Source organism: Candidatus Zixiibacteriota bacterium, from assembly GCA_016933955.1.
Classification (GTDB): Bacteria; Zixibacteria; MSB-5A5; order GN15; family PGXB01; genus JAFGTT01.
The window spans coordinates 1-57671 of sequence record JAFGTT010000028.1; the positions used below are offsets into that span (position 1 = coordinate 1).

The 57671-nt window shown below is 47.2% G+C and carries 38 protein-coding genes and 1 pseudogene (1 of these 39 running past the window's edge); 23 read left to right on the forward strand and 16 right to left on the reverse strand.

Annotated elements, in window-relative coordinates; genetic code table 11:
* Positions 1-89: 89 nt before the first annotated feature.
* The 3 genes from cas2 to cas9 are packed head-to-tail and all read right to left on the reverse strand — an operon-like array spanning position 90 to position 4489.
* On the reverse strand, positions 90-431 hold the full coding sequence (gene cas2, locus JXQ28_09985; protein MBN2278063.1) for a CRISPR-associated endonuclease Cas2: 342 nt from the start codon (positions 429-431) through the stop codon (positions 90-92).
* Complete coding sequence (cas1, locus tag JXQ28_09990; protein MBN2278064.1) at positions 424-1347, reverse strand: type II CRISPR-associated endonuclease Cas1; 924 nt, start codon at positions 1345-1347, stop codon at positions 424-426. Before cas1 ends, cas2 begins: the two co-directional genes overlap by 8 nt.
* Positions 1348-1378: 31 nt before the next feature.
* A complete protein-coding gene (gene cas9 / locus JXQ28_09995; GenBank protein ID MBN2278065.1) occupies positions 1379-4489 on the reverse strand; it encodes a type II CRISPR RNA-guided endonuclease Cas9 in 3111 nt (1036 codons plus the stop codon).
* Between the two features lie 306 nt (positions 4490-4795).
* Here cas9 and JXQ28_10000 point away from each other — a divergent pair, with 306 nt between their 5' ends.
* From JXQ28_10000 to JXQ28_10025, 6 genes are all read left to right on the forward strand, one after another.
* Positions 4796-7084, forward strand: coding sequence for a HAMP domain-containing histidine kinase (locus JXQ28_10000; protein ID MBN2278066.1), 2289 nt, complete (start codon positions 4796-4798; stop codon positions 7082-7084).
* Positions 7074-8009, forward strand: a complete 936-nt coding sequence (locus tag JXQ28_10005) for a sigma-54-dependent Fis family transcriptional regulator (protein MBN2278067.1) — start codon at positions 7074-7076, stop codon at positions 8007-8009. The genes JXQ28_10000 and JXQ28_10005 overlap by 11 nt, the downstream gene beginning before the upstream one ends.
* Positions 8010-8070: 61 nt before the next feature.
* Positions 8071-8436, forward strand: a complete 366-nt coding sequence (locus JXQ28_10010; GenBank protein ID MBN2278068.1) for a hypothetical protein — start codon at positions 8071-8073, stop codon at positions 8434-8436.
* Between the two features lie 261 nt (positions 8437-8697).
* Positions 8698-11586 (forward strand): T9SS type A sorting domain-containing protein, encoded by a 2889-nt coding sequence (locus JXQ28_10015; GenBank protein MBN2278069.1) that lies wholly within the window; start codon positions 8698-8700, stop codon positions 11584-11586.
* 304 nt (positions 11587-11890) lie between these two features.
* On the forward strand, positions 11891-12307 hold the full coding sequence (locus JXQ28_10020; protein ID MBN2278070.1) for a hypothetical protein: 417 nt from the start codon (positions 11891-11893) through the stop codon (positions 12305-12307).
* Between the two features lie 829 nt (positions 12308-13136).
* Positions 13137-16172 carry a VCBS repeat-containing protein gene (locus tag JXQ28_10025; protein ID MBN2278071.1) on the forward strand — a complete coding sequence of 1012 codons (3036 nt, stop codon included), beginning with the start codon at positions 13137-13139 and terminating at the stop codon, positions 16170-16172.
* 39 nt (positions 16173-16211) lie between these two features.
* Here the strand turns inward: JXQ28_10025 and JXQ28_10030 are convergent, their stop codons facing one another.
* The 3 genes from JXQ28_10030 to JXQ28_10040 all read right to left on the reverse strand — a co-directional run bounded on the left by JXQ28_10030 (position 16212) and on the right by JXQ28_10040 (position 19644).
* On the reverse strand, positions 16212-16556 hold the full coding sequence (locus JXQ28_10030; protein MBN2278072.1) for a cupin domain-containing protein: 345 nt from the start codon (positions 16554-16556) through the stop codon (positions 16212-16214).
* Positions 16557-16691: 135 nt separating this feature from the next.
* Positions 16692-18095 carry a sigma-54-dependent Fis family transcriptional regulator gene (locus tag JXQ28_10035; protein ID MBN2278073.1) on the reverse strand — a complete coding sequence of 468 codons (1404 nt, stop codon included), beginning with the start codon at positions 18093-18095 and terminating at the stop codon, positions 16692-16694.
* On the reverse strand, positions 18082-19644 hold the full coding sequence (locus tag JXQ28_10040; protein ID MBN2278074.1) for a hypothetical protein: 1563 nt from the start codon (positions 19642-19644) through the stop codon (positions 18082-18084). Before JXQ28_10040 ends, JXQ28_10035 begins: the two co-directional genes overlap by 14 nt.
* Positions 19645-20045: 401 nt before the next feature.
* Between JXQ28_10040 and JXQ28_10045 the strand changes: the two genes are divergently transcribed.
* The 14 genes from JXQ28_10045 (at position 20046) to JXQ28_10110 (ending at position 41926) form a co-directional block, all read left to right on the forward strand.
* Positions 20046-21890, forward strand: a complete 1845-nt coding sequence (locus JXQ28_10045; protein MBN2278075.1) for a hypothetical protein — start codon at positions 20046-20048, stop codon at positions 21888-21890.
* Positions 21891-21900: 10 nt separating this feature from the next.
* Positions 21901-23193 carry a hypothetical protein gene (locus JXQ28_10050; protein ID MBN2278076.1) on the forward strand — a complete coding sequence of 431 codons (1293 nt, stop codon included), beginning with the start codon at positions 21901-21903 and terminating at the stop codon, positions 23191-23193.
* 42 nt (positions 23194-23235) lie between these two features.
* A complete protein-coding gene (locus JXQ28_10055) occupies positions 23236-24501 on the forward strand; it encodes a TRAP transporter large permease (protein MBN2278077.1) in 1266 nt (421 codons plus the stop codon).
* 14 nt (positions 24502-24515) lie between these two features.
* Positions 24516-24662 (forward strand): hypothetical protein, encoded by a 147-nt coding sequence (locus JXQ28_10060; protein ID MBN2278078.1) that lies wholly within the window; start codon positions 24516-24518, stop codon positions 24660-24662.
* Positions 24663-24669: 7 nt separating this feature from the next.
* Positions 24670-25800 (forward strand): succinylglutamate desuccinylase/aspartoacylase family protein, encoded by a 1131-nt coding sequence (locus JXQ28_10065; GenBank protein MBN2278079.1) that lies wholly within the window; start codon positions 24670-24672, stop codon positions 25798-25800.
* A 21-nt stretch (positions 25801-25821) separates the two neighbouring features.
* Positions 25822-26379 carry a hypothetical protein gene (locus JXQ28_10070; protein MBN2278080.1) on the forward strand — a complete coding sequence of 186 codons (558 nt, stop codon included), beginning with the start codon at positions 25822-25824 and terminating at the stop codon, positions 26377-26379.
* A gap of 54 nt (positions 26380-26433) precedes the next feature.
* On the forward strand, positions 26434-28350 hold the full coding sequence (locus JXQ28_10075; GenBank protein MBN2278081.1) for a gamma-glutamyltransferase family protein: 1917 nt from the start codon (positions 26434-26436) through the stop codon (positions 28348-28350).
* 28 nt (positions 28351-28378) lie between these two features.
* Positions 28379-29533, forward strand: a complete 1155-nt coding sequence (pgsB, locus tag JXQ28_10080; GenBank protein ID MBN2278082.1) for a poly-gamma-glutamate synthase PgsB — start codon at positions 28379-28381, stop codon at positions 29531-29533.
* Positions 29530-29958 (forward strand): poly-gamma-glutamate biosynthesis protein PgsC, encoded by a 429-nt coding sequence (gene pgsC / locus JXQ28_10085; GenBank protein MBN2278083.1) that lies wholly within the window; start codon positions 29530-29532, stop codon positions 29956-29958. Before pgsB ends, pgsC begins: the two co-directional genes overlap by 4 nt.
* Before the next feature lie 7 nt (positions 29959-29965).
* On the forward strand, positions 29966-31027 hold the full coding sequence (pgsW, locus tag JXQ28_10090) for a poly-gamma-glutamate system protein (protein ID MBN2278084.1): 1062 nt from the start codon (positions 29966-29968) through the stop codon (positions 31025-31027).
* A 93-nt stretch (positions 31028-31120) separates the two neighbouring features.
* Positions 31121-36736 (forward strand): hypothetical protein, encoded by a 5616-nt coding sequence (locus JXQ28_10095; protein ID MBN2278085.1) that lies wholly within the window; start codon positions 31121-31123, stop codon positions 36734-36736.
* 97 nt (positions 36737-36833) lie between these two features.
* Positions 36834-38081, forward strand: coding sequence for a dockerin type I repeat-containing protein (locus JXQ28_10100; GenBank protein ID MBN2278086.1), 1248 nt, complete (start codon positions 36834-36836; stop codon positions 38079-38081).
* A 171-nt stretch (positions 38082-38252) separates the two neighbouring features.
* Positions 38253-40757: a hypothetical protein gene (locus tag JXQ28_10105; GenBank protein MBN2278087.1), complete on the forward strand. Its 2505-nt coding sequence runs from the start codon at positions 38253-38255 to the stop codon at positions 40755-40757.
* A gap of 143 nt (positions 40758-40900) precedes the next feature.
* Positions 40901-41926 carry an aspartate/glutamate racemase family protein gene (locus JXQ28_10110; protein MBN2278088.1) on the forward strand — a complete coding sequence of 342 codons (1026 nt, stop codon included), beginning with the start codon at positions 40901-40903 and terminating at the stop codon, positions 41924-41926.
* An 83-nt stretch (positions 41927-42009) separates the two neighbouring features.
* Here the strand turns inward: JXQ28_10110 and JXQ28_10115 are convergent, their stop codons facing one another.
* The gene (locus JXQ28_10115; GenBank protein MBN2278089.1) at positions 42010-46587 is read right to left on the reverse strand and encodes a VCBS repeat-containing protein; all 4578 of its coding nucleotides are present in this window, start codon (positions 46585-46587) and stop codon (positions 42010-42012) included.
* A 588-nt stretch (positions 46588-47175) separates the two neighbouring features.
* Here JXQ28_10115 and JXQ28_10120 point away from each other — a divergent pair.
* The 3 genes and pseudogenes from JXQ28_10120 to JXQ28_10130 all read left to right on the forward strand — a co-directional run bounded on the left by JXQ28_10120 (position 47176) and on the right by JXQ28_10130 (position 50225).
* Positions 47176-47820 (forward strand): hypothetical protein, encoded by a 645-nt coding sequence (locus JXQ28_10120; protein ID MBN2278090.1) that lies wholly within the window; start codon positions 47176-47178, stop codon positions 47818-47820.
* 304 nt (positions 47821-48124) lie between these two features.
* Positions 48125-49311, forward strand: a pseudogene (locus tag JXQ28_10125) (Nramp family divalent metal transporter).
* Positions 49312-49316: 5 nt separating this feature from the next.
* Positions 49317-50225, forward strand: a complete 909-nt coding sequence (locus JXQ28_10130; GenBank protein MBN2278091.1) for a universal stress protein — start codon at positions 49317-49319, stop codon at positions 50223-50225.
* A gap of 63 nt (positions 50226-50288) precedes the next feature.
* Here the strand turns inward: JXQ28_10130 and JXQ28_10135 are convergent, their stop codons facing one another.
* The 9 genes from JXQ28_10135 to JXQ28_10175 all read right to left on the reverse strand — a co-directional run.
* On the reverse strand, positions 50289-50447 hold the full coding sequence (locus JXQ28_10135; GenBank protein ID MBN2278092.1) for a hypothetical protein: 159 nt from the start codon (positions 50445-50447) through the stop codon (positions 50289-50291).
* Between the two features lie 57 nt (positions 50448-50504).
* On the reverse strand, positions 50505-51602 hold the full coding sequence (locus JXQ28_10140) for an ABC transporter permease (GenBank protein ID MBN2278093.1): 1098 nt from the start codon (positions 51600-51602) through the stop codon (positions 50505-50507).
* Between the two features lie 2 nt (positions 51603-51604).
* The gene (locus JXQ28_10145; GenBank protein MBN2278094.1) at positions 51605-52711 is read right to left on the reverse strand and encodes an ABC transporter permease; all 1107 of its coding nucleotides are present in this window, start codon (positions 52709-52711) and stop codon (positions 51605-51607) included.
* The gene (locus JXQ28_10150; protein MBN2278095.1) at positions 52708-53442 is read right to left on the reverse strand and encodes an ABC transporter ATP-binding protein; all 735 of its coding nucleotides are present in this window, start codon (positions 53440-53442) and stop codon (positions 52708-52710) included. Before JXQ28_10150 ends, JXQ28_10145 begins: the two co-directional genes overlap by 4 nt.
* Position 53443: 1 nt before the next feature.
* Positions 53444-54349: an ABC transporter ATP-binding protein gene (locus tag JXQ28_10155; protein ID MBN2278096.1), complete on the reverse strand. Its 906-nt coding sequence runs from the start codon at positions 54347-54349 to the stop codon at positions 53444-53446.
* A complete protein-coding gene (locus tag JXQ28_10160) occupies positions 54346-55245 on the reverse strand; it encodes an HlyD family efflux transporter periplasmic adaptor subunit (protein MBN2278097.1) in 900 nt (299 codons plus the stop codon). The genes JXQ28_10155 and JXQ28_10160 overlap by 4 nt, the downstream gene beginning before the upstream one ends.
* A complete protein-coding gene (locus tag JXQ28_10165) occupies positions 55232-56593 on the reverse strand; it encodes a TolC family protein (GenBank protein ID MBN2278098.1) in 1362 nt (453 codons plus the stop codon). The genes JXQ28_10160 and JXQ28_10165 overlap by 14 nt, the downstream gene beginning before the upstream one ends.
* On the reverse strand, positions 56520-57161 hold the full coding sequence (locus tag JXQ28_10170) for a TetR/AcrR family transcriptional regulator (protein MBN2278099.1): 642 nt from the start codon (positions 57159-57161) through the stop codon (positions 56520-56522). Before JXQ28_10170 ends, JXQ28_10165 begins: the two co-directional genes overlap by 74 nt.
* 304 nt (positions 57162-57465) lie before the next feature.
* Positions 57466-57671 carry the 3' portion of a hypothetical protein gene (locus JXQ28_10175; GenBank protein MBN2278100.1) on the reverse strand. The gene runs 124 nt beyond the window's last position, so the window shows 206 of its 330 coding nt (coding positions 125-330); its start codon lies off the right edge, out of view; the stop codon is at positions 57466-57468.

The window sequence follows — 57671 nt, forward strand, 5'->3', positions numbered from 1 at the left end:
CAGCTGGGGCTTGACAACAACGGCCGCTTGATTACATTTCTACTCCCTGTAAGCCATAATCTTGCAGGGAGTTTTATTAATTACGAAATCTAAAAAAGCATTAATTGCTGGGGCGGTTTTTCGGTGGAGACACGCTTTTTGCCATGAAAAACCAGCATTTTGCCGAATTGATGCTCGGTTACGGCAAGAAATCTGATCTGGCCGCCCGGGGGTAAGAGCGGTTTTAGTCTGCTGCTTATCGATTTGGATTTTTCTTCGCTACTGCAATATCGGGCATAAACCGAAAATTGAAGCATGGCAAAGCCCTCTTTGAGCAAGGAAGTCCTGAAACGGCTGTATTCCCGGCGTGCTTTGCGTGTTGTTACCGGAAGATCAAAAAAGGTAAATAACCACATAGCCCTGAAGGGAGATAAATTCCTTCTCTCAGTCATAATTTATGGCCGGAATCATTAGTTTCCGGCAATTGCCCAAATAAACGGATGCCAGGGAAGAGGAATACCTCGATATGGCATCGAATATATTCCGGGATTCTTTCCCTATTAACAAATTTGCGTTCATGATATTTTCCAAAAGCACCTTTTTCGCATCATTGTTCAAAGGCGTGTCAGGTCCCCAAATATCTATTGCTCGCCAAACAGCCCGATCTGCAAGCGGCCTGAGGGGCTCCATCAGGTCATCGGCCAGACAAAAGGGATTATAGCGGTTATGATGATGGACGCCAAGAGTGGGGTGCAATCCGGATGCACAAATAGCTCGACAGACAATACCTCGCATGATTGCATAGCCATAATTCAGTAGTCTATTGATCCCGTCATTTGACCCCGGGATTCGCCGAAAGGAGTCCCCGAAAAGCGCGGGCCAATAGCGTCTTGAGGCCTGAGCCTCAAAATTGTTTGGATCTCCAGATCGGACCTTTTTGGTCATTACAACCAGACCATGGTCATCACCTTTCAGGGATTTTAGCAACTCGCCCTGCGCGATGATCTTGGCTTTTATGATTTGCATCCAAATTCTTTTTTTTGTGGGGAGTTGAACTGCGGCCTGAGCGGCAAAGCGTTCGGCCTGAACTGAATTATCTGCCAGGGGCATTAAAAGACCAACCGGCAAACGCTTTTCATTGCAGATAATAATGGTTCCTGATTCGGCGCATATTCCCGCAAGAACGGCCTGAGTGCAATTTATTACAGGATTGGACAGTATTAAAACAGCCAAATCCTCAAGCGGAACGGAATGAGTCCGGTCCGGGTGTTTAATTATTAGCTGATCATATCGGACACTGAGGGCGGCCGGTTCCTCCGAAAGATCGATAATTCGTTTGTCCGTCATACCGGACAATATTATCGACATATCGTCCGTTACACTTTAATCCTGCTGTCTATTAATCATTTGCGTCTCTTATTTGACCAAGCGGTGTGATACATATTTTCCTGCAATTTTTCTTTCGCAATGGTTCTGGCAAAGCCGTGAATCCCTTTTTCCCGATATTCTTCAAGGGTCTGGCATCATTAATGGGAACAAATCGAATATTAGAAGTATCTTTTTCAATCGATCTGACAACATATAGTTTCTTTTTGCCATTGGGGGTATCCAATTCAATAACCTCTCCATTAGATAGAGAGAATTTGAAGGCTCTATTATCACCGAATTCTCTTTGTATTATTGGTTGACCGTTTAGTTTTCGTTGATAGGCTTCCATCAGAGTCACCACGTGACCTTCCCATTTAACCCTGTCGCTTTTCGGGAATTTAATTTCAACGATTTCCATATGATGGTTTGATGCTGTTTGGACATACCTGATACTATTCAAACCTCCGATAGGGGTAGTCTGTCGATTATCACGTATTCTGACTTTGTGAATCGGGATAATCCGTCCATCGCCTCCAGTTATAACAGGATGATTTTCCGGTGATGCAAAGGCCTTTTTGGGGTCATCGATATCGAGTTCCTGAAGTTTGCTCAGGACAGCATAACGGATTGTCGGATCAATGATATTTTCGATATCCTTTATGGAGAGATTATCTACCCGGGTCCGGATATGGACATATGTTTTTCCATTGCTGTCTGTTCGCGGTTTTCCATAGAGAGTTTCTTTATGAAGCGGACCTCTGACTTTTTTTGATACACTGTGCGAAACAATGACATCCTTTATTTTGCCTTCTACTTCGGCAAAAAAACCATCCCATGGTTGAGGAACTGATTTGAACAGGCGATGTGTATAAGAAATCGATCGTTGAGAGGCCTGACTGAGAATCTTAATGGTGGCTTGGTCAGTCAATGCCACCGCAATGGCATCGACAGCGTGGTGGCGATGATCATCACGAGTTTTACCGGGGCCATCACTAAGGATTTTATTAAGTCCCCATTCGTTTCTAAGAAATGCTGTAATCTGACCGCTGGTTGCCATGACTCGACGTTTCCCGGAAGAATCAATACCATCGGAGTTGGTCCCGCCAAAGAGGAGACCAAGATACCTTTTAGCCCATTTGGAGGCCCAGCGCGTATCATTGAGCTGGCGATTGGTAAACTCGCTTAAAAGGCCGTCAACTTCTTTGGGCGGCATTAAGAAACGACGCAATTTTATCCGTGCCATATCACCTTTAAAATTCTCGACTCGGCTAATTATATCATCCCATTTATCAATGTTATGATATGCCTCAAACGGCGTTCTTTTGTGTTTTGTATTCCGATTTTCCTCTGCCCAGCAGAGTGTTTTATTCACATAGGAATTATCAAGACAGCGATCAAAAGGGATGATATGTTCAATATCGAATTGAGGATGGTCACCGACAAGTGATGTAATACTTATTGCTCTTCCTGTATACGGACATTCCCAATTACATTCGCTTGCCAATTGGACCTTCAATATATCGGTTGCGGTTGGATTACTTATTGACGTTTCTTCCATTATTTTTTGAGCCGCGTTTTCTCTATCTCTTTCATTGAGTCGCATTTTCTTCCATTTATTCTGTCTTTGTGTGGCTGATTGGCGAAGATCGCGAGCCAATTCAATCCGAATATAATCCGGTTTGCCATATTCCCTGATAATAGCGTTTATGGTTTTTCGCAATTCAGTCAGCGATCGTTCGACAATGGGATTGCGAAGTTCCGGGAGGAAATCGGACTTGACGGGAGGTAGATTATTCATATCGAGGTCGATTCTCTCAAACCTTTCAGGATAACATTCTTTAATTGCCGATGGGAGAGGGAAATCTTCCATTAGGTATGGAAGGAGTCTTTTTAATGCCCGCTGAGAGAAATTACAGTAGCCACTTTCCAAGCGAATTTCAGCCGCATTTTGAGCCTCTTCTTCGGATAAGGCCCAAAATTCCATGAGCCTGTTTTTCAGGGTGGAATCTTTTTCGATACAACGGAAATCATCAACCAAAGCGACACGCCGATCCTCACTTAAACTCAGCCATTTATCCATTCCGATAATCTTGATAATACTGGCAACGGTGCGATTACCGGGGATTTTTTTCTCTCCGCCAAGTTCCAGGTTGAATTTGTCGAACTTATTTAGCCCAAGAAGCTTTCGGATTTTTGGAAATGTTTGATCCCCAGCGTATTCCAAAGCTTCAATCAGTAGTTTTCGTTCTTCTTTTGAAAGGGACCTATCGGTGAATTTTGATGATTCCTGTATGCGAAGATTGTTGATCGACTGAAGATACCTGAACCTCTGAGAAACAATCAATCCCCATGCCGCTCTTCTGCATCCTGTTTCCAACTCGCATTTGCCCACCAGGCCTTTCTGGCTTTTAAGCGGCCGCTGATAGAAAACGGCGTGATAAATCATCTTCTTTATTTCGTCAGTAAGCAGTTCGGGATAGAACCTTTTCTGGCTCTCCCAGATAGCATGAAATTCTTCCATATACATTTTGCGAGAAGTATATCGAGTTCTGATGCGGCTCTCTTTTGGATTTAATTTTGAGAAATATTCTCCCAAAGTCCGGCAGTCAGTTTTTTTGATTGAATCGGCCAATTCAGATATTTCACCCTTGATTCCCTTTTCTTCGTCTTCCTGTTTAGGCGCTGATTTTCTATTGCTAAGGAACCCTCTCCGCTGGGCAAGATGGTAAAAAACACGTCCAATTTCGAACTTATCCAATTTTTCTTCCAACGCTTTGGCTCTAATTAGATATGGCGAACCAAGTTGTAGATCCAACTCCGTAAATAAGAGCTGGCGTTGACCCGAGTCTTTAATATTGCCATCGGGAAGCAATCCCGATTTTTGGAGAAGGAAGGCCAATTTTCTCAGGCGTCTCGATGTGCGTTCTGTCATCCGTCTCCTGGAACGGGCCTCGCGCCGCTCGAGATTTCGGGATTTACCTCGGCCATCCTGCTCGAGGCTGTCGAGACCGGCCTCAAAGACTCTGACCCCGACTCCAAGAATAGACGGATTGGATTTTGATTGATTAATCATGGCCCAGCCGACAGAATTGGACCCCAGATCAATCCCCAGGATCCTGAGCCCGGATGATTTGTTTTTCATTTAAAACTCCTTGACAAGTCTATCGACTTTGGATATATATATTATGAATGTAATCAAGCGGCGGTTGTCTGTCAACCCTCAGTAAGAGACAACTGTCTCGTAGGTTTTGGCTCTACGGAGCCGCCACGCCCGTCCAGAACGGGCGTTTTTTATAGGTCTCGGCCGTGTTCCAATCCGCCTAAGTAATTGATAAACGGTAGAGTATCGGGTGTGAGTGAAGAAATTATATTATGAATCCAATTATAGAATTGACAATAACTTATGGGGGAGTCTATATTTATTTAAACTGATCTACCATTGAAACATATGAATGAAATAATTACAAATAAAGAAATATTTTGTCCATTAAAAGTTGTCTTCCTTGTCCTGATAATATTGAATATTTTTCATACCGATCTTTATGCAATTGACAAATTTAACATCGAATCTGATGTCGATACATCCTACTTGCCGTATTATATAGAATTGTCCGATCTCAATGACTGGGGAGCAAAATCGAAAATAATATATAATCCAATTCATGTCTATAAACCGGCCATAAGCAGTACACAAAGTGGCTGTTATATCAGGGTGTCAAATCCTTCCCTTAATTATCCGAGACCAGCCACTTTTTCGATGGTAGATGCAAGGGAATCAATCAGACTGATTGACGATGATTCAATTGATTTAATAGTAAATGATTGGTCATTTTATAACGATTCAAATCTTGGATTTGGCATTATTACTGGCGGGGGAACCCGGAATGACTCCGCCTTTGTGTTTAAAATAAATCCGGAAATTGAAGAACCGCCTGAACTATTATTTCTGCAGAGCGAAAGCGACCATAATGGTGATGGCTTTTGGGACGCTTCTTTGATTGTCCTGCTAATAGACGACTATGACTACGATGGGATTCATGAGATCTTTATTTATATTGACCCGAAAGATGAAATGTTTACGCGCACGTTATATTGTATAGAACTTGAAAAATTTAAAATAGAATGGAAAATACCGGTTGCATTAATACTGGATCATGGAAGATTATTTAGCTTAGAAGATTCGCTTAATCCGGGAATTATTATTCATGGTTATAATCCAAAGAATGACATAAACGATGACAATTTTAACGATCAGTATTCATATATTGCAATGATTAATGCCAAAGGCGAAATCATTTACTCGAAGATTGTAGCATTTGAACATTTTAGCTGTAGCTTGATACCTTCAGAACAAAAAGGAGTGTTCTATTTACCACATCAAGTTGAACTTGAAACAATTTCTGACACCTTGGAATATACTGACAACAAATATTATTTATCCAAGATAACAAAGCAGGGAGAAGTTCTAAAAACCATTTCTCTTTCGATGAAACCGAATAAAATATGGTTGATGCCCTATCGTGATGCCAGGAATAAAGCTCTATTTGTTCAGAATAACGCTTTCACTGTATTTATATTTAATTCAGAATTAGAGCCAATAGCTGAGGCTCAAGCACCCAGGGTTATCACATATTTCGGCACAATCAGATTACCGTCAAGCGATGAAGATGCGCTGTTTTTCCGGGATGGAATTTATGATTTTAGTCTAAAGAAGTTATTACATTTATCACAGGGTTGCGCCAATTATTATGAACCCCTGATTTATGATCGGCATAATAGTGTTACCGATATAGTTTTAGGCGGCGGGAATTGTTGGTGTATCGGTAGTATTAAGAAAAAACCTCTTTCGAAAATACTATCAATCGTTTTTGTTAATAACAAAGATTATTTTCTGGTAATCATGACAGGGACAATTGTGGCTCTATATTTTGTTAATTTTTATAGGAGGAAAACGAAATCCAATTTGATCCTGATAAAAAAGCAAAAAAATGAACTGGAAAAGATGCACCAGGAGCTGAAAGACGCTCAGCAAAAAATAATTGAACAGGAGAAATATAAACAGGCAAAAGATATCGCAGGTGGATTTGCGCATGAAATAAGAAATGCTCTTTACCCGGTTGACATTATCATTGCCAAATTAAAAATGTCGGATGATATCGGGAAAATCGAGGAAAATAAACTCCGGGAATATCTGAAAAGTATAGACATCTCTATTGGAAAGGCCGTTGATCTGACCGAGTTGATATCCCAGTACACTAAGCTTGATTCCCAATATATTCCGGAAAGAGTTAATCTCGATGCTGTTATCAAGGAAGTAATAAATAGTAACAGGTCATTGATTGATAATTCCGGTATATCTCTTGAATATGATAACACCCAGGAGTATGTTGTTATCAGTAATCATAAACAACTCGCAATTGTACTCAATAACCTGTTATTGAATTGCATTGATGCCCTTTCCAATAATTCTGAACCGGCAATTAATATTGGCATTGGTTCAGATTATGATTTTATCGAGTTGCATTTCAGGGACAATGGCATTGGGATAGAATCGGATAAGATTGACAGGATATTTGAGGCTTTTTATTCAACAAAACCGGATAAAGGCAAAGGCATAGGCCTTTCATTGAGTAAGAAGATTGTTGAAATGTATGGCGGAATAATAATGGTGGAAAGCGGAAAGGATAAGGGGACAACTTTTGTAATTAGATTAAAAAGGCATAGTGATGAAGGTTAAAATATTGATTGTCGACGATAATGAAGAGGGATTGAAATGGCTAAAAGAGTATTTTTGCGATGAATATCATGTTCTAATAGCTCGATCAGGTGATGAGGCCATAGAAATCGCCAAAGAAAATTTAGATATTGCTGTTGTTATTATGGATATTAAGATGCCCGGAATGGATGGGTTAGAGGCTGGCCGACATATTAGAGAAATACTTCCAAAGACTCGTTTGATTTTACATACCGGTTTTCCTGGAGAATATGACGAGGATGAAATCGATAGAAAAGAAAAGCCGTTTGATTATATTCAAAAGGGCAGATCGGCAACTGAGCTAAAGCGTTCAGTAAAAAATGCATCTGAATCATTTCAATCAGACAACAATAAAATAAATTTGCTTCTTCAGGCGGAGTCGTCTTTTAAAATTGTCGGTAGATCAAATGTAATGATGGCCGTCTTTGAATTCATCAATAAGTTTGGTCCAACAAATAATAATGTATTAATTACCGGAGAATCCGGAACTGGAAAAGAGCTGGTCGCCCAGGCAATACATAATCTAAGCAATAGGGGAAAATTGGTTATATATCAATGCAGTTCCAAGGATCGGGCTCAGGTTGAATCGGAACTATTTGGCCACAACAGGGATGCCTTCAGCAATGCCGGAGAAAGAACCGGATACTTTGAATATGCTGATGGTGGCACACTGTTTCTTGATGAAATCGGCGATCTGGATTTGACCACACAGGCTAAAATTCTCCGTGTGGTTGAATATAAAACCTATATCAAAATAGGCGCCCCCATGGAACGGAAGGCCGACATTAGAATAATTTGTGCCACCAATAATAATTTGGAAAAAATGGTTGAAGAAAAATCTTTCCGATTTGATCTGTATCAAAGACTAAATGGATTAAGTGTTAATTTTGCCTCCTTTAAGAAATAGAAAAGAGGACATTCCTTTTCTTATTCAAAAATTCAGTTCCGATTATACCAATGAAAATTGTATGTCAACACGGTTTTTCGATCAGACCGCGATTAGCCGCTTAATAAAATATGATTGGCCTGGAAATGTAAGGGAATTAAAAAATAGAGTCAAAGAGCTTATAATTAACTCTGATTCCGAGTTAATTATAGGAAGCGATGTCGAGAAAATATTGGCCAATAAAGCCAACCTTGAAACAGACAACAAAAAACTGGCAGTCAGGATGAAAAGATATGAAAAGACCTGTATTATTGAGGCTCTTCATGAGGCGAATTATAATATTGCCAGGGCGGCTGATATCCTATCAATAGAACGCTCCAATCTTCACAAGAAAATTAAATATCATGATATCGAAATATCATTATTAAAAAATAGCGACACTAATTGAGTGTGTGTTTTATTTTCACTTTGATTTTATTTCAAAAGTGTCTTCTTTGCCACGCCTGAATTAGAATCCATTCGTAACATATTAATTTTCATTGAATTATGTCCGTCCCAAATTGTGGCACGGCAATTGCAATTCTAATCCCCAAACCAATAATAAAATAATCAAGTTTAATAAAAAGCGGGGATGGAGAAGGGAGGAGACCTTATCTAACCGGAACCTGATTACCAACGATATAAAAATAACAATCTAATCGGAGGATGTATGAAAGTAGCCATAATAATATCGATTTTTTTCATGCTCGCGATGTTTATTTCTTTGCCAGCTATAGCAAGTCTGTCAATTGGGACTATGCATCCCGATGGGAATAACAAGCATTTGATATGTGTAACTGAAAATAATCCGGAGCATGTTCATTGGTCACCCGACTTAACCAAAGTAACTTACTTTTCCAATATAGGTGCTGACGGATATCAGGAAATTTATTTGTACGACATCAATCAGGGCATAACATGTCAGTTGACTGATTATAATGAATCCTACGCTCAGGCGTCATCCAGATTTTATGATAATTCGACAATTTGGTATCGATATCATCAATCAAGCGGGAATATTTCCGAATATCGTGATATTTCTTTTAACGGATGCAATGTGATGAAGACTTCAACATTATTCACTCAGACTGAATGGAATCATTTGGCAAATTTCGACTTGTCAGATAACTATATCTGTTTTGGGGTGCAAATGGGGAGCAATGGGAATACAGAAGAAATATTTCTTACCCCCAAAGACAACATCCCGGATTATACCCAATTAACTACCAATTCATTACCCGACAGATCACCAGATATTTCCGCAGACGAAACAAAAATAGTCTACTTGCACGCATATGGAGCAGGTAGAACGGATAATATATTCGTTATGGACATTGATGGGGCTAATAAAACTCAGCTCACATTTGTGCCGGATGGATCGGTATATGGGCCTCATCTTGAAAAGCCGTTGTGGTCGCCAAACGGGACCCAAATCTGCTATTCATATCATGATGGTTCTCAGTGGGATATTTATATAATGGACAGTGATGGAACTAATGCCGTAAATATCACCAACACCGTTGATTTTGACGAAAGAGTTTGGGATTGGAACAATGATGAGATTCTATTTACTACGGATGGTTTCGTTCCAGGAATGTTGGCCTATTATTCATTTGAAGAAAACGCAAATGATCAAACTGGAAATGGTTTTGATGGGGTAATAAATGGTGATGTTTCTTATGGCGAGGGTGCTTGCGGAGTTGGAGCATATTTTGATGGGGAGGGGGATTATATTGAGATTCCTGCAGAAGGAGTGCTTTCCTTCGATGCTGCTACCGACTCGTACACAATATCACTATGGTTCAAGGCGACATCTTTAATACCTGGATGCGATTATTGCGATTATATTCTTATTAAAGATCGAAATCCAGAAAATTATGAGTCTCAAAGTTACGGCATTAGTATTGACCTTCATAATCCGGATAGTCTTCAATTAATCGCCAATATATGGGATAAAGTGCCCAATATGAATTGGGTCGTCAAAAGTGGATTTGAAACAGAGATTAACAGGCCTTATCATATAACAGAGGTAGTTAAGGCCGGCATTTCGCATGAACTATATATTAATGGTCATTTGATCGATAGTCTTGATATTACTGGAATTGGACATACTGACGAGAATGACGGGTCAATTACAGTTGGTGCTGGCTGGTATCCTAATGGATGGCAGTATTTTACGGGTATGATCGATGAGATTAGGATTTATAATTTTGCTCTTTCAGAAGAGGAAATTGATAGCATTTACGGATTATGCAATCCCGATTCCCTCTTCATCACATCAATTGAATCCTGCTTGAATAGTGATGGGACATTTGAGATTCCGGTTAAAATTAAAAACAAGACTGAAATCACAGGTTATAATATCCCGATTATTTATGATTATGCTAATGCAACTTATTTTGGGTATTCACTCGAAGGAACATTGTGCGAAGGCTGGACAGGCGATGATACGGTGTTAAGTGAGAATCAGTTCGTTCTTGGATTTATAGATGGGATGGGGATGAATTCAATTCCACCGGAGAGCGATGATATTCTGATCAATCTTATTTTCCGGAGTAATGATCCGACCAGTGAAATTTGTGAATTCGATCTGGTGCTGGACACGACATTATCGGATGATGTCAATTACCATCTGGCCTTTTCCGATGCTGCTGTCCCGCCGAAGGAATATGTTCCAGCCGTTAAAATCGATACATCCTATATTGACAATTATATTCCGGGAGATGTTAATCGTTCCGGTGGAGTAAATATTCTCGATGCCACAACATTTATATGCTATTTATATAAGGATTGCCCGGAGCCGGTCTGCCCGAAGGCCGGTGATCCCAATGGTGATTGCGCCACCAATATCCTCGATGTGACCTATCTGATCAACTATCTCTATCGCGGTGGCCCAGCACCGGTGTGCGGATGCGTTGGGGAAGGATCGGTGGAGAAAACGGCAGTAGTGATGTTGGGGACAATTGAAACCTTCTATGATAATGGCAAAACTTATATATCGCTCAATTCCCCGATAGATATAATGGCAGTTGAATTCGGTTTAATCACCGAAACCCAAGAATCTTTGAATATCCGCAACTTGGCTAATGGGATGGAGCTTTATTATCGGCAGGAGGAGAATCGAGTTCGAGGCTGTCTGGTGGATATCAGTGGAAAAACCATGATTAAAGCCGGTTCGGCCCGTGTGCTGGAGCTTGATGGCATGGTTGAGTTAACTCACGTTCTCGGTTCGGATATAAAGGCTCAGGGGGTCGGATTCGCCATTGCCAATCATCCGGCTAATGACATGTTACCTATGGAATATACGCTCAGCCAGAACCACCCTAATCCCTTTAACCCGGTAACGGAGATTGAATTCAGTCTGCCGAAATCGGGAGATGTCAGCCTGGCGGTTTATGATATCCTGGGACGGAAAGTCGAAACGCTGGTTGACGACTATCTCGAGGCTGGCAACCATACGGCGGTCTGGGATGCCTCGAGACAGGCGTCCGGGATTTATTTTTATCGGCTGATAGCCGGTGAATTCAAAGAAACGAGGAAGATGACTTTGATTAAATAGACGGGGGGAACGAAATCGATCTGACTGTTTTTGGCTGATCGATTTTGACCTTCAAGCCCGGGGGTGCGGTGCTCTCACCTCCGGGCAAATTATATAGCAGGGAGAAGAAATGGCTGTAAGCATAATAAAGATTATAACTTCATCGATTTGAAATATCTATAGTATAAAGATAAATATGATGATAATACCGACAATGTCGATCTGGCACTAAATGTTGGATTCTCATATTAAATAGAAATGGCATTGCATTCATTATACCTTTGAAGTGATCAAGTTCAGGTAAATGCATGCCGAGAATGTTAATATGAAAGAATTTCAAGTTCTTATCGGTGAATCCGAGCCATTGATGGTTGAGCTTCTTGGCGAACTTATTGAGGATGTCGTTGGTAAAGAATCCGCGATAACAATTTATAACTCTGCCTATTTGGATGAACTAAGGGAATTCGCTGATCAGATTGATTTCAAGATTTTCATTCTAACGGTGAATAATATCATGTTAAGGTCAACAATATTGCCATATGAGGAACGCGTACATAAAGTCCTTGAACTGGTTAGTGAAATAAAAGCCAAATATGGAGTTCCCATTATTATTATGGGAGTCGAGTATCTATTGACTGATGAGGTCATGAAATCGGATGCCGACGCGATTGTGAAAACTCCATTTAAACTCGATTATTTTAAAGAGAAATTGGCAAATCTTCTTCAGGATTGCAGAGTCTAAGTTGTATTTACAAAAGAATTTAAGGCGGTTTCCCCCAAAAAGGCTCGAAGGTCTTCAACAGGTGGTCCGGGTTGTTTGGACAGTTTGGCGGCTTAATTAAGGTGGATTCGGTTTATAGGAAAACCAGTTTGATTGCCTTCTATTTTAAAATCGATTATCAGACTAGATTGCTTTGGTCGTGAGAAATTGTCTTGCTACAGACAATTCAAATACTCCTTTAAACTACCCAGTGGTCAAGACAGTAGCATCAATCTTATAAAAATGATCCTTTTGGATTTCAATATTCCTGTTTTTTGTGAAGCCTTAAATGATATGATCGGCTAATGTGATTGTCAATTTTATGAATATCAAACAGTGGTTTGTGTGACTGAAGTTTTCCGTGTATTTCGCACCCCATCTCAAGCCGTTTTATTTGTCCAAACCAGGCTAATCCTTATACAAGGGGGAGGATAGGATGGCGCTCTTATTTTTTTTGAATTGGCTCGGAATAAACATGGCTGAATACTTGGCGACAGGCATATCGGTCACCGCATACTACCCTTGAAGACCGGAAGACCTCTCCGGGTGTGACCTCCGGTGTTTCACTTCAATTGGAAATATTGGTTGCAATAATAATCCTCTTCAGTATATTATGGAATAAGGGTTCTCTTTTATCTTATCGCAATACATTGGCCAAAAAGCAAGAATACGAATCTGAATATAATTTCTTGTAGAATTCATCATTTCGACCAAGGGAGGCCCCAACATGTTACCAAGCAAATTTCCAAGCCCGATTGCGTTATTAATTCCATTTGCAACCTTTATTTTGATACTCCTCGGAACTGGAGCATTGACTGCAGAATCGGGGGAGATAACGACACATGGAACCTCCGGCGATTTCTCCGCATCCAGGGCTCTATACCCGGCCGAGAGTAATCTTATCGAAGTCATGTTCAGGCCCCAATTCAAAATCCGTTTGCGCAAGGGGCGACTGGTTGACAGTAACTCACGACCCATCAATGGATTGGATGGCATTTTGGGGGACCTTGATGCCTTCGAATGGTCAAGAATTTGTCTGCTTCCGGAAGCGCGCTTCGATGAATTTCAGGCCAGGGGTCAGGCCAAAAGCGGCCGGACGCTTTACAACCTGAACAATATTTATCGGCTTGCCTTTTCTGGAAAAATCGACATCCAGGAATTATGCCGAAAACTCGGTGAGTTAACGGAGGTTATGTCGGCGCGGCCGGTACCTTTACCGCCGCCCTTACCAGCGGTGGGTAATTATGAAACATCGCAATATTATTTGAATCCGGCCAGTTCATCCCCATCGGGGATAGATGCCGAATTCTCATGGACTCAGCCCGGAGGAACCGGGGCCGGAGTGACCATATGCGATATCGAATATGGTTGGAATTACTCCCATGCCGATATAGCCAAGGCCCAGAATTCCCAGATTAATCCTGAGCCTATTGCTTTGCCACCGGGCGAGACTGATGATCACGGCACCGCTGTCCTAGGCATTCTTGTCTCCGATAACAACGGTTGGGGCACCACCGGGCTTTGCTACGGCGCCGATATAAAGACGTGCGGAGCCTATTATGGCGATCCCTTATCCTTTAATCCCGCGGGTGCCATAGCCTACGCCATCGACAGCTTGTCAACCGGAGATATTATTCTCCTGGAATTGCAGTGGGATTATGGAGACCCCAATACAACTCATACTGATTTCATTCCCATCGAATGGTACGGCGATTATTATCCCGATTCCCAGTCATATAATGCCGTTTATGCAGCCATAGAAAATGCCGTAGCCAATGGAATCCACGTGGTTGAGGCCGGCGGTAACGGCGGGGCTCCCACGGCCAACAGCGGCTATAATACTGGTAGTTTGAACTGGTATGGGCATTCCGGTGCGGTAATTGTCGGGGCAGGAGGGGCGTACGCCGGGGGAACCTATCCCCAGGGAAATCTGGAACGAATATATTGGTCAAGTTATGGCCCTCGCTATGATCTCCAGGGAGGAGGCGAAGATGTGGTTACTACCGGTTACGGATATCTATACAGCACCGGCGGTAAAGATTCCCTTTATACCAACATTTTCGCCGGCACTTCCAGTGCCTCGCCGATGGTGGCTGGCGCCATTGCCTGTTGTATGAGTTATAGCCTGAATCAGGGATGGAGTATTGATTCTTTGAACCCGGCCAAAATCCGCGATGTCCTCTGGTCTACCGGAACTCCACAGGTCATGGGACCGACCGGATATATAGGTCCGCGCCCCAACCTGAAAAAAGCCTTCGACAGCCTGAGTTCTTTCACCGATGCCACTTTCTGGGCCTTAAGAAACACTACCCGGGGTACTTATGGTATCGCCTGGGGCGATTACGATAACGATGACGACCTTGATTTCTATGTTTCTAATTACTTCAGCCCCAACAACCTTTATCAAAATGACGGGAATGGTAATTTTACCGAGGTTGCTTCTTCTCCTATTAATGACAGCGATCCCGGTACCGGTGTCGCCTGGGGCGATTATGATAACGACGGCTATCTTGATATCTATAATGTAAAACTCAGTATCGGCGGCAGTCTTCGTCCCAACAAACTCTTTCACAATAATGGCAACGGTACCTTCAGTGACGTTACGCCCGCAGTCCTTGCCGATACCGGGTTTTCCTACGGTTTGGGCTGGGCCGATTATGATCTCGATGGTGATATAGACTTGTTTTTTACCAACGATAATTATTACGGGACAGGCAATAAACTGATGCGAAACGATGGCGGCGGTAATTTTACCGATGTAACCTCATCGGCTTTGCCGCCCACTGGCGATTATAGCCATAGTATGGCCTGGGGGGATTATGATAATGACGGTTATCCCGATATATATATCACCAAGTATGGTGCAAGCCGTCCCAATTTGCTTCTGAGGAATAACGGCAACGGCACATTTTCGGATGTCACCGCGGCACCACTGAATATCACCGACGCCAGCTATGGACTCGGTTGGGGGGATTATGATAACGATGGTTATCTTGATCTGTTTGTCGCCTGTCGGAAGTATAGTAATCATCTTCTGCATAACAACGGCAACGGGACATTTACCGATGTAACTTCGGGACCTCTTGCCGGACCCGACTCAACGGTTGATGTCGTGTGGGGCGATTATGATAACGACATGGATCTTGATTTGTATCTGGTTAACAATAAGGCCGCGAATAAGCTCTTTCGTAACGATGGTGGCGGGGCTTTTACGGATATTACCGTATCCAGCCTGGCTCTTATCGATACTCTGGATAATACCAGCGCCGCCTGTGGTGACTATGATGCCGATGGGGATCTCGATCTGGTGATTGGCGCTTACCAGCAATTCGGAAATAGTCTACTTAAGAATCGGATCGGAGCCAATAATCACTGGTTGCATGTCAATCTTGTGGGAACCAACGCCAACAGGTTCGGTATTGGTGCCAGAGTTAGAGTGGTCGCCGGAAGTATCTCGCAAATTGACGAAATTTCCGGAGGATCTAATCTGTACTCCCAGAATTCATTAACGGCTGAATTCGGTCTTGGCTCTTACACTGTGGCCGATACGGTGGAAATTAATTGGCCGACAACAGCCCAATCAATCACAGTTAAAACAAACGTAAATGCCAACCAGGTAATAACTGTGTATGAAGTTGCCTCTTATGTATGTGGCGATGCCAATGGCGGCGGATCAGTTAATATTCTTGATGTCACCTATCTGATAAATTATCTGTATAAATCGGGTCCAGCTCCAGAGCCGCAGGAAGCTGGAGATGCTAACGGAAATGGAGCGGTCAATATTCTGGATGTGACCTATTTGATAAGTTATCTTTATAAGAGTGGACCGGAACCAATATGTCCATAAGCCTATTAGATTTCCGGTGATTTTTCTAATTCATTTTTTTTATTTTCTTTTAAGCCAGAAATCGAATGATCGGCCGGGAACAAAAATATCCAGTCCGATTGAGATTTTATCAAGGGGATTTTTCACGATATGAGTCTCATTACCCGGCAGATACGCGGTATCACCTTCACCCAGCTCCTGAGTATCATCGGGAGTGATAATGATTATTTTTCCTTTCAGAACGACCAGAACCTGAGCGCTCGGATGATTGTGCTCCGGCGACGTGTGACCGGGAGGTTTGATAAAATACTCGATAGAGATATCTTTTTGATTACAAAGGCTGACCCGTTTCCAATCATTTTCCGGTTCGTATGATTCTCCTTCGTTCAGACGGATGACATGCATAATTAATCCCCCTTATACTTTGATATTGTTTTTCTCCGGATATGCAACAACATAGGCCCCCCCCTTTAATTGCAGGTAATCATAATCCTTCCGGAGTATCATCTACCCTGCGGAAATCAGATAAAGAATGGAGTCTTATGATTCGTCATTGATGGAATTTCTCGGCTGATTGACTGAAATTTTGTATTCGCGGATTTTGGAATAAAGAAAACGGCGATGAATCTGAAGATATCGGGCGGTTTCGGTTTGATTCCAGTTGTTGTTTTTCAGGGCCGATATTATTAAATCTTTTTCAATATTGGCCAGTATTTTTTTCAGAGGAATTCCGCGTTTGAGATGTTCCTCTAAAGCCTGGTTCACCTGCATACCTTTGGCGAAGATGGGGAGATCGTCAATGGTGATAACATTTTCCCGGGCCATGACAATGGCGCTGTGAATGGTATTCTCCAGTTCCCGGACATTCCCCGGCCACGAATACATAAGAAGTTTTTCCATCTCTTTGTACGGTACCACAAGATTTTTATCCGGGCTGAATTTCTGCAGAAAATGTTTGATCAATAACGGAATATCCTCTTTCCGTTCGACCAGCGGAGGAAGATTTATTCTGATGACATTCAGCCGGTAGAAAAGGTCCTCTCGCAAACGCCCCTCCTTGACCTCCATCTCCACATCACGATTGGTGGCCGCAATAATTCGGACATCGACATGAACAGGTTCTTCACCGCCGACCCGGTAGAAGGATTTCTGCTGAAGCACTCGCAATAACCGGACCTGAAGTGATGGCGGCATGGAATTAATTTCATCCAGGAAAATAGTCCCACCATCGGCCAGTTCAAATTTTCCCTGCCTCCGGGCAATGGCCCCGGTGAAAGAGCCTTTTTCATGTCCGAAAATTTCGCTTTCCAGAATACTTTCGGCGAAGCCGCCGCAGTTGATTTTTATGTAGGGTCGATGTTTCCGAAGGGAGTGCCTCTGAATGGCATCGGCGATCATCTCCTTGCCGGTCCCGCTTTCACCCTGAATCAGGACAGTGGCATCCGAAGGTGCCACTCGTCCGATCAACTTGAAAATCTCTTTCATCTGCGGGCTGGCCCCGATGATTTGGGTATCATCATTGTCCGGGATGGATGATACTTTGTTCCTCAGTTCCCGGACTTCATCCAGCAGTTCCGAAAATTCCAGGGCCCGTTCGATAATCAATAAGAATTCATCGAGTTCGAAAGGCTTTTCAAGATAATCATAGGCCCCGGCTTTCATGGCCTGGATAGCTCGCTCGCTGGTGCCGTAGGCGGTAAAAACGATAATCGGCAAATCAGGCATTATTTTTTTAATTTCCTTAAGCGCCGTCAGACCATCCATACGGGGCAGATTTATATCGAGCAAAATGATATCGGGTTTGTGTTCCCGGACTCTGTCAACAGCTTCACGGCCGTCCTCGGCCTCGATCGTATGACATTCACGGGAAGAAAGCAGGTCGATGATATTCTTTCTCATGAAAGCTTCATCATCGACGATAAGAATGGTTTTATTTTTTATCATTTTCCTTTTCCTGATGGCCGGTGGTGATCGGGATCTCGATAGTACACAGAGTACCCTGTTCTTCGGTCGAGAAAAATCTGATTTTACCTCCATGAGCCTTGATTATTTCATAAGAAATCGATAATCCCAGCCCGAATCCTTTATCTTTGGTGGTGAAAAACGGATCAAAAACGTTTTGGAGGATGTTGTCAGGAATCCCGGTTCCGTTATCCCGAATTAAAATACGAACAACACCGGCTTTCCGTTCATACTCCGTTTTGATCTGCACCAACCCGGAACCGGAAATGGCCTCTCTGGAGTTGTTAATGATGTTTATGAAAACCTGTTCCACGGCGTTTGAATCCAGCAGAATATCCGGCAGTTCAGGATCGAAATCGGTTTCTATTTTCACATCGAATTTCCCACCCCTGGTTTCCAGGAGCAGAATGGTATGATGAAGCAGGTCATTAATATTGGTTTTCCTTAAGTTTTCGGATTTCGGCTTGGAGAAAAACAGGAGGCGCCGGACCAAATCGGAAAGCCGGTCGATTTCGCGGACCACCAGTTTAAGCGATTCCTCGGTCACACCGTTTTTGGGATCACCGACAGTTTTATTGGATAATATGTTCTGTTGCCACATCTGGATACGGGTCTTGATAATGGCCAGGGGCGTTTTGACCTCGTGGGCAACCCCGGCAATCAGTTTTCCCAGTGAGGCCATTTTTTCTTTCTGATGCAACTCCCGCTCCAGTTGTTCACGGCGGCGATGTTCCTCGCCGAGAGCCTTGACCATCATATTGATTGATCGACCAATATAGCCCAATGACCCTCGGTACTCGGTAACTTCGTGAGCTACACCGGTTTTGACTATTTCGAGATCTTCATGAATTCTCAATATTTTCTTACGTTGTGAGACTGAAATGAAAACGGCAATGATAAAACCCAAGAGTGATATGACAGCGCCAATATTTATAACCTGGCGGAGTCTCAGGGTTGGCAATTCCCGCTCGATATGAATCCGGGCCCAGAGCGCTCCGATTGATTCGCCGTTGATAATTATCGGTTCCGTGGCCAGCGGGAAAATGGCCGGATCGAATTTGTGCAGCTCGACCATCGATCGGGCGGAGTCGATTGTCTCCATGACCTGGTTCTTTATAATATTGTATGATCTCGGTGGCGGGCCGAAAGCTGGAATCGGCGGTGGCGAGGTGGGAAAAGCATAGCCGTAAAACTCATCAAAATCTCTGAAAAAGAATCCTCCCTCCATTCCTCTGGCGTGCGAGAGAACCGCAGTTGATATGATTTTTAGCCGCCGATCCATTTTATTCATGTCGGCCACACTGGGATTGCCCACCCGAAAGAAATTTTCGTTGACAAGACTGTCAATGACATCGCGCGAAGATTCATTGAGTTGTTTAACTATGACCTCTGTCAGAGTTCGGTTGGTTTCAACAATATCATTTTTCCACTGGTTGATGGACATAAATATTAAAAAGGAAATGATGGCAACCACGGCGCTGAAAAGAGTGGCATATAGTATCGCCCGGACATGTATTTTAAAAAACTTCATGTCTCCCTCAACAGGAAAGCCCCCGTTCTAATAAGTCAATTACAGTTATTTTCATCGGACCATTATATACGATAAATAAGTAATCAATTCCTGTGCCAATCCAAACGGGCCCGAATTCTCTCTCGAATAACTACATCGGATCATCCGAGCGGGCGGTTTAAGCACATCCCTCCGGGCTAAAATATCGCAGTTCTCCTAATGAAATAGCACAGAATCGCCGCAAAATCAATAGAAATAGGCGGTTCCGGGGGATTGGCATAAATTTTGTTGTTTATATTATCAGGCCATATAAATTAGAAGGTTTTGGCAGTTTTTTTACTACACTGCGTTATGAAAGGTCCCGGCCCCATAAAGTCTTTAATTTGAAGTCAAGAATTTTGTCATTTTACGGAGGATGGGCTTTGAAAAAATTCTCTTATTTAAAATTCAGCATCTTTGCCTTATTCCTATCCACTCTGGTTTTTCTGATAATTTCATGTGATCGTTTGTTTGTGACGGATGGGGATTCGGATGAAGGGTTGCTGAAACACGGTGGGTATATCTACTTCGTTGATAACGAAAATCTCGAATTAGTAATGCTCGACCGGAATCTTGTTACCCTGAAAACCTGGGATGTCAAACCGTTATTCGGTGAAACCAGACTGCAGGGTATCACCTTTGACGGAACCGATCTGTGGTTATCAGCCGCAGGTGATTATGACCTGATTGTCCAGATTGATGCCAGCAGTGATTCTCTGATTGTCCTGCGGTCTTTCGATGCCCCGCCGAACGGGCGGGGGACAATTCGGGATATGACCTGGGACGGCACTAACTTATGGGCGGTTAACAGCGGTTCATCCACCTATAATTTCGCCCCGACCCTGTATAAAATGGATCCAGAAAACGGCAGTCTTCTGGATTCTTTTATTTTACCATCTCCCGAGCCGCGAGCTATAGCCTATGTCGGTGCCAACGGTGATGTTTACGGTCGAAGTATGGCAGTGGGGATATACTACGGCGACGTCGAGAAGGACTCGATTTTTGTTTTTATGACGGAAAAAAGGATGTTCGACAAGGTCTTCGCTTCGCCTGTCCCGCTCCGAGGGGAGGACTATATTTTCCCGGTCGGTTTGGCTTATGATGGCGCCGATTTCTGGGTGATTAACAGCAGTAGCGCCGGGGATCAACTCTATCGGCTTGATTATCGGGGAAATATCCTGGATATGATTGAACTTCCCTTTGTCACCCCCGGACCGATTGTCTGGGCCGATTTTGATGTCAGGAATCCCAATCCTCCAGCTGTTCTGGCCGTTTCACCCAACTCCGGATCGCGGGGTATGAATTTTAGCGTGACTGTCATCGGCAGTGGTTTTATTCCCGGAACCGGTCTTGATGTTTCTTTCGGTGAGGGTATAACCGTTTCGAATATCACCTTTATTGATGGCGATAATCTGGAGGTCGATATTGAAATCGCGGTCGATGCGGCCTTCGGATCCCGCGATGTTACGGTTATCAATCCCGATGGTCAGTCGGGAACAGGCAGTGCCCTGTTTACCATTTCCACCATCGACCCGCTGGCCGGGTACATCTGGATGGCCAATGCTGAAAATGATTCTTTGTATAAAATAAAGGTTCTGGATTCCACTATTGTCCAGGTGTGGGATATTCTGGGCGTTGCTCCCGGCGGCTCATCGCAAGGCTTGGCCTTTGATGGCACCAATATCTGGATGAGCGACGGCGGCACCAACGATAAAATTATCAAGCTCAATACCGGCGGGGCGACCCTGTCGATATTGAAATCGATCACCGCGCCGCCCAATGCCGAGGGGACTATCCGCGAAATAGCGTTCGATGGTACCGATCTCTGGGCTTGCAACAGCACCACAGCGCAGATTTATAAAATAGATACTGCCAGCGGCGCCCTTCTTGATTCCGTGCCGACACCCGGCAGTGAAGCCCGGGGCATTGTGTTTGCCAATGGTGAGTTGTATTGCAACGATCGAACCATAGACTCGGTTTTTGTTTACAGCTTCGACACGCAAACCTGGACGGCTGTTTTCTCAACTCCGATCCCGCCCAACGGAGATGAAGGGAATCGTTATGCCACCGGCATGTCATGGGACGGTGTCAATTTCTGGATTGCCAACAGCACCTATGAATTCGATTACATTTTCCAGGTGACGGTCAACGGGACGGTACTCAGAACATACGATGTTCCTGATCAAGGTGATGCCCAGCCATCCGGAATCGTATTCACGCAGGACTGAGGTGAGAGATATGGAGAAATTTAGCAGAATATACATTCCGATAATCGTGACCCTCCTTTTAATCCTCGGGTCAAGTGAGGAGATATTAGCCCAGGTCAATTTCAGCGGCGATTTCCGTTTGCGGGCCTACAGCGATCATTTTTATAATGATCAGGATGGCCGCGGCAATGAAAATTATATCCGCCACCTGGCCAGAATACGGGCAAAAATCCAGGCCAACCGGAATACCTTCTTTTATACCGAACTGATCACCTGGACTCAGGATAATCCCCTGTCGCCGGTGCGGAATATTTCCGGGACGGGCCGGATGCAGTACGGTATCAGCCAGGTATTCGCCGAAATCATGTTCCCCGATCTGCCGTTTTTCGATCTGGTTCGCTTACGGGCCGGTCGCCAGCAATTTCCCATCGGCAATGGGCTTTCCATGGGTGAATCATATTATTTCTTCGACAAATTCGACGGTGTCCGTCTGGATATGGCTTGGCAGGAATACAGCCTGTCCCTTTTCGGAGCCATTACCGGACAGAATGTCAGCGCCAGCGGCCTGTACCCCGATCCCGGTTCCGACCAGATTTATATCGCCCGGCTTTCCCGGCCGATCTTAAATCAGGATGTGATGACGTATTACATTTATAACAAACTGCGCGGCGATTTCAATGATAGCTATATCTGGGGCGGTGGTGCCAGCGGCGATTTTATGGCCGGGCACCTGGATTATTTTGTGGAGGGCGCCGGTCAATGGTTCAATACTCTTGACGGGCTTCCGGATAAAGGCGGACTTGGCTATATGGGCGGTATCAGCTACCGCTGGTCATGGGGACCATTTCATTCGATAAAGGCCGAAACCAGGTATGCCGCCTATCAGGGTGATGATATCGATACACCTGATATCGAAACATTCAGCCCTCTTTATCCGAGCTTTTTCTGGGGCAGTCGAGTTGGTTATGTCAACGGAGCGATCGGCGGCGATTTCCCTTACAACGGAAGAAATCCCGAGGGTAGTCGGATATTGTACACCCGTCTTTATGTTATCCCTTCGAAAATTCCGGCATTGCGAATCCAATTGCAGTATTTGAATGTCGGCGAGTATGTGGATAACGATGATTACAACTCCATGGATGATGAATTTTCCTTAATGTTTTATTACGAGCTTTCCAAACAGGCGCGACTGCAGTTTCGCTTTGCCCGCAATATTCCCAATGAATATGAAGATAGAGATGTGAATGAAAGCGGGCAAGTATCATGGTCGGAAGATCGGATCAGCATGTCCCGATTTATGACGGAAATTCAGGTTGTTTTTTAGAAGTTAGGCTGTCATGGCAATAATTAAGGATAGACTGAGTAGATGAGTCGTGAGCTGATAATATTGCTGGTAATGCTGGGTATCTTTGCGCTCGGTGTTTTCAAGCTCAAGTTACCGGCCGGGATTGCGCTGATGCTCTCGGCTGTAGCCGGGGCGCTGACCGGAGGGGAAGGAATTCCGGTCAGGCACCTTGTCGAAGGCGGGTTCGGTTTTTTCGAAGCCATACTTATTATTACCACGGCCATGATATTTATGAAGATGGTCAATGCTACCGGGGCGCTGGGAACAATCAGCTATACTCTTATCAAATCCCTGTATCGCTGGCCGACAATCCTGATGATCGTTATTGTCATCTTTATCATGTTTCCCGGGATGCTGACCGGGTTATCATCGGCCTGTATCCTGACTACCGGAGCGCTGGTGGTCCCGGGACTTCTCGCCATGGGTATGCCGCGGCTGGCTGTCGGGTCGTTTATCGCCATGGCCGCCGTTTACGGTGAAGTGGCACCACCGATTTGTATCCCGGTGATGCTGATCGGTGGCGGCGTCGATATGCCGTACATCGGATTTAACAAACCGCTGTTCATCGCATCCTTCCCGATTGCAATCGTAACCGCGGTTTTTTACAGGTATCGCTACCTCAACGGATTCAGTATTGACGAGGTTCTGGCCCAGTTGAAACCGCCGGTTTATAAGCGGCACGGTCTTAAGCTCTTTATTCCCCTGGCATTTGTTATTTGTTACATGATTCTGGAACAGACTATCCCGAGCTATATTCCTCACCTGGGAGTTCCGTTAACCTTCATGATCGGCGCTCTGTTTAGCTTCGGAACCGGAGAGAAATTCAATTTCCTGAATATATCCCGGGAAGCCATTCGCGACGCTTTGCCGGTCGTGGCGATTCTGGTCGGGGTGGGGATGTTTCTCCAGATCATGACCCTGACCGGCGTTCGGGGTTATCTGGCTACCAGCGCCCTGTATCTGCCCGAGAGCGCCAAGTACCTGGCCGCCATGATCATGCCTTTTTTCGGATCGGCTTATGCCTCGGCCTCGGTTATCGGTGTTCCACTGGTTTACGTGTTCATTGGCAAAAACGCCATTGTTGTCACCGCGGCCCTGGCATTGATGGCGGCGATGGGCGATATGATGCCCCCGCCGTCGCTACTGTGCGCCTATGCCGCTCAAATGGTCAAAGAGAAAAATCATTTCAAGATATTGAGAGCAAGTATCATCCCTATTGCTCTGACCATGCTGGTGGGACTGTTGCTGATAGTCTTCGCCGGCGAACTGGCAACGGTGTACTTCTGAGTTTGAGGTGAATTATGTTATACTGGATATACGTATTAATAACCCTGTTTCTCTCGATTATTATTATCATCGAGTTGTTTTCGGAAAAACAATGGAAGAAGCAGATTGCCCTGGCCATGGTACTGCTTCCCTTTGTACTGAGGATTCTTCAAATTAAGTGAGTAGCGGATGATGCAGAGACACCATATAACAGCCGTGATAATCCTGGGTATTATGGCTCTGGCAGGCGGGCTGGCGTCTGCGGATTTTCTGGATATGTACCGTCCGATCGATGTATATCCGTCATCGGGTTTGACCGGAATCGGGAATCTAAGCGATTATTTGCCTTCAATTAAGGGAACGCAGGCCGATACCAAAATATATTTCTTCGACAGCGGCCATCCCGGAGGGACGGCTTTATTACTGGGCGGGACTCACCCCAACGAACCGGCCGCTTTTCTGGCGGCTGTGATGGTCCTGGAAAATGTTATGATTGATAAGGGAAGAATTCTGGTTATCCCTCAAGCCTGCCGGAGTGGCTTCACCTGCACTGATCCATTCGAAGCCTATCCTCAGGATTACACAATAACCACTCCCACCGGGCCAAGGCGGTTTCCGTTCGGTTCGCGGGTAGCAAACCCGCTCGATCAGTGGCCGGATCCTCTGGTGTACTCCCACTATCCCTCCGGACAGCGTCTCTCAGGTTTTGAGACCAGGAATCTGAACAGATCCTATCCCGGCCGGCCCAATGGCACCTTTTCGGAGAAACTCGGTTATGCCATCATCCGGTTAATTGAAATGGAAAATGTCGATATTGCTTTCGACTTGCATGAGGCGGCCCCGGAAATACCCATAATCAATGCCATTGTCTATCATGAAAAAGGCGAGGATATTGCCCTGAGCGCCGTCCTTGAGCTGGAATTCGAGGGCTTGCGTTATTCCCCGGAAATGTCGCCGATAAACTTCCGCGGTTTAAGCCACCGGGAGTGGGGAGATCACACCAAGGCGATTCCATTTCTAATGGAAACCAGCAATGTTATCCAGGGGCGCTTGCGCGGTAAAACCAATACCGATTTGATTATCAAAGGAGAAAGCCCCCGGTATCGGGAAGCCCTTGAATCCGGCGCCCTGAGAATCGAGTATGATCCCGATGGTCAACCGGTGGAAATGAGAGTGGGGCGACATGTTCAAGGATTTAGGGCTTTGATATCTGCTTATAATGAATATTACCCGGAGAAACCGGTTGAAATAAAAAACCTGCCCTCATTTTCCGAAATGATGGAAAAGGGGGTAGGGTATTACTTGAGTGAAAAAAAGTAACTGGAATCCAAGGAGAATAATATGCGCACATCGCTTAAATTAACAGGTTTGTTGATTGCCCTGCTGTCTCTGGTTATTTCGGCGGCGGCCCAGGAGACGCCGCCGAAATTCCAGCAACCGATTTTAATATCATCCGCCGGCCAGAGTGCCGACATGAAATTGATCGAAAAACTGGCGGGTAAAGAAAAACTCGAGACCAAAGCCGTAAATATGGCACAGCCCTCGGATCTGGATGGGATCAAAACCCTGATTCTGGTTCCGGGTTTCAGCTCCAAAGGCCTCGGGGCCGCCGGGGTAAGTCAGAACGACGAAATGGCCCGGGTGGAAGTCCTTATCAAGGCCGCCCAGGAGAAGAAAATCGATATTGTCATGGTGCATATCGGTGGAACCGCCAGGAGAAAAGGCCAGTCGGATGCCTTCAATAAAATCTCCGCCGAGGCTTCGAAACAGATGATTGTCGTCAGTCAGGGTGATGAAGATAAATTTTTCACGAATATTGCCAAAGAGAAAAATATCCCCATCGAGATCGTGGAAAAAATTATCGATACCGCTGAGCCTCTGGGAAAGCTTTTTAAATGAAGAGAGATGATCCGGAATATCCGGATCACGCTTTAATGCGGAGTAAAAACCAATATGAGTGTGAACCACAGGAAAATATATGACCCCTCGGTAATCCTGCGGCTGATAATTATTCTTATTCTGGCCGCGGGATCAACTCTGTCTCAGGATGTTCTTCCCGGTAGCGAGATTGCCCGCGGAACGCAGGGGATGGTTGCCACGGCACATCCACTGGCCTCGCAGGCCGCGCTTGAAATGCTGAAACAGGGCGGTAATGCTGTTGATGCCGCGGTTGCGGCGGCTTTTGCTATCGGAGTTGTCGAACCGGATGGATCAGGTTTAGGCGGCGGTGGGGGAATGGTGATCTACCTTAACCGGGAAAAAGAATCATACTATATCAATTATTATCAGCGGGCCTCGGAAAATGTCGGCGATATCGATTATGATCCCGATAATGATCGTCTGACGGCTAAATCGATTCTGGTTCCCGGAACAGTTGCCGGTCTGACAATGGCTCTGGAGAATTTTGGAACCCTGTCTCTCAATACCGTCCTTGAACCAGCCATAAGGTATGCCGAAGAGGGTTTTCCTCTGGATAATACCCTGGCCCAGATTCTTCTGGATAACACCAGCCTGGTCGAGAAGAATCCAGCCACGGCTGAGGTGTTTCTTGAAGAAGGTTTTCCGCGTATGGAAGGAGATACTCTTCGTCAGCCGGGATTGGCCGCCACTCTCAAGGAAATTGCCCGGAACGGATGTGACGGTTTTTACAAGGGTCATGTGGCCGAAACCATCGTGGGCGAAATCCGGCGACGCGGCGGGGTGATAACCATGAATGACTTTAAAAATTACCGGGCCATTCTGACCAAACCGCTGGAGGCGGATTATAGGGGCTACAAAATCATCACGGCCAATGCACCGCAATCGGGCGTCAGTGTTCTTCAATCGCTCAATATGCTGGAAAGAACCGATTTGGCCAAAATGGGTCATTACAGTCAATCGGCCCGGTCACTGCACCTGATGGCGGAAACCTTCCGGCGAAGTTACGCCGACCGCTGGACATATCTCGGGGATCCCGAATATATCCATGTTCCGCTCACTGGCATGATTTCGGACCGCTATGCCACCGAACGATTTATGGAAATCAACCAGTACAAAGCCGATCCCCGGAAATACCGCGAGACAGCCGCCGGTAATCCGGCCAAGTACGATTCCGAAAAAACCGTCGACGATCAAAAAGCAATTACACCGGCGACCGATAAAACGTATTTCGATGATGAGAATGAAGAGGGAAAGTCCTCCTATGATGATTGGGGCGAAGATATGTTCGACAGCTGGGGGAAGAAGAAGAAAAAAGTGCAGTCGGCCGGCTCCGAAAAGACGCCGCCGGGCAATTCCGATACCACGACAAAAACACCGGGATTCGAGGAAGAATTCGATGGCCACACCACCCATCTGTCGGTGATCGACCGAGCCGGGAACATGGTATCGCTGACCCAGACGCTGGGCACCTTTTTCGGCTCCGGGATAACCGCCGGGGGGGTTCTGTTGAATTGCGGGATGTCGAATTTCTCCAGGACTTCATTGGCCAATGTCCCTCAACCGGGTAAACAACCGCGTAGTTCCATTGCGCCGACGGTGGTTTTGAAAAACGATAAACCTTTTATGTTACTCGGTTCACCTGGAGCCAGCCGCATTATTTGTACCGTTGTCGAATTGATCGTCAATGCTATCGATTTCGGTATGGATATCAACCAGGCCAACCTGGCTCCAAGATTCTATTGCCAGAAATTCGAGGATTACCTTTATCTCGAGAATGGCATCAGTGAAAATGTCCAGAATCAGCTTGAGAAAATGGGGCACGCTCTGAAAGTATATAATGCCCGCGACCTGTTTTTCGGTGGGGCACAGTTGATATATATAGATCCCGTGGACGGGATATACTATGGATCGGCCGACATTCGCCGAGGAGGTGTGGCCATAGGATTTTGACATAAGGTCTTTGGAATGAAAAAATAAAATGTATACTCCGTTTGCATTACTGCTTTTTCTCATAATTCTGCTTATTTATGAGAGTATTGATATCGATCGAAAAGTAAGCGGTATCAAGACACGGATTCACATCAATGGAACTCGTGGTAAATCGAGCATAACGAGATATATTGCCGCAGGGATGCGGGCTTCCGAACAGACCACTATTGCCAAAATAACGGGCGTGCGTCCGACAATAATCGGTCCCGACGGCAAAAGCTGTCTGATCAAGCGCCGGGGATGCGCCCGGGTACAGGAGCAATTCACGATTATAAACCGGGCCGCCCGGATGAACGCCGGTTGTCTGGTTCTGGAATGCATGTCCATACTTCCTGAATACCAGAAGGTAGAAAGCCGAAAATTCCGACCGCATATCTACGTCCTGACCAATATCCTCGATGATCATCGCGAGAAACTGGGCCGTCAAATTGAGGATCAGGCGGCCGGTATCTGTTCAGCCATTCCTTCCAATACCAGGGTTTTGACGGTTAAAAATGATTATCTGGATACCATAAGGAAATACGCTGGAAAGAAAAACAGCCGGGTTATTGTTGTTGATGACCTTGATGGTCAGATTAAAAGTTCCGTACCTGAGGGTGTTTTTCCCGCCAATGTGGCCCTGGCTCTGGCGGCCTGTACCGAGGCCGGGGTTAGTCCCAATATAGCCCTGCCGGCGATTCTGGAAGAAGCGGGGATTTCGGGAGAGCGGCCGATAGATTTGAACCGTTTAGGGTCAAAAGCTCTGTTCATTAATGGATTTGCCGTCAATGATACTCCTTCGGCGGAAAAGTATATCACCTGCTGGCAGAGGATGTATCCCCAGTATGAAAATCTTTTTATAATATTCAACAGCCGCGCCGACCGCCCCCTGCGATCGGAGGCTTTTGCTGCATGGATGGGGCGGATACCCGATCTGGCGGGAATAATTTTGATCGGTAACCACGCTCCCTATATGAAAAAAACCCTGGTGCATTCGGGAATATCTCCGGCACATATTATGGTCTGGACGAAAAATGATATTATCAGGGCCGGTGAAAAACTCCTGGAATTAAAAATCAACGATGCCCTGATAGTCGGTCTGGGAAATATCAGCGGTGATGGTTTCAGGGTTATCGAAACTCTTGCGGGAGAAATCGGGTCATGATTTACGAATTCTTTTTCATCGGCCTGGTGATCGGTTTTTTGTACTACGAAATGACCGGCATTTCGCCGGGAGGAGTTGTTCCTCCGGCCTATTTCGCTCTTTATATTCACCAGCCTAATAAAATTATCATGACCCTGGTTCTGGCGGTGGTTGTCTGGCTCGTTATCGAATGGCTCGGCCGCACGCTGATTGTTTATGGACGGCGCCGCCTGCTTCTGGCTTTACTGCTTGGTTTCTGTCTTAAGCTGGCCATTGAACGCTGGCTACAGCCGATCCCGATGATGACTTTCGATTTGCAGTCTATCGGATATATCATCCCCGGCCTGATCGCCAATGAAATGTCAAGACAGAAAGCCGTCCCGACTCTGGCCTCGCTGGGAATCGTGACTATCCTGATTTATCTGGTGATTTTATTGATACGGTGAAGCGTTTATGAAAAAGGGTATTGCTCCATACGGTCTCGTGTTAACCCTGGTAGTGGCGGTGGGGATTCTCATTGTTATTGAACAGTATTTCACCTATTCCACCGCCCATGAAAACGCCCGGCAGATGAACCGCGCGGCCGATCTGGCCGCCCGGTGGTTTAATCTGATCGGAGAGCTCAAGGAATCCCGCGGGATTCCTCTGAATAACGCCTTGAATGCCAAATACCGGGCCTTGATCGGAGATGATTATACTGATATGACCACCACCCTGGGATCGCTTGAGGCCAAGGAGACATCGGCCAATCCGGATTTTGCGGCCCTGATGGTACGCCTGATGACCGAGGCCGGGATTGATTCCACCGGAACCGTGGGCGTTACTCTTTCCGGTTCTTTTCCGGCCCTGGGTATCGCCACCCTGGCCGCCATCCAGACCATCGGAGCCAGGGCAGTGGTTATCAGTTCCCTCGGGGCTTCCACCTATGGGGCCAATCAGCCCGGGGCAACTTGGATTGATATGGAAAAGTGGCTGATTGATAACGGCGGCCTGAAATATACTTCGTCATTGGTCACTTACGGGGCCGACAATGACAATGCCGGAGGTATTCTGGAGGAGGGTGCGGCCATTATGCGTGATGCCGCCCGGCGCAATAATTATGAACTCTGGATTCCATCCACCTGGAAGGAATCGATGAATAGAAAAATGTCGATGTTGCTCGATAGCCACATTGCCCTGCTGGTTAATATCGGCGGTAATCAGACATGTCTTGGAACCTGCGCCCATTCTTCGGCTATTCCCGAAGGGTTCCATGCCGACTATTCCGGGTGCGGGGATGTTGATCGAGGATTGATAGCCCGTCTGGCCGAAAGGAATATACCTTTCATACATCTTCTGAATATAAAAGATTTGGCCTGCCGGTACGGTTTGCCATTGGCTCCCGGCAACAGCCTGGCGGTCCCGACCGGATTATATACCACCGGAAAAATATCGAAAGTGGCAGTTGTCGCCGGCCTGGTGATAATAATCCAGATACTGGCTCTTTCCAATCGTTTGAGTCTTTGCCGGAATTAGAAAATGATGATAAAAACCATAATAATGAAATATCGTGAATCCATGACAACAGCGAAAAAAGCAAATTAAAATAATACTCTAAGAGGAGGCGCTATGCTAATCCAGTTTGACAATTTGAAAAGCTCCTTCAAACGCATTCGGTCAGGAATGCGCGGATCGATTTTCCTGCTGGCAAGCATGATGCTGTTAAGCACAAGCCTGTTTGGACAGGTGCAGATTTCCGGCGATATCACCGCCCATATGGACAGTGTTATCAACCTGGCCATCGGTGATACCCCTCAGGATCTCTATGCGGCACCGAGCGCCGCCCAGGAAACCACCTGGCGGGGAATTATCCAGGACATTCTGGATGGCGACTATGTTTCGGCCCATTCCGGGGCCGGGACGCTCGATTATCGGGTGGTCGAATTCACCGATGTATCATCAAAAGTATTCTATATTCTCGAAAGAACTCCCTCGGCAACATCGAATTTCTGGGGGACTTTTGTTTTCAATCCCGAACCGCGCCGGCCCAATCTGGTAATTCAATGCCCGCATCCGGTCCAGAATCTCAATACCGGTAATCAAGGCTTTCGGGTTTTCACGGTGGCCAATGCCCTGGCTTTTTTTGTCGCCGGGACTCATAAATGCAACACAACCACCTTCTCGCCCTGCAGTGGTACTTCGACGTCATGTTCGGTCGATCCGGAATCGTACCGCAGTTGCGATCAGGCGCATATCGTTAACGGGACCTTTCAATTTACCACCGAGGAGCTGCTGGATTATGATTCCGAATTGATTTTTATCCAGCCCCATGGTTATACCCCTGAAACCGGGGAACCGGATATCGTTATAAGTAACGGTACAAAATTTTATCCGGCAGTTGATTATCTTCCCGACCTGAGAGATAATCTATACAATATCGATAACAGCCTGACTTTCAAAATCGCTCATATCGATGACTGGGGTAATGACATCGGACAGACCAACGTCCAGGGCCGCCTGATCAACAATACCGGTGATCCCTGTGCGGACAATGCTACCTCTACAACCGGCCAATTCATACACCTGGAACAGAAATATGCCGGTCTTCGCGATACGGAAAACAACTGGTACAAGCTGGCGAACGCCATTGTTTTGACTTTTCCCCTTGAGAATGGTCAGGTTACTTCGGCCCAATCCGGTTCCTGGAATGATAATGCCACCTGGGAAGGCGGTCAAATTCCGACCTCGGATGATGATGTTTTAATCGCGGCCGGGCATACTATCACGGTTGATGATCTTACCGCCGAGTGCCATTCCGTTTTGTTCGGAGACACTTCGTCGCACATTGATATGGATGCCAGCAGCCGTTTGAGTGTATATGGTGACTTTACGCTCTTTAATGAACTCCATAATGTTTTTTCGGCCGGCTGGTCGGCTACCGATGCCAAAATTTATTTCACCGGCTTTGAGCCCCTTCAGACTCTGAGTGGCTGGAGTACCACCGGCGGTTCGACTTCATTCCGCGATGTCGTTATCGACAAATCGTCGGGGAAAGTCGTTACCGGCGGGACCGGTATGCGTCTGGGTGTTCAGAACAGCCTGGAAGTACTCAGCGGGACGCTGGAACTGTCGGCCGATGATGATCTCGAAGCGCGCTGGGCATCCAGCGGTCTGCTCACCGGAAACCAGAACCTGACCATTGATATTACGGCCGATGGTCATTTCCTTCTGTTCGACGGCGATGGGACCCATTTTATCCGCAGTGATACGGGGTCGGTTCCGATCGGCAAGATGACCGTATATGGCGAGGTGCAGTTGTACGATGCCAGTTCTTATGATATAAACATAAACAATGTCGATGTTAAAAGCGGCGGAATTCTGGAGCTGGGAACCGGCCTCGGCAGTACTACCTACGGCCCGGAATTCAATCCCGGTACTATTACCGTCGAATCCGGTGGTGAAATTCTCAACCAGAGCTCGACCGACATCTGGTTCGATACCTCATCCGTCATCTTGAATACCGGGGCCACCTATAAAACGGCCAGCAGTACGACAATTTATCCTCCGACCTTTGTTAACAACGGCAAGGTGCGGTACCAGAGAGATCCCGCGGTGGAAACCAACGACCAGATTGTAGTTGACACCAATTATTATGATATTGAATTAAGTTTCAACGGTAACGGCACCAAAAAGGCATGGAGCTTTCTTGGCGATCGGAGTGTCAATGACAGCCTGACTATTAATAATGATGCCGAACTGCTTCTAACCGCTGATGATGAACAGACTCTTACGGTAAACAATACTATCCGTCTGACCAGCGGTTCGATCGACAACAGCGACCCTGATATTACCCTGGCGGTTGGCGATGGCGCACTCATTTCCCGTGCCACCGGGACTTTGGCCGAGGCGCCGACATTTATGGGCGGGGTCGATGTCCGTTATACCAGTACGACCGCCTCGGTCACCACCGGTCCGGAACTGCCGACTTCATCATCGGCCCTGAACAGCCTGACCATATATTCCACCGACCAGACAGTAACGTTGGGCAGCGATATTGTGGTCAATGAAACGCTAACACTGTCTACGGGGACATTCGATAACGATGGTGTCGATGACGATTTTTCAATGACAATGGCCGAGGGATCGACCGTCCGGCGGGCGGCGGCGGAACTCACCACTGCTCCTATTTTCGACAACAGCGTTAATGTCGAATATATCAGCAATTATTACCATGTTTCGACGGGATATGAAATCCCGACTGCCTCCGGTATCCTTAAGGACTTTACCATCAGTGGTGATCACGGAGTGACATTATCACATAATATGACCGTTAACAGGACGATGACTATCAGCGGCAGCGCCCTTAACACCGAGAGCTACACCGTGACCCTGGCTTCCGGGGTAAGCCTAGTGGAGGAAAATGGTTTTACCGTGCGCGGTAATCTGACCACAACGCGTACTCTGAGTCAGTCGGTCAACAATAATCTCGGTGGTATCGGAGTGGAAATCAATGCCACCGGCGGCGCTCCCGGCGCCACAACCGTTTTGCGGGTTACCGACGATCCCCCTAGCATCGGCTCGGTTCAGGGTATTTCCCGCTATTTTGATATTACCCCGGCCAACAACAGCGGTCTTAATGCTACCATGGTTTTCCATTATTCGGAGAGCGAGCTCAACGGTATTATGGAAAATACTCTGACCCTCTACTCCTCGACCGATGGTGGGGCCACCTGGACTCCCCGCGGGGGAACCCGTGACGAAACGGCCAACACCCTGACTCTTTCCGGAATCAGTTCTTTTTCCCGCTGGACCGCGGGCGGCAGTCTGGGGGAACAGCTTGTCTCGGTTCAATCCGGTTCCTGGACCGACCCGGCCACCTGGCAGGGAGAAGTCATACCCGGAGCGGAGGATGATGTTATGATTCTGGCGGGCCATACCATTTCGGTCGATGATAATCTGGCCCAGTGCCATTCTCTGAGTTTCGGTGGTAATGATGCCCTGATCGATATGAACGCCTTCAGCCGCCTCGATATTTACGGCGATTTCACTCTTTTCGATCGCACTCATAATGTTTTTTCAGCCGGATGGTCCGCCGACAGCGCTTTTGTTCGTTTTGTCGGCAGTGAACCGACCCAAACTCTGGCCAATTTCAGCACTACCGGGGCCTCAACTTCTTTCCGCGATCTTATTATCGAAAAGGATAGCGGGACGGTCGTAACGACTCTCGGAGATTCCCTGCGGTTAGGAATCCAGAACAGCCTTGAAATTATCAGTGGAACGCTGGAACTGGCTCCGGGTGCCGATCTGGAGGCCCGCTGGGCCTCAAGCGGAAACCTGACCGGTAACCAGGATCTCAACATTATGATTCATCCCGGCGGGAAATTTATTCTGGTTGACGGTGACGGGACCCATTTCATTCGAAGCGGAGCCGGCTCTCTTCCCGTTGGGAAAATGACTATTTACGGCGAGGCCGAGTTCTATGATGCCAGTTCCTACGATATCAGTATTGGTGGAATTGATGTCAAAGATGGCGGAACGCTGAAACTCGGGACCAATCTGGGCAGCAGCACGTACGGGCCGGAGTTCAATCCCGGAACCATCACCATTGACTCCGGTGGATCGATGTACGGAGTGACAACCACCAACATCTGGTTCGATACCACCATTGTTATTCTTAATCGCGGCGGTACCTATAAAACATCCAGTTCCACTACTGTTTTCCCGCCGACCTTCATCAATAACGGTAAGGTTCGTTACCAGCGTGATCCCGAAACCGAAACCACCGATCAGGTGATTGTGGACACTAATTATTACGATATCGAATTTAGTTTCAATGGCAACGACACCAAAAAAATCTGGACCCTTGCCGATGACCGAACCGTTGACGACAGCATGACGATAAATAATGATGCTGAATTTATCCTTGAGGCAACATCACCATATACCGTGACCGTTAACGGACTTTTGAGATTAACCAGCGGATTGATTAACAACAGCGATGCCGATGCCACTCTTGTTTTGGCCGATGGTGTCTGGATTTCACGGGCAACCGGACAGATTTCCAATACCCCGAATTTTCTCGGAAATATCAATGTCCGTTATACCAGTACCGAAACATCTGTGACAACCGGACCAGAACTCCCGACCGGTTCCACGGTCTTGAATGATTTAACCATCTATTCCACTGATCAAACGGTTACACTTGGGGCCAATGCCACGGTCAACAATGAGCTCACTCTTTCGACCGGTGTTTTCGACAACAACGGCAGTGCCGACAATCTGACCCTGACGCTGGCCGATGGTTCGACAATCCGCCGGGCCACCGGGGAACTGACAGCGGCGCCGGTTTTTGCCGATCAGGTCGATGTCGAATATATCAGCACCGTGGGAGCGGTGACCACCGGTCCGGAATTGCCTTTTTCTCCAACCGTCCTGAACGACCTGACCATCAGCGGCAATATGGGTGTTACCCTCGGAGCCGATGTGACTGTCAATGGCACTCTGGCTTTGAATGACAGTATTCTTTCGACCGGGACGTACACGGCCACACTCGGAAACAGCGCCGGTATCATCGAGACTTCGGGCTATGTGGTCCAGGGTAAGGTTGCAACCACCAGAACTCTGAACCAGGCGGTTAACGAGTCATTCGGTGGCCTGGGTATTGAAATTAACGCCTCCGGCGGCGCTCCGGGTGCCACCGCTGTCCTTCGGACAGCCGGAACAGCGCCGACTATTTCAGGGGCCACCGGGGTGAGTCGTTATTTCGATGTGACCCCGACGAACAACAGCGGACTCAATGCCACCGTGAAATTGCATTACCATGAAAGCGAGTTGAACGGTGCCGCTGAAAATACCCTGGCCGCCTATTCATCCAGCAACGGTGGAACGAGCTGGACATCGCTTGGAGGAACGGTCGATACAGCTGCCAATACCGTGACAGTCGATGGAATCGGCAGTTTCGACCGCCTTGGCCTTGGCGGTACTTCCGCGGGTTGCGACTGCAATCCCGGAGAGGCCAACAACAGCGGCTCGATCAACATTCTGGATGCCACCTATATCATCAACTACCTTTACAAGAGCGGTCCGGCTCCGAAGCCATACGCCAAATGTTCCGGAGACGCCAACTGCAACTGTGCTGTCAATATTCTGGATGCCACGTTTTTGATCAATTATCTCTATAAAAGCGGACCGGCACCGTGCGATTGCGCAACCTGGTCCGGGAGTTGCGGAACGCCGCAGAAATAGAATCAATCCCAACTTGAAGGGGTAAGAGCCGGTCACCGATCGGCTCTTATTGCCGGATAAAGAAGGGATAATTAACATAAAGCCCCGGGTGGTAAAAATGAAAGTGAACCTTTTGCTGTTAATTGCAATCATTATCATGACCGTTAATTCTAACGCTCAGGTAATCACAAGCGGTGATATTACCGTTCATATCGACAGCATCATAAACGAAATACCGGGGGCGACTCCGGAAGGATTGTATCTGCAACCGGGTGCATCGTCTCGTGCGTTATGGCGCGGCGTTATCCAGGGAATCTTATCCGGTGATTATGCGGCCGCCAATATGCAGGCGTCCGGAATAAATTACCAGGTGGTTCAATTCACTGATAATTCGGTTACACCGGCGAAGGTTTATTACATTCTTGAAAGAACTCCGGAATCAACCTCCCGGTACTGGGGTACATACGTTTTCAATCCGGCCCCTGCCCGCAGTAAACTCGTTATTCAATGCCCCCACCCCAAATATGATCGGAATACCGGCAAGCAGGGTTTCAGAGTTTTTTATCAGGCCGGGGCCAGGGCTTACTTTGTGGCGGGAATTCATCGTTGCAACGGTATAACATTTAGCTCGTGTGATGGAACAACGACTGCCTGTTCCGAGGAATCCGAGGCGTATCGATATTCAGATCAGCCCCATGTGGTTCTGGGGACTTTTCAGATCACAACCGAGGAAATGCTGGCGGTAATTCCGGATATGATAGTCGTTCAGCCTCATGGTTTTTCACAGGATAGCGGGGATCCGGATATTATTATGAGTAACGGGACATATTTTACGCCGGAGATCGATTATCTTTTGAATCTTCGGGATAATCTTCTTACCCAGGACGCTTCGTTGACTTTTAAAGTGGCTCATATTGACCTTGAATGGACCAAATTGGTAGCCAGAACCAATACCCAGGGACGGTTGATCAATAACAGCCCCGATCCATGCGGAACCTACGCCACCTCGGTAACCGGCCGATTCCTTCATCTGGAACAGACATACAGCGGGTTACGCGATACCGAAGCCAACTGGCAGAAACTAGTTAATGCCGTCATCATGACTTTTCCCGATGACTGCGGGTGTTATCCCGGAGATGCTAACAACAGCGGTGCTGTTAATATTCTGGATGCCACCTATATAATTAATTACCTGTATCGGGGGGGCTTACCTCCGAGTCCATATGCCACCTGTTCCGGTGATGCCAATTGTAATGGTGGTGTCAACATTATGGATGCGACCTATCTGATAAATTACCTTTATAAAAATGGTCCCGCTCCATGTTCTTGTCTGATATGGACGGCGGATTATGGTGCACCATATTGAGGATCGGTCCGGATAATGGTTATGAAAATGATTGCATATACTCAAATAGAGCGGTTTCTCCGATGTTATTCCGTTCCGGCAGGATCGCCGCAAGAATTTTGTACATACACAATTCGGTTCAATAGGATATAAATTATTACGTGTCACAATTTGTAGCATAGGAGGTCTTTGATGAAGGGCTTTGTGTTAACTGGTGTTTTAATCCTGGCGCTTTGCAGCAATGTTGCCTTGGCCCAGATTAATTCCGCACAGTCCGGTCCCTGGCAGGACCTAACTACCTGGGACGGGGGAGTTGTACCGTCCTCGTTCGATGATGTAGTCATTTCATCCGGCCATACCGTCTCGGTCGATGATGAATTCCCGGAATGTCATTCACTGTCTTTTGCCGACAATACGGCTTTGATTGATATGAATGCGGGCGGGATTTTGAATGTATACGGGGATTTCACTCTGGCCGCCGCCGACCACAATGTCTTTTCAGCCGGGTGGTCGGCCAGCGGCGCCTATATCAGGTTTACCGGTAGTGAACCGGTGCAAACCCTGAGCGGTTGGAACACCGGAGGAGGCTCGACTTCTTTCCGCGATATGATTATCGATAAGGAAGCAGGGACAAAAGTCGTTACCGCGGGAAGTGGGATGCGTTTCTGCCTGCAGAACAGCCTTGAGATTATCAGCGGTATTCTGGAAATCAGTCCGGATGATGATCTTGAAGCCCGCTGGGCAAGCAGTGGTAATCTGACCGGTAATCAGAATCTGGAAATCACCATTCAACCAGATGGCGAGTTTCTTTTGATTGATGGCAATGGAACCCATTTCATCCGCAGTAATACCAGCTCGGTACCGATCGGAAAAATGACTATTTACGGCCGGGCGGAGTTCTATGATGCCAGTTCATACGATATCAGTATTGCCGGTATTGATGTTAAAGATGGCGGAACACTGCATATCGGAACCTATCTTGGCAGTTCCACTTACGGACCCGAATTCAATCCCGGTACTATAAATGTCGAAGACGGCGGCACGCTGTACAATGTTACCACTACCGACATCTGGTTCGATACGACCATCGTTAATCTCAATGAAGGCGGCGAGTATCGTACCATAAGTTCCTCAACCGTTTTTCCGCCGACCTTTAACAACAACGGCAAGGTCCGTTATATGCGCAATTCTTCGGGCTCCGATCAGGAGGTAGTCGATACCGACTATTACGGGGTGGAATTCAGTTACAGCGAGGGCAGTACCCGCAAGCTCTGGACCCTGACCGATGATCGCAACGTGTTAGACAGCCTTACCACCAATAACAGCGCCGAATTATTGCTGGCGGCCGATAACCCACATACGCTAACTGTCGAGGGGACAGTCCGTATGACCAGCGGCCTGATTGATAACAGCGATTCGGAAGTTTCCCTGGCCGTATCCGACGGAACTCTCATCTCCCGCGCGACCGGCCAGATAGCTGTGGCGCCGGTGTTTCTCGGAGGTGTTAACCTGCGTTATACCAGCTCTGTCGAAGCGGTCGTTGCCGGACCAGAAATGCCGACCGATCCCGGAGTTCTTGATAATTTATCCATTGCCAGTGACCAGGGCGTGGCTCTTTCCCATGATATAGCTGCCAATGGTAATGTGGTGCTTGAGGATGGCCCGTTAATGACGGACACCTATACCCTGACTCTTGGGCCCGATGCCGCACTCGACGAGACAGCCGGCTTTATTGTCCTGGGAAATGCAGTTGCGACCCGAACTCTGGATCAGGCTGTTAGTGAATCATTCGGCAATCTGGGGCTGAAAATCGAGGCGCTCGATACTGCTCCCGGAGAAACAACGGTACGCCGTGTTACCGGAACACCTCTTATGATTGATGATATTCCGGGAATTGCAAGGTATTTCGATATCAACCCGACCAATAATACCGGACTTAATGCCACCCTGGTGATTCATTATAACGATGATGAATTGAATGGCATTCCCGAAGCGCTGCTGGCCGGGTACGCCTCTGATGACGGCGGTTCCAGCTGGAATCTGTATAACGGAACGGTTGATCTTTCCGCCAATACTTTCACTCTCGAGGGTCTGGGTTCCATGTCGCTCTGGACTCTCGGGCGCGATACCGTCACCGCGGACAATATCCTGATTGTCAAACCGGATCCAATGTTTGCCTTTATGGAATATCCCTACGGTAACCTTGCGGCCATATTCTATCTCGGCGGCGAATTCGCCGGGGGCGATCATGGGGTCGGGGAAATTGATCCCGCCTCCGTCCGGGTTAACGGCCTGACTCCGCTGGCGGTTACGATTATCTCCTCTTATCCCGGTTTTGCCAGCGATGTCCTTGAAATAGAACTGGATATAAGAGCCTTTATCGATGGCTATCCGTTGTTGTGGGATGTTTCGGATCAGACCTATACCATAACCGGGAGTTTCAGCGGCGGCGGTGATTTTGACGAGTCGGCCGGGGTGCAAATGATCGGTCATAAATCCGGCGATGCTAATTTTGATTATCGTGTCAATATCCTTGATGCTACTCATCTGATAAACTACCTCTATCGGGGAGCGGAACCTCCTCAACCGATTGTTGGAACCGGCGATACCAATGGCGATGGAAACATCAACATCCTGGATGTGACCCGATTAATTAATTACCTGTACAGCGGCGGTCCGGCGCCGACTCACCCGTAAATATTCCGGCAATTTTACGGGCACGGCGTGGATTTTTGTCGCAATAAGGGTCCGGTTTTGACCGGACCTTTTTTACAAGTGCGTTTGGGGCGTTAAAGACTTATAATAAGATGAAAATGTTGAAAATGTCATGGAGCAATGTGATGAAAATATCTTTTTCACGAATCCTGCAGTTTCTATTCATTATGCCGCTAATACTGTTCGGCCTGTCATGTTCCCACGGGAATAAAGTCCATGACAATCTCCAGGACCGCCTTGCGAAATTCCATCAGAAAGACAAAGTCACCATCATTTTGACCGATTCCGGTCTGGGCGGGCTTTCGGTAGCCGCCGATATTGAACATAGACTCCGGGATTATGGCCTTTTTGGTGAGGTCAGTATGGTATATTTCAATGCTCTGCCGGACGAAAGCCGCCCGTACAACGGCATGAGCAGTACCGCCGAAAAGGTAATTACCTTTAACTCCGCTCTCAACAGTATGGCCACAAATTATCATCCCGATTTAATCCTGATCGCCTGCAATACTCTTTCGGTTATCTACGCGCAAACTGAATTCTCGCGACAGATGGAGATTCCGGTGGTCGATATAGTTAAATTCGGAGTTGATTTAATTTATGATAAATTAAAAAATGACAGCGGTGGTGTCGCAGTTATCCTTGGTACTCCAACTACGATCGGCCAGGATACGCACCGGAGGCTTTTAATTGCCAGGGGTATTGACTCTACCAAAATTTTGACCCAGGGTTGCGATATGCTGGAAAGCGAAATTCAGGTCGATCCGAAAAGCGATATGGTTTCGGCCATGATCGAAATGTATGCCAGCGAGGTGCTGGAATCCATTTCTCGAACGGACCGGAACAGGTTGTATGTAGGTTTGTGTTGCACTCATTATGGTTATACCCGGGAAATCTTCCAGCAGGTTTTTGAACGGACCTGGGGCGGGACAGTCGAAGCTCTCGATCCCAATAGTATCATGAGTGGATTTTTATTCGATGATAAGTATAATAATCGCCATGATAATACCGCCATAACGGTTACGGTGGTATCTCAGGCCCGATTGAACCAGGATGAGATAGCCTCAATCGGAGTCATGATCCGGCCGGTTTCTCCAGCCACCGCCGAGGCGCTGATCAATTATGTTTATAATCCAAACCTGTTTAAATTCTGACGAATATTTACGCAGTCAAATTATCCAATTAAAAGAGGGCCGATCATTCGGCCCTCTTTTTGTTCGATTCGTGAATCCCGATACTATTTCTGAAGAATCATTTTCTTTGAACTGGTGTAATCACCGGCTGTCAGGCGATAGAAATAGATTCCGCTGGCCACCTGCGATCCGGCGTAATCGGTCCCATCCCAGCGGACATTATGATGTCCCGCCGGCTGAATATCGTCGACCAGACTCCTGACCCGTTGGCCAAGGACATTGTATATATCCAGGTTGACCGGGGCCGCCACCGGAAGATCATAGCTGATTATGGTCGCAGGGTTGAAAGGATTGGGATAGTTATCATGCAGGCGAAATTGGGCGGGAACCAGATGGCTGTAAACCGTATAATCGGGCTGGTACCGTCCGGTGGCCCGTATAATAAAATCGCGAACGATTGAATTGTCGGACAGGTTTTCCACCTTAAAGCTCAGTTCAATTAGATCGCCCTTTTCAAGAACGACAGCTTCCGAACCATCGAATCCGGTCCGGATTTTGGCCGATGGATTGACGGTTTGCATACGGAAATCCGACGCTTCGTATTCCCGAATAACGGCTTTTTCATCGGCCGGAATATATTGCCGGATTTCATCGGTTGCAAACCGGCCATTCCAGGAAATCCGAACCGTCAGGTTTGCAGTTTCCTCCCCGGGCTGGATATCGCTCATAATATAAGCCGCACCGGGATTGGTTCGGAAGGGGATATCCGGTAATGTTACCCAGTTTCCGGATGACGTCAACCGTTCGACCATCAGAGTGTTAGGGATTTCTTCCGCCGCTATTTTACGGGTCGGGTTGTCATACAGGCAGGGTGGCTTTTGGGGTGAGGAAAAGCTCAGGCCGGTATTCGATCCCGAAGCAGGAAAAGTCACCATCAGATAACCGGACTGATCCGCATGGAACAAAATATTATCCGCGGCCGTGACCGCCTCGGTCCAGTCTTTTCCATCCTGATCGATCACCGAAATTGGTTCCGAGGATGACCGGAAGGTGAAGATTTGGCCATCAACGGTACATCCGGCTCTTGTCATGCCATCGTGATCGACAGTGATCAATTCCAGGTTATCGAGATATGTGATTTCATCTTCCAACTCGCGGAGCTGAAAAACAACCCGACCGTCACGCGGTACCACCGGTTTGGTTACAAGGTAATAATCGGTTACAATATCAGAATATCCGGATAACTCACAAGCTGTCAAAAGCGGGTTCTCTTCCACAAACGAAGTCCCGTCGTAGCTGTACAGCACCGGACAGGACGGTGGGGGAGCGGCCAGAACCACGATATGTCGTACTTCCGACCAGGACCCGACGCCGCAGTTGTTCCCGGCCGCAACCCGCCAATAATAGGTTCCGTCTCCAAGTTGAATAGGGATAGTATAAGCGGTGTCGGTGATATAATAGGCCGAAACAATCGGTGAACTGAAATCGCTGTCGTTGTCCAGTTGGTACCAGTACAGGAATGCAGTCGGCACCGATAATATACGCAGGGTCGGCTGAGCCGGCTCATCGAGTGTTTTTCCATCCACCGGAGCATACAGGATCGGGGCCGGAGGCTGTCCGAAATTTTCGGTTACCAGCAGATTGCTGCCGGTGGGATGGATGGTGGCTATATCAATACTTCCCTCACCATCGAAATCGGCCGATACGATTCCTGCCGCATCGGCGGCAACCGAAATATTTTCGGCATCGGAAAATGTCCCATCGCCGATATTAAGAAAGACGGAGATAGTACCGACCGTCCGATTGGCAGTTATCAGATCCATGTCACCATCACCATCCCAGTCGGCGGCGGCGATGCCCGTGGGACCGGAGTCGGTATCGTATAAGACTCTCGCCCCCATGATTCCAATACCCATGTTCATAAGAACCGATATAGTGTTGGCGTTCTTGTTCGAAACAGCCAGATCCAGATCGCCGTCAAGATCCAAATCAGCGGCCACCAGATCGGTTGGATTGGCAGGTACCGGGAAGTAATCCTCGGCGAAAGTTCCGTCATCTTTACTCAGCAGAACAGCCACCGTGAAGGCTTCGGAATGGGTTGCAATAATGTCGGGAATACCATCATTACTGATATCGGCGCATTTGACCGCCGAAGGTAAACGGCGCTGAGAATAGGGCTCAGTGTAACTGAAAGTCCCGCTCCCGGAATTGTATACCACCCCAAGGTGATGTCCCGAGGTACCGCCGGTGTTATATCCCACCGCCAGGTCGATAACACCATCGTTATTGAAATCGGCCGGATAACATTTCCAGGGCGCTATTGGCATGATGGAATGAGTCTGATCGGGGAAATCACCATAACCATCGTTGTGGTAAACCGATATGGTACCGTTCAGATAATTGGTGGTAACCAGATCGAGATCACCGTCGCCGTCAAAATCGGCTGTTTGAATATCGGATGGCCCGCTGCCGCTGATACATGAAATTATCGATGAATTTGTGAATAGTCCCGTCCCATCATTGAATGAAACCGTGATTTTATTTGAGGCGGTGTTGTACGAGGCGATATCAAAAGTACCATCGCCATCGAAATCGGCTGTGATAAAATCGTCAGGCGGATAGAGCAGAATTTGAGGCGGGCCGGGAATGAAATCGGCATAGCCGCAGGAGGTAGTGGCAATCGACCAGTCAAACCCGAGTCCGTCGACAAGAGGTTCGCCTGTCGAGGTTTCGATATCCGGGGTAAGGGTCACGGTGATTAGATCACCGGGGGCGAATTCCTCTCCGGGTACGAAAGCGGCGATTTTAAATTCCGAATTATAATACAAAGTTCCATCAATCGGCCCGGTCAAATTACTGCGAACCAAAAACGAAGCGGTTGTTACAGTGGTCGAATCCATGCTTTCATCGAAGGTAACGGTGATAACACTGCTGAGAGGAACATCCACGGCATTCCGTTCCGGATAGACGCTCATGAACACCAGCCTGGGGGCATCCATCCCGTGGGCGCCAAAACCGGCCGCAATTTCGGCGTAATGCGGGGTGCCGTTGCCCAGGTTACCGTCGTCATCATCAAGGGTAAGAAAATCGATCGTGATTTCGGGATTGATTTCTATTCCGACATGGACCAGGATACTGTTGATGGTAAGATCGGCTATGATATCTCGATAAGTATCCGGTTCGGTGATAGCCAACTCGTTTCTGGTATCCCAGATACAGCCAGAAAGTAATTGTCCGCAATAATGAATTTCTCCTTCGCAGGGATACTGGAAATCATTATCGGCCGTCCTGCTGGCGGAATTGCAGTCACCATAGAAGCCGAGACCAAGTTCCGGCATATCGGAATAAAGCACCGCCATGCAATCGCCCATGCCTTCATGGTAAGCGCATTGTGAGGTATTTCCGGACATTAAAACGATGTAGTGTCCGTATTCGTGCTGAATAATTGGCTGAAAAGCCGCGTTGGAGCAACCCTCACCGGCGCGCCCCAGTATGATCGACATGGTCTGACCGTTGAAGGCGGCCTGGCAGCTGAACTCGGCGTTGACATTGAGCAAAAAGCCTGTCTGATCATGGACACCCGGATATAATGGGTTGGCCTGCATCACCAGATCGCGGATTTCATTGGCATAGTAATAGGCGTTAACCTGGGCTCGTTCGAATTCATCGCCATTAGTTTCATTATGTATGAAATTCACCGGACCCGGCGGGCTGACGGAAGTGGTGATGGACGCTTCGCCGCCGGCCAGATTATCCATGACAAAATACTGACCCTGAAGCGAGGATGTTACATTAACCGGAGTGCTGCCATTGTGGGGAAAAATAAAATCGCCGTTCTGATCGGTGAAAACCGAATCGGCCCCGATTTTAATCTTGGCATAGGGAATGCCCACCGGCGATTCATCATTACAAATATCAGCGGCATTGGGTTCGGTGGCCATGCCCTGCACCGAGCCGGTTATATCAATATCGAAAATGAGACTTTGTTTGGACAAAACCTCTGACGTGACAGGATCGACAATAAAATGATAGGCCCCACCATCATCGGCCCGGCCGATGAATTCGACGGCGGTCCGCGGAATTTCCGGGGCACCATCCCGTCCGGCCCAGACGACCACAGCCTGGCGTCCAAAATCGGTCAATCCGGGTTCGGCCGCCCGCGCGGCCGCCTCGGCTTCCGTCCATGATTTTCCGGCCAAGCTCGGATCGGCCTTAAAATCGCCGAGATCCCGAAGCGATGAGGAAGCCAGAACGATTGGACAGCCAGGTTCATTGCGAACCAGCAGTTTTAATTCGGAACCGTACACCGGAATACCATCCTGATATTGTGTGTAATAAATCAGGGAAAATTTGAACCGGTCTTCCTCAGGCAAATACATCACCGGTTGCATTCGTAAACTGGGATTGCGGCGGCTTCCGGGAACAAGATTATTCGACCGGACTCCCCATATTTCCGAATATTCGGCGATAAAATTCTCCGCCGCCTTTTCCGGGCTCTTTCCGGTGCCCAATGGGGCTCCATACAGACGTGTTATGCAGCCATCCCGATTATATATTTTGGCCCCCGGGTTATCACTTTTAAACTGTTCGAGTATGACCGCCCGGTTGTTGACTTCCGCATTTGCCGGAATGCCGTCGAAGGTCCCTAAAATAACCAATACGGCCAGTGTGACAGCGAGCATTGTCCTTTTCCATCTGACATATGATTGCATGATCTGTCCTCCATGGTTTAAGTCAATTTGATTCCTCCGGCCATCTTTCCATTAAAATTCCGAACATTCTCGCCTGATAGCCGGATTTCTGCAGGGAATGTTTGCCGGTTGCTGAAATGACTATAATCCTGTCGGTTTTAACCTCCTTTCAGGTTTGGAATTCCATTTTTTTTATTTCCATTATCAGCGGTAGTGCGGAGAAGTCCGGTCGAATCATGTGCTCAAGTCTATAGCGTAACCGCCACCAATACTATCCATCGAAGGGTTTAAATCTTACAGGCAAGTTTCAAATTTATCCGGTAATGGTTGGAAGGTTGCTTCGCCGCAAGCTAATATATTGAGATATAATATCTTGAGAAGAATATTCCATGATCGCCAATAAGCACCATTTGTTATTTTGTCGATTATGAGTATAAATGATCAATGGATGATCGGCGGATCATTATGTTTATGGTCTCAATGATCGGGTGGACAAAGGAGCTTTTATTTTGTATAATATTTTAGAACTGAAAATAAGAAATATATTCAGCAGATATCAAAGAGGAGGTCGGTTTTATCATGAAACGTTTGCTAATCATCGGCTTGGTATTATTGATCTGTATGCCCACGGCCTTTGCGCGCAAAAAAATCAAAAAATCGGGAGAAATCGAAAATAATGTCTATACTGATTCCCAATACGATTTCACCCTGACATTACTTGAAAACTGGAAACCTGAACTTCAAAAACCCGATAATGATGTCCGCCTCATTCTGAATCAACAAAATCATGAAATCCCTCCGGATCTGATGCAGTTTCCCGCCCTGGCCAAAGTCCCCGAGCTTGTTATTCTGGTAGGCAAGGTGCCGATGCCTCCGGCTGCCTTTGCCGATTCGCTGGCCAGCGATTCCTATAAATCCGATGTGAAAAAGGAATTGCTCAAGGATATGATTGCTCTTGAAGAAAATGTAAGTTTTCAAGGTTTGAAGACGACCGCCAAAAAATTGATCGAAATCGATGGTCGAGAGGCGGTGCAGTGGGAAGGTGTCGCCAATTATATCAAGAATCTGGGTATGGGCGAAACCATTTCGCGTACGTATGCCGTTGGTATGGTGGCGGTTCAAAAAAATAAGGAAACCATCATCTTCATGCTGGAGTGCGAAAGATCATTCTTTGTCAGTGTCTTCGGCGAAGTCCTGACCATGTCCCAGAGTCTTAAATGGTGATAATGACCTTAAAAGAATATAATAATTCGGGGCGGCTGGCAGGCCGCCCTTTTTTTAATGCTTATTGAATATAATAGCCTGTTATAAGTTTATATCCTCTGATAAGCATATTTACATTATCTTTATTATTCCCGGAACAGGATTTTCCGGAGAGATAACGGCACTAATATATGAATCTGGATAAAGATAAAAAAAGGAATAGGAAATTCCGACCCCCATCCCTCGATGCCAAAGCCCTGCAGGCCGCTCGCAATGCTCTTTCCGGAAAAAACAGGACGGATTGATAAAAAGGCTTCTACCCTTCATGGGCCCCGCCTTTATCGCCAGTGTCGCCTATGTTGATCCCGGGAATTTCGCTACCAATATTCAGGCCGGATCGAAATATGGATATACTCTTCTCTGGGTCATTGTCGCCAGCAATATGATGGCCATGTTGATTCAGGCCTTGTCAGCCATACTGGGCATCGCCACCGGTTTGAATCTGGCTGAACAATGCCGCCGGCATTTTGCCCGTCCGATTGTCTGGACTATGTGGGTAATAATGGAGCTGGTTGCCATTTCGACCGATCTGGCCGAATTCCTCGGAGCCGCTTTGGGATTAAACCTGCTTCTGGGAATACCGCTTCTTACCGGGGCAATTCTTACAGCAATTGCCACTTTCTTGATTTTGGGATTGGAACGCTACGGTTTCCGTCCACTTGAGGCGGTTATCACAGCCATGGTCGGTGTTATTGCCGTCTGCTACCTGATTGAAACGGTCTTGGATCGACCCGATTGGGGACAGGTTATAACAGGAGCTGTGATTCCGGGATTCGGGGGATCGGATGGTGTCTTGTTGGCTACCGGCATTCTCGGGGCCACGGTTATGCTTCATGTCATATTTCTTCATTCAGCCCTGACCCAGAGACGAATTATTGTCCGTAATCCGGCCAAGCTGAAACGTCTTTTTCACTTTGAATTAGCTGATGTTTTCATCGCCATGGGAATTGCCGGACTTGTCAATATGGCGATGCTGATTATGGCGGCCGCCACTTTTCACAGACAGGGCATGACCGAGGTCGGGACTATTGAAGCCGCGCACCTGACTCTTCAACCCCTGCTCGGGAAGGCCGCCGGATGGGTATTCGGCATATCTTTGCTGGCCGCAGGGCTATCATCATCGACTGTCGGTACCAGTGCCGGTCAGGTTGTTATGCAAGGTTTTTTACATCGCCATATCCCTATCTGGATACGTCGATTAGTGACAATTATTCCCTCGATAATCGTGATTGCCATGGCCTTCGATCCCACCAGGACTCTTGTTATCAGCCAGGTGGTTTTAAGCTTTGGATTACCGTTTGCCGTCATTCCGCTGATTATTATCACCCGGCGCAAAGATATAATGGGCGGTCTGGTGAATCGTTCCCTGACAACATATGCTGTAAGTTTAATTGCGCCCTGATCGCAGCTTTGAATTTGTATTTAATATGCCAGACTATGTTTTCGGGATGAAATTTATGATAAATCATATCCTCGTTCCCCTCGATGGATCTCCTCTGGCAGAATCTTCGCTGCCGATGGCGGCTTTCCTCGCGCAGGTGTTTGCCGCCAGGGTGACCCTGGTACATATAATTGAAAAAAACCCGCCCGAAGAAATTCATGGCCAGCCGCATTTGAAAAATGCCGATGAAGCCTTTGAATATCTGGATACTATTAGCCGTCGTTTTTTTTCTGATAAGACGATTATCGAAAGTCATGTTCATACCGAGGAAACCACGGAAATTTCGGCGGGAATCTCTGATCATGTCGGCGAACTGCATTCCGATCTGATCGTAATGTGCACCCATGGACGGGGCGGACTGCGAGATCTGGTCTTTGGAAACAATGCTCAGCAGGTTATCTCAATGGGCAAGACTCCGGTAGTGGTGATTCCTCAGCCGGAGGATATTGACAATGATGTTGTAATCAGGCGGATTCTTGTGCCGCTTGACGGCCAGCCAGAACATGAGCAGGGTTTGTCTCTGGCAGCGGAATTCGCTCTGGCCTGCAAGGCCTCTCTGCACCTGTTGACGATTGTCCCCACCTTCGATACTCTGCCGGGCAAATGGAGTTCAACCGGACGCCTTCTTCCGGGAACGACCGACCGAATGCTGGATATGTCTGTTTCTCAGGCCATAGAATACCTTGATGAACATCGAAGCATTCTGGAAAAGAAAGGTCTGGCGGTGACAATTGATGTTTTCCGCGGTCACCCGGCCGGTATGATAAATAGGGCCGTTGAGACCATGGGGATGAATCTGGTTGTAATTGGAACTCTTGGCCGAGGCGGAACCAGGGCATTCTGGACCGGCAGTGAGGGCTCCAGAATTTGTTGCCAGTGCCGCCTTCCGATATTGCTTGTCCCATGGCAGAATGTGAAATCATGATTATCGAGCGGAGCCATTCCAAGGCTCCCGCGACAACCACTTTTTCAAGCTCATCCCGGTTGTTTAGATGGTTTTGTCTTTATATTGCACCGCAGTTACATCTGGATAAACCGGCATCACCAGTTTCGACCGCTCATCCGGCCAGCGCGATAAATCCGATATAGACCGCCACTGCAGTATTGAATCCAAAAAGGTAAAACAACCATTTGTCAGCTTGGCCATAAAAAATCTGCGCTGACGGCATTGCACCCGCGTAGGCCATTTATTTTCGATGAATTACTATTTAATCCGTTTGGAAAACCGGATCCAGGCCAGCCATAAAATTATTATCCCGAAAATCACCAAGGCAAGTATTTCGGGATAAAGAACCGATACTGAAGACGCTTTCATCATAATTCCCCGAACGATAATCATAAAATATCGAAGCGGGTTCAGGTAGGTTAAATACTGGATAGTCCGGGGCATGTTGGCTATGGGGGTAAAAAAGCCTGAGGTCAGGATCGCGAAGATGGAGAAAAACCAGGCATAAAACATCGCCTGTTGCTGAGTTTTCGATACCGTCGATAAAAACATTCCCACTCCCAGGGTCGTGAATAGAAACACGAAAGACAGGCTGTAAAGCAACAGCCATGATCCGGCAAATGGTATTTTGAACCAGAGAATTCCGAAAACCAGCGCCATCGACATTTCGATATATCCCAGAATCGCGAACGGGATAGTTTTACCAAGGATCAGGGCCGGCGATGACAGCGGTGTCACCATAAGTTGCTCCAGAGTCCCCATCTCGCGTTCTCTAACAATTGCCATCGAGGTTAACATAACGGTGATCATGGTCAGCAGGGTGGCCACTATTCCCGGGATCATGTAATTGACAGATTCCATTTCCGGATTGAACAGCACCTTCCTGTTAAAACTGATCGGAAGACTGATTCCGGCGGTTTTTTCTCCAAAGCCGGCCGTTATCATATTGGCGTATCCAAGCGCAATCGCCGCCGAATTGGCATTGGTGCCATCAATCATAAATCCAACCGTGGCCGCCCGTCCGGTTTCGAGATTGGCTTCGAAATCCTGTGGAATAATTATGGCGGCGCCGAATTGCTTCTCCTTGAATCCGCGCTCGATATCAAGCAAGCTGATATCCGTCCCAAGAACTCTGAAATACCCTCCCGGTGTAAAGGATCGGATATATTCACGTGAAAATGCCGTACCATCATGGTCGTATAAAGCCAAGTCGATATTCTTTACATCCACATTGACCGCATAACCCAGCAACAGCAGTTGTATTAGGGGCATAAGAAATATCACCAACAGCATGTTCCGGTCGCGGATGACCTGGTAAAATTCTTTCTTAATCAAAGCCAGAATGGAGCGAATCATAATCAGTTGATTTTCAATTTAAAAGTTCTGGCGGCTACACCGATAAGAATGGCCGCGATTATAACCAGCGGAACAGCCTGAATCATTAGCACTCCCAGCGATGATCCGCGTAGCATGATTCCCCGGATTACCTCTACAAAATATCGGGCCGGGATAATATGCGTTATAACTCTCAGGGCCACCGGCATGTTTTTTATCTCGAAAATAAAACCGGACAGCATCACCGATGGCAGCATGGTAATCACCATAGAAATCATCATAGCCAGTTGCTGGGTTTTAACCAGAGTCGAGATCAATATTCCGATTGACAGGGCCGCGATGATATAAATCAATCCCATTGCGAGCAGGAGAATAATCGATCCGGAAAAAGGTGTCCCGAAATAAAAAACCGCAAACAGCAAGACCAGAATTCCATCAAGCAAGGCCAATCCGATATAGGGAAGGACCTTGCCGGTGATTATCTGAACCGGGGTTACCGGTGCTATGAGAAGCTGTTCCATTGTCCCCGTTTCTTTTTCCCGGGCGATGGTGATCGATGTCAGGAGGGCAGAAATCATCATCAGGATAACCGCAATCAGTCCGGGTACAAAAAAGTGCGATGATTTCAGATCGGGATTGTAATAAATCTGGGGTGATATGATTATCCCCGGGAATTCCATTCCCTCTGGTAACTGATTCATGAAAAACTGCCGAATAACAATACTGGCGTAACTCGAGACGGCCAGGGCCGTGTTGGCATCGGCCCCATCTATAAGGATTCCCAATTCATAAGATGTCATATCGGTCAGGGCCCTGGCCATACCCGGCTCAATGGTTATAATGGCCGCCGCACTTCCGGTTTTCAAGACCCGTTCCGGGTCGGACGGGTCAACGGCGTTATCAGGAGGCAGAAAATAGCCGGAGTTGTAAAATCGGGCGGCCAGATCGCGGGATTCTGCCGTCCGGTCATAATCGATTATCGCCAGTTTGATATTCTTGATATCCAGGTTGATTGCATAACCATACAGGAAGGTCATCATAATCGGCATAATGATGGCAATTATCAATGAGCGCGGATCACGTAAAATATGTCTTATTTCCTTGATCGCCATGAACCTAATTTTTCTCATGAAGCTCCCGCTTGAGAAATGAGATTTATAAACAGCTCCTGCAGGTCCGGCTGACTGTGTTTCCTGATTAATTCCTGCGGATTGCCGATCTCGATTATCTTTCCCTGATGCATGATCGAAATCCGGCGGCAGAACTCGGCTTCATCCATATAATGCGTTGTTACGAAAAGCGTTGTCCCCTCGTCGGCAAGGCGATATAGAATCTCCCAGAAACGACGACGAAAAACCGGATCGACCCCGCCGGTCGGTTCATCAAGAAAGAGGATTTGCGGCCTATGCAGAAGCGATGCCGCCAGGGCCACCCGCTGACGCCAGCCGGTCGGAAGTGAAGCGCAGGAGCGATCGATAAAATCAGTCAGGTCGAGAGCCTCAATCAATTCGGAAATACGCCCGCGCAATCGGCGACTATCAAGCTGGTACACCGCCCCGTAAAATTCAAGATTTTCCCGACCGGACAGATCGCAGTACAATGAAAATTTCTGGGACATATAGCCAATTGATTTCTTAATTTTCTCACTGTCTCGATAAATATCATGCCCTGCCACGGTGCCGCCGCCGGAGGTCGGCAACAGCAGCCCGCAAAGCATCCTGATAGCGGTCGTTTTGCCGGCTCCGTTGGCGCCAAGAAAGCCGAATATCTCTCCCGGTTCAACACGGAGACTGATATTATCGACCGCGGTAAAATCGCCGAATTTTCTTGTCAGAGCATCAAGAGTCACCGCCGCTTCCATATCAACTCCCCATCAGTTGAATAAACACATCTTCAAGTTCCGGATTGATTTGCTTGATTCCGGTCGGTTTGAGATCGATTGCATTAAGACGCTCGGCAAGATTATCGGCCGATTGTTCATCATCAGTGTACAGATGGATCGAGGAACCGAAACGCCGTGCGTACGATCCATCTAGGCTGTTCAGACGACTCATGTACTCCGATGATGGAACCATCTCCACCAGGTAGACATATCCTCGAAACATGGCGGTTAATTCACGGGGCGTCCCCTCGGCCAGTTTTCGGCCTTTGTGAATAAAAATCGCCCGGTCGGCCAGCTCCACCTCATCCATGTACGGAGTTGAAACCACAATAGCCGAACCGGATTCTCTAAGGTCTTTTAAAATACTCCAGAATTGCCTCCGTGACAGGGGATCCACGCCGGTGGTCGGTTCGTCAAGAAGTAGTACTTCCGGGTCATGAACCAGATTACAACTTAAGGCCAGTTTCTGTTTCATACCTCCTGAAAGCGCCCCGGCCCGACGCCGGGCAAACGGCCCCAGCCCTGAAAATGAATACAATTTTTCCATCCGGCTTTCCAGAATATGCCTGTCCAGTCCGAACAGACCGGCATAAAACTTCATATTTTCCTCGACCGACAGGTCAGGGTAAAGCGAAAATGCCTGAGGCATATATCCCAGGTGCGGTTTTATACGGTCGAATTCCCGGACGTGGTCATAGCCGGCGATCCGAACCTCACCCTTTTCGAAGTTGATCAGGTTGCATACTGCCCGAAAAATGGAGGTTTTTCCGGCTCCATCGGGACCGACCAGGGCGAGTATTTCCCCCCGGTCAACAATGAAATCAAAATCATCGACTGCTTTTAGAGTGCCGTACTTGACTGTAAGATGACTTGCTTCGATCATCATGGAATCGTTACCATCACCGGCATACCGATTTTCAAGCGTTCTTCGGGATTGGATATGGTTATTTTAACGGCGTAGACCAGATCGGCCCGGGCCTGTTTGGTCTGAATATTTTTCGGCGTAAATTCGGCTTCCGCCGAAATCCAGCTTATTTTTCCCTCAAGCATTGTTCCCCGGCCGTCTTCGGGGTCGATATTTGCCGTGGCTCCGAGTATCAAATCGGTCAGATCCGCGGGGGGAAGATAGACCTTAACCCAGACTGTATCCAATTTTCCGATTTTTATCAGCGGTTTGCCAATTCCGACCAGTTCGCCGATTTCGATGTATTTATCAATTACCCGTCCCGAAATCGGGGCGGTGGGAAAGCAATTGTGCAGTTGCTCGGTCAGCAAGGCCAGCTCAGACTCGGCTTTTTTCAAATCGGCTTCGGCGGCGTCGCGGGCCGCCCGAGCCTGCCTGACTGTCAGTTCGGCCTGATGGAAGGTGTTTTCGATTTTGTCATATTGCTGTTGATTGGCCGAGCCCGATTCCAGAAGGGTTTTCACCCGATCGTACTCCTTGCGGGCCAGATCGAGATTGGTTTCTGCCTGTTCCTGCCCCAGAATGCTTATTTGCCTTTGTGTAATAGCCGCCTGATGCATGGCCTCGGCCTGGTGAAACCGTAAGGCCGTCGTCACCGTGTCGATGTAAGCAATGGTATCGCCGGCCGAAATCGGGTCAGCGCGATCGAAATGGAGATCCATCAACCGACCGGTAGCCTCCGATGATACCAGGACTTCGGTTGCTTCTATCATTCCCGAACCGCCCGGAATCCGGTCGTTGGAACCGCATGAGACCATCAGTAATCCGGCCGCTGTCAGGACCGCGATAAACAGGTATTTCATCTTATAGACCTCCATATATTTTATCCGAACCAAGGACATAAAAGTACTCCGTCTCAGCCAGATAATAATTCGTTATCACGGCCTGGTACAACTCCTCGGCAGTGGTCAGCTCATTTTCAATTTCAAGCAGACGGTTGACCGACATCTCGCCCGCCTCGCGGCTTTTCTGCGCCAGCCGAAACTTATCCCGAACAATGAAATATTCGGTTCGGGAACGAAGATAGGTACTATAGGCCAGGCGAAGATTCTCCGCGGAAATATCGGCCATTGCCATCAGCGATTCCTCCAGTTCATTTCGGGCCATACGGGCGGAAAAGACCGCCTGGTTGGCCGCGCTGACATTGCGGCCGGTTTTATCTCCCAGGTTTAATTCCCAGTTCACGGATAACCCGGCTATAAAACTACCATTCCACTCATTACTGAACATATCACGATATGGTTTGCCGTATGAATATCCGACGTATCCGCTTAAGGTCGGGAAGTATTCAGATTTATTCGTCTGTGCCAGATATTCAGCAGCCCTGATATGATGATCATACATTTTCAATTCTGTTCTTGTTATCCGGTCGGCCGTGATCATTATGGTCGTATCCGGGGGCAGAGGAGAGGGCAGGCTGTCGGCCGGGTCAACCACGATTCCGATCAATCTTATCAGGGACCGCAGGGCGTTTTGACGTCCCGAGGTCTTCTCGGCCAGGGCCTGAATCGCATTCTGATAAGCCAGCTCGGTATCAAGCAAATCAACTGAGTCGGCGACACCACTGTTGTACATGTTGCGGACATTAGTTCGGATAGTTTCAACCCGTTTGAGCGAAGCCCCGGCCGCACGCTCTGTCGCTCCGGCCAGCATCAGGCCCAAATACGCCCGCCGGCAATCATAAGCCGTCGCAAGTCGCTGTCGCTCCACTCCCAGAGACCCAACGACAGCATTTTCTCGGCCGGTTTTAATCCGATTGGAGATTCGCCCTCCGGTATATAATGGCAGGCTAAGTCTCAGATCGGCCTGATAATTTTCCGTTGCTCCCAGATTCCGGGAACCGATTAAAGGAAAATCTATCGAGGGGACGTCATCATACCAATATGATACCGCGCCAATCGTCAGGGTCGGCATCCGATATGCTCTTGAAACCCGATAATTATCCATTGCCGCGGCCGAATCATGACGCGAGGCCATAATTTCGAAGGAATGTTCCATGGCAAGGTCGATAGCTTCCTCCAGAGTCAATTTCTGCACCGCCCGGATCGGTCCGGTCGAAACCAGCAGAAGTAGGGTTAACCAGATGTAAAGTCTAACGAGTTTTAATACCGTGCAGGAACAAATCAACCAGCGCCTCCGGCCGGTCATTACGGAATTTCTTTTCATCGTCAATCTCCCATACCTTATTGATAACTGGGGCAATAAGGAAATAACCTATATTCATGGTGATAAAAGAGGTAATCGCCTGACGGATATCGACCCGGCGGAATTGCCCCGCCCTGATATAATCATCAATCATAACATACAATTTGCCGGATATACCCTTTTGGCCGATCGACTCGCCGAATGCCTCTTTAATCCGCTCGCCTCCGGATGCCAGTTCATGCAGAAATATCGGCCGGAAATAGGCGACTTTTTCAAACATCCCGTGATAGAATTCAGCTACTTCGTACAGGAATTTCTCTGCGTCGATTTTTTTGTCTATCAGTTTACTAATATGCTCGGCAATCATATCGGTTTGAATCCTGATGATCCTCTGATATAGATTATCTTTGGAGTGAAAATGATAATAAATCATTGCTTTATTGATCCCGGCCCGCATTGCAATTCGGTCAATACGCGCCCCGGCCGGACCGAATTCGGCGAATTCAATCCGGGCCGCCTCGAGGATTTTCTCGGCCGATCCGGGCCCTTTATTCTCCCGCCCGCCAGATGTCAGCGATATTTCTGTCATAATTTAACTAACTATTTGGTTTAACTAAACAATTAGTTAATATATTATCGAATAATGTCAAGCGATATTTTGTAAAAAATTATAATAAAACTATAAGATTATGTCGTTTAATATCTTACGATTTATATCGAAAGATACTCAAGGATCATTTTTAACGGCGATTAGCCAAATTCCCGGCCGAAAAAAGGTAATTCACATCAAATTAATGACTGATACTTTAAAGTAAACGCGTGATTAAAGTCAAAAATATGAATACCGGAGGCATATTAATCGAAATCACCCACTGATAATAAAGAGAAATAAATCAATTAACTCCTTCTACAAAAAAAAGATCGTGGGGTTTTTTTGAGGAATCTTTAGGCACATAAATAGTTCTTGTAGAATCCCTAAATTTAAATTGGACTATATAATTTCCAAAACTTGGATCAAATAAGGAGTCAATAACAACATAATTACTATCATTAACAAATACCCTGGCATCTCTAATGGCTTTTTCCAAAGTCCTCGCCT

Excerpts from the sequence above, each read along its gene's own strand:
- cas2 (MBN2278063.1), bottom strand. The coding sequence starts at position 431 with ATGACTGAGAGAAGGAATTTATCTCCCTTCAGGGCTATGTGGTTATTT.
- cas1 (MBN2278064.1), bottom strand. The coding sequence starts at position 1,347 with ATGTCGATAATATTGTCCGGTATGACGGACAAACGAATTATCGATCTT.
- cas9 (MBN2278065.1), bottom strand. The coding sequence starts at position 4,489 with ATGAAAAACAAATCATCCGGGCTCAGGATCCTGGGGATTGATCTGGGG.
- JXQ28_10000 (MBN2278066.1), top strand. The coding sequence starts at position 4,796 with ATGAATGAAATAATTACAAATAAAGAAATATTTTGTCCATTAAAAGTT.
- JXQ28_10005 (MBN2278067.1), top strand. The coding sequence starts at position 7,074 with ATGAAGGTTAAAATATTGATTGTCGACGATAATGAAGAGGGATTGAAA.
- JXQ28_10010 (MBN2278068.1), top strand. The coding sequence starts at position 8,071 with ATGTCAACACGGTTTTTCGATCAGACCGCGATTAGCCGCTTAATAAAA.
- JXQ28_10015 (MBN2278069.1), top strand. The coding sequence starts at position 8,698 with ATGAAAGTAGCCATAATAATATCGATTTTTTTCATGCTCGCGATGTTT.
- JXQ28_10020 (MBN2278070.1), top strand. The coding sequence starts at position 11,891 with ATGAAAGAATTTCAAGTTCTTATCGGTGAATCCGAGCCATTGATGGTT.
- JXQ28_10030 (MBN2278072.1), bottom strand. The coding sequence starts at position 16,556 with ATGCATGTCATCCGTCTGAACGAAGGAGAATCATACGAACCGGAAAAT.
- JXQ28_10035 (MBN2278073.1), bottom strand. The coding sequence starts at position 18,095 with ATGATAAAAAATAAAACCATTCTTATCGTCGATGATGAAGCTTTCATG.
- JXQ28_10040 (MBN2278074.1), bottom strand. The coding sequence starts at position 19,644 with ATGAAGTTTTTTAAAATACATGTCCGGGCGATACTATATGCCACTCTT.
- JXQ28_10050 (MBN2278076.1), top strand. The coding sequence starts at position 21,901 with ATGGAGAAATTTAGCAGAATATACATTCCGATAATCGTGACCCTCCTT.
- JXQ28_10055 (MBN2278077.1), top strand. The coding sequence starts at position 23,236 with ATGAGTCGTGAGCTGATAATATTGCTGGTAATGCTGGGTATCTTTGCG.
- JXQ28_10060 (MBN2278078.1), top strand. The coding sequence starts at position 24,516 with ATGTTATACTGGATATACGTATTAATAACCCTGTTTCTCTCGATTATT.
- JXQ28_10065 (MBN2278079.1), top strand. The coding sequence starts at position 24,670 with ATGATGCAGAGACACCATATAACAGCCGTGATAATCCTGGGTATTATG.
- JXQ28_10070 (MBN2278080.1), top strand. The coding sequence starts at position 25,822 with ATGCGCACATCGCTTAAATTAACAGGTTTGTTGATTGCCCTGCTGTCT.
- JXQ28_10075 (MBN2278081.1), top strand. The coding sequence starts at position 26,434 with ATGAGTGTGAACCACAGGAAAATATATGACCCCTCGGTAATCCTGCGG.
- pgsB (MBN2278082.1), top strand. The coding sequence starts at position 28,379 with ATGTATACTCCGTTTGCATTACTGCTTTTTCTCATAATTCTGCTTATT.
- pgsC (MBN2278083.1), top strand. The coding sequence starts at position 29,530 with ATGATTTACGAATTCTTTTTCATCGGCCTGGTGATCGGTTTTTTGTAC.
- pgsW (MBN2278084.1), top strand. The coding sequence starts at position 29,966 with ATGAAAAAGGGTATTGCTCCATACGGTCTCGTGTTAACCCTGGTAGTG.
- JXQ28_10095 (MBN2278085.1), top strand. The coding sequence starts at position 31,121 with ATGCTAATCCAGTTTGACAATTTGAAAAGCTCCTTCAAACGCATTCGG.
- JXQ28_10100 (MBN2278086.1), top strand. The coding sequence starts at position 36,834 with ATGAAAGTGAACCTTTTGCTGTTAATTGCAATCATTATCATGACCGTT.
- JXQ28_10105 (MBN2278087.1), top strand. The coding sequence starts at position 38,253 with ATGAAGGGCTTTGTGTTAACTGGTGTTTTAATCCTGGCGCTTTGCAGC.
- JXQ28_10110 (MBN2278088.1), top strand. The coding sequence starts at position 40,901 with ATGAAAATATCTTTTTCACGAATCCTGCAGTTTCTATTCATTATGCCG.
- JXQ28_10115 (MBN2278089.1), bottom strand. The coding sequence starts at position 46,587 with ATGCTCGCTGTCACACTGGCCGTATTGGTTATTTTAGGGACCTTCGAC.
- JXQ28_10120 (MBN2278090.1), top strand. The coding sequence starts at position 47,176 with ATGAAACGTTTGCTAATCATCGGCTTGGTATTATTGATCTGTATGCCC.
- JXQ28_10130 (MBN2278091.1), top strand. The coding sequence starts at position 49,317 with ATGATAAATCATATCCTCGTTCCCCTCGATGGATCTCCTCTGGCAGAA.
- JXQ28_10135 (MBN2278092.1), bottom strand. The coding sequence starts at position 50,447 with ATGGCCAAGCTGACAAATGGTTGTTTTACCTTTTTGGATTCAATACTG.
- JXQ28_10140 (MBN2278093.1), bottom strand. The coding sequence starts at position 51,602 with ATGATTCGCTCCATTCTGGCTTTGATTAAGAAAGAATTTTACCAGGTC.
- JXQ28_10145 (MBN2278094.1), bottom strand. The coding sequence starts at position 52,711 with ATGAGAAAAATTAGGTTCATGGCGATCAAGGAAATAAGACATATTTTA.
- JXQ28_10150 (MBN2278095.1), bottom strand. The coding sequence starts at position 53,442 with ATGGAAGCGGCGGTGACTCTTGATGCTCTGACAAGAAAATTCGGCGAT.
- JXQ28_10155 (MBN2278096.1), bottom strand. The coding sequence starts at position 54,349 with ATGATGATCGAAGCAAGTCATCTTACAGTCAAGTACGGCACTCTAAAA.
- JXQ28_10160 (MBN2278097.1), bottom strand. The coding sequence starts at position 55,245 with ATGGAGGTCTATAAGATGAAATACCTGTTTATCGCGGTCCTGACAGCG.
- JXQ28_10165 (MBN2278098.1), bottom strand. The coding sequence starts at position 56,593 with ATGAAAAGAAATTCCGTAATGACCGGCCGGAGGCGCTGGTTGATTTGT.
- JXQ28_10170 (MBN2278099.1), bottom strand. The coding sequence starts at position 57,161 with ATGACAGAAATATCGCTGACATCTGGCGGGCGGGAGAATAAAGGGCCC.